The organism is Streptomyces sp. MP131-18, from assembly GCF_001984575.1.
GTDB classification, from domain to species: domain Bacteria; phylum Actinomycetota; class Actinomycetes; order Streptomycetales; family Streptomycetaceae; genus Streptomyces; species Streptomyces johnsoniae.
Genome location: NZ_LZNS01000001.1, coordinates 7667110 through 7724780 on the forward strand (window position 1 = coordinate 7667110; position 57671 = coordinate 7724780).

50 protein-coding genes and 3 pseudogenes (1 of these 53 running past the window's edge) are annotated in these 57671 nt (G+C 71.2%); 29 read left to right on the plus strand and 24 right to left on the minus strand.

The features are described from left to right. From eccB to STBA_RS39165, 4 genes are all read left to right on the plus strand, one after another. Positions 1-518 carry the 3' portion of a type VII secretion protein EccB gene (gene eccB / locus STBA_RS34020; RefSeq protein ID WP_077062840.1) on the plus strand. 880 nt of this gene lie to the left of the window's left edge, so the window shows 518 of its 1398 coding nt (coding positions 881-1398); its start codon lies off the left edge, out of view; the stop codon is at positions 516-518. Between the two features lie 107 nt (positions 519-625). Next, on the plus strand, positions 626-1759 hold the full coding sequence (locus STBA_RS34025; protein WP_253195180.1) for a type VII secretion protein EccE: 1134 nt from the start codon (positions 626-628) through the stop codon (positions 1757-1759). Further along, complete coding sequence (locus tag STBA_RS34030; RefSeq protein WP_253195182.1) at positions 1756-2586, plus strand: hypothetical protein; 831 nt, start codon at positions 1756-1758, stop codon at positions 2584-2586. The genes STBA_RS34025 and STBA_RS34030 overlap by 4 nt, the downstream gene beginning before the upstream one ends. Before the next feature lie 121 nt (positions 2587-2707). Further along, positions 2708-4840 (plus strand): serine/threonine-protein kinase, encoded by a 2133-nt coding sequence (locus STBA_RS39165; protein WP_077062841.1) that lies wholly within the window; start codon positions 2708-2710, stop codon positions 4838-4840. Between the two features lie 13 nt (positions 4841-4853). Here STBA_RS39165 and STBA_RS34040 read toward each other — a convergent pair whose 3' ends face one another. Next, complete coding sequence (locus STBA_RS34040; RefSeq protein ID WP_077062842.1) at positions 4854-5648, minus strand: FHA domain-containing protein; 795 nt, start codon at positions 5646-5648, stop codon at positions 4854-4856. A 158-nt stretch (positions 5649-5806) separates the two neighbouring features. Between STBA_RS34040 and STBA_RS34045 the strand changes: the two genes are divergently transcribed. Next, entirely contained in the window at positions 5807-6550 is a 744-nt protein-coding gene (locus STBA_RS34045; protein ID WP_079252314.1) for a class I SAM-dependent methyltransferase, read from the plus strand. Positions 6551-6569: 19 nt separating this feature from the next. Here STBA_RS34045 and STBA_RS39170 read toward each other — a convergent pair whose 3' ends face one another. The 3 genes from STBA_RS39170 to STBA_RS34060 are packed head-to-tail and all read right to left on the minus strand — an operon-like array spanning position 6570 to position 8312. Then, positions 6570-7094, minus strand: coding sequence for a hypothetical protein (locus STBA_RS39170; protein ID WP_253195184.1), 525 nt, complete (start codon positions 7092-7094; stop codon positions 6570-6572). 57 nt (positions 7095-7151) lie between these two features. Next, positions 7152-7643 carry a DinB family protein gene (locus STBA_RS34055; protein WP_077062843.1) on the minus strand — a complete coding sequence of 164 codons (492 nt, stop codon included), beginning with the start codon at positions 7641-7643 and terminating at the stop codon, positions 7152-7154. A 42-nt stretch (positions 7644-7685) separates the two neighbouring features. Then, entirely contained in the window at positions 7686-8312 is a 627-nt protein-coding gene (locus STBA_RS34060) for a class I SAM-dependent methyltransferase (RefSeq protein ID WP_077062844.1), read from the minus strand. Between the two features lie 95 nt (positions 8313-8407). On the opposite strand from STBA_RS34060, the gene STBA_RS34065 reads away from it, so the two are divergent. The 7 genes and pseudogenes from STBA_RS34065 (at position 8408) to STBA_RS34095 (ending at position 17345) form a co-directional block, all read left to right on the plus strand. After that, positions 8408-9004, plus strand: a complete 597-nt coding sequence (locus STBA_RS34065) for an XRE family transcriptional regulator (protein ID WP_077062845.1) — start codon at positions 8408-8410, stop codon at positions 9002-9004. 149 nt (positions 9005-9153) lie between these two features. Further along, the gene (locus tag STBA_RS34070) at positions 9154-10638 is read left to right on the plus strand and encodes a discoidin domain-containing protein (RefSeq protein ID WP_107485163.1); all 1485 of its coding nucleotides are present in this window, start codon (positions 9154-9156) and stop codon (positions 10636-10638) included. A 54-nt stretch (positions 10639-10692) separates the two neighbouring features. Beyond that, positions 10693-12414, plus strand: coding sequence for a discoidin domain-containing protein (locus STBA_RS34075; RefSeq protein WP_107485298.1), 1722 nt, complete (start codon positions 10693-10695; stop codon positions 12412-12414). A gap of 10 nt (positions 12415-12424) precedes the next feature. Further along, positions 12425-12617: pseudogene (locus STBA_RS36115) on the plus strand (pyridoxamine 5'-phosphate oxidase family protein); the annotation flags it as partial. 803 nt (positions 12618-13420) lie between these two features. Next, a complete protein-coding gene (locus STBA_RS34085; protein ID WP_077062848.1) occupies positions 13421-14500 on the plus strand; it encodes a family 43 glycosylhydrolase in 1080 nt (359 codons plus the stop codon). Positions 14501-14594: 94 nt separating this feature from the next. Then, positions 14595-15935, plus strand: a complete 1341-nt coding sequence (locus STBA_RS34090) for a DUF6055 domain-containing protein (RefSeq protein ID WP_077062849.1) — start codon at positions 14595-14597, stop codon at positions 15933-15935. A 228-nt stretch (positions 15936-16163) separates the two neighbouring features. Further along, on the plus strand, positions 16164-17345 hold the full coding sequence (locus STBA_RS34095; RefSeq protein ID WP_253195186.1) for a DUF1565 domain-containing protein: 1182 nt from the start codon (positions 16164-16166) through the stop codon (positions 17343-17345). 124 nt (positions 17346-17469) lie between these two features. Here STBA_RS34095 and STBA_RS34100 read toward each other — a convergent pair whose 3' ends face one another. Both STBA_RS34100 and STBA_RS34105 read right to left on the minus strand, forming a co-directional pair. Further along, a complete protein-coding gene (locus STBA_RS34100) occupies positions 17470-17865 on the minus strand; it encodes a DUF1801 domain-containing protein (RefSeq protein ID WP_079252526.1) in 396 nt (131 codons plus the stop codon). Positions 17866-18048: 183 nt separating this feature from the next. After that, positions 18049-18492, minus strand: a complete 444-nt coding sequence (locus STBA_RS34105; RefSeq protein WP_216356056.1) for a carboxymuconolactone decarboxylase family protein — start codon at positions 18490-18492, stop codon at positions 18049-18051. Between the two features lie 200 nt (positions 18493-18692). On the opposite strand from STBA_RS34105, the gene STBA_RS34110 reads away from it, so the two are divergent. Next, entirely contained in the window at positions 18693-21188 is a 2496-nt protein-coding gene (locus tag STBA_RS34110; RefSeq protein WP_077062852.1) for an XRE family transcriptional regulator, read from the plus strand. On the opposite strand, the pseudogene STBA_RS34115 reads toward STBA_RS34110, so the two are convergent. Next, a pseudogene (locus STBA_RS34115) lies at positions 21172-21303 on the minus strand (Lrp/AsnC ligand binding domain-containing protein); the annotation flags it as partial. The gene STBA_RS34110 and the pseudogene STBA_RS34115 overlap by 17 nt on opposite strands. A 164-nt stretch (positions 21304-21467) precedes the next feature. Further along, a complete protein-coding gene (locus STBA_RS34120; RefSeq protein ID WP_077062853.1) occupies positions 21468-22229 on the minus strand; it encodes a copper homeostasis protein CutC in 762 nt (253 codons plus the stop codon). 819 nt (positions 22230-23048) lie between these two features. Here STBA_RS34120 and STBA_RS34125 point away from each other — a divergent pair. Together STBA_RS34125 and STBA_RS36120 are read left to right on the plus strand one after the other, a co-directional pair. Further along, positions 23049-24608 (plus strand): pectate lyase, encoded by a 1560-nt coding sequence (locus tag STBA_RS34125; protein ID WP_077062854.1) that lies wholly within the window; start codon positions 23049-23051, stop codon positions 24606-24608. 230 nt (positions 24609-24838) lie between these two features. Further along, on the plus strand, positions 24839-25165 hold the full coding sequence (locus tag STBA_RS36120) for a DeoR family transcriptional regulator (RefSeq protein ID WP_253195189.1): 327 nt from the start codon (positions 24839-24841) through the stop codon (positions 25163-25165). A gap of 56 nt (positions 25166-25221) precedes the next feature. Here the strand turns inward: STBA_RS36120 and STBA_RS34135 are convergent, their stop codons facing one another. Both STBA_RS34135 and STBA_RS34140 read right to left on the minus strand, forming a co-directional pair. Next, positions 25222-26097: a hypothetical protein gene (locus STBA_RS34135; protein ID WP_077062855.1), complete on the minus strand. Its 876-nt coding sequence runs from the start codon at positions 26095-26097 to the stop codon at positions 25222-25224. A 209-nt stretch (positions 26098-26306) separates the two neighbouring features. After that, the gene (locus tag STBA_RS34140) at positions 26307-27152 is read right to left on the minus strand and encodes a siderophore-interacting protein (RefSeq protein WP_077062856.1); all 846 of its coding nucleotides are present in this window, start codon (positions 27150-27152) and stop codon (positions 26307-26309) included. Between the two features lie 481 nt (positions 27153-27633). On the opposite strand from STBA_RS34140, the gene STBA_RS34145 reads away from it, so the two are divergent. Beyond that, entirely contained in the window at positions 27634-27996 is a 363-nt protein-coding gene (locus STBA_RS34145; RefSeq protein ID WP_077062857.1) for a hypothetical protein, read from the plus strand. Positions 27997-28045: 49 nt separating this feature from the next. On the opposite strand, the gene STBA_RS36125 is transcribed toward STBA_RS34145, so the two are convergent. Continuing rightward, a protein-coding gene (locus STBA_RS36125) for an IS5 family transposase (RefSeq protein WP_107485164.1) occupies positions 28046-28815 on the minus strand; the annotation gives its coding sequence in 2 pieces (ribosomal slippage) (positions 28046-28521 and positions 28521-28815; 771 coding nt in all). A 72-nt stretch (positions 28816-28887) separates the two neighbouring features. Then, a pseudogene (locus tag STBA_RS39175) lies at positions 28888-29025 on the minus strand (type I restriction endonuclease subunit M); the annotation flags it as partial. 14 nt (positions 29026-29039) lie between these two features. Here STBA_RS39175 and STBA_RS34165 point away from each other — a divergent pair. Next, positions 29040-29483 carry a hypothetical protein gene (locus STBA_RS34165; RefSeq protein ID WP_077062859.1) on the plus strand — a complete coding sequence of 148 codons (444 nt, stop codon included), beginning with the start codon at positions 29040-29042 and terminating at the stop codon, positions 29481-29483. Between the two features lie 49 nt (positions 29484-29532). Here the strand turns inward: STBA_RS34165 and manA are convergent, their stop codons facing one another. Beyond that, positions 29533-30717: a mannose-6-phosphate isomerase, class I gene (gene manA / locus STBA_RS34170; RefSeq protein WP_077062860.1), complete on the minus strand. Its 1185-nt coding sequence runs from the start codon at positions 30715-30717 to the stop codon at positions 29533-29535. Positions 30718-30957: 240 nt separating this feature from the next. Here manA and STBA_RS34175 point away from each other — a divergent pair, with 240 nt between their 5' ends. The 3 genes from STBA_RS34175 to STBA_RS34190 all read left to right on the plus strand — a co-directional run bounded on the left by STBA_RS34175 (position 30958) and on the right by STBA_RS34190 (position 35074). Further along, a complete protein-coding gene (locus STBA_RS34175) occupies positions 30958-33279 on the plus strand; it encodes a beta-L-arabinofuranosidase domain-containing protein (RefSeq protein WP_077062861.1) in 2322 nt (773 codons plus the stop codon). Positions 33280-33526: 247 nt separating this feature from the next. After that, positions 33527-34321: a VOC family protein gene (locus tag STBA_RS34185; RefSeq protein ID WP_077062863.1), complete on the plus strand. Its 795-nt coding sequence runs from the start codon at positions 33527-33529 to the stop codon at positions 34319-34321. A 141-nt stretch (positions 34322-34462) separates the two neighbouring features. Further along, on the plus strand, positions 34463-35074 hold the full coding sequence (locus STBA_RS34190; protein ID WP_077062864.1) for a dihydrofolate reductase family protein: 612 nt from the start codon (positions 34463-34465) through the stop codon (positions 35072-35074). 210 nt (positions 35075-35284) lie between these two features. Here STBA_RS34190 and STBA_RS34195 read toward each other — a convergent pair whose 3' ends face one another. After that, complete coding sequence (locus STBA_RS34195) at positions 35285-37087, minus strand: hypothetical protein (RefSeq protein ID WP_077062865.1); 1803 nt, start codon at positions 37085-37087, stop codon at positions 35285-35287. A gap of 351 nt (positions 37088-37438) precedes the next feature. On the opposite strand from STBA_RS34195, the gene STBA_RS34200 reads away from it, so the two are divergent. Both STBA_RS34200 and STBA_RS34205 read left to right on the plus strand, forming a co-directional pair. Continuing rightward, complete coding sequence (locus tag STBA_RS34200) at positions 37439-38488, plus strand: LLM class flavin-dependent oxidoreductase (RefSeq protein ID WP_077063810.1); 1050 nt, start codon at positions 37439-37441, stop codon at positions 38486-38488. A gap of 106 nt (positions 38489-38594) precedes the next feature. Beyond that, positions 38595-39077 (plus strand): hypothetical protein, encoded by a 483-nt coding sequence (locus STBA_RS34205; protein WP_077062866.1) that lies wholly within the window; start codon positions 38595-38597, stop codon positions 39075-39077. Positions 39078-39098: 21 nt separating this feature from the next. On the opposite strand, the gene STBA_RS34210 is transcribed toward STBA_RS34205, so the two are convergent. From STBA_RS34210 to STBA_RS34225, 4 genes are all read right to left on the minus strand, one after another. Next, a complete protein-coding gene (locus STBA_RS34210) occupies positions 39099-39620 on the minus strand; it encodes a hypothetical protein (RefSeq protein ID WP_143659606.1) in 522 nt (173 codons plus the stop codon). A 133-nt stretch (positions 39621-39753) separates the two neighbouring features. Beyond that, complete coding sequence (locus tag STBA_RS34215; RefSeq protein WP_143659607.1) at positions 39754-39981, minus strand: hypothetical protein; 228 nt, start codon at positions 39979-39981, stop codon at positions 39754-39756. Next, the gene (locus STBA_RS34220; RefSeq protein ID WP_077062869.1) at positions 39948-40454 is read right to left on the minus strand and encodes a hypothetical protein; all 507 of its coding nucleotides are present in this window, start codon (positions 40452-40454) and stop codon (positions 39948-39950) included. The genes STBA_RS34215 and STBA_RS34220 overlap by 34 nt, the downstream gene beginning before the upstream one ends. Before the next feature lie 98 nt (positions 40455-40552). Continuing rightward, the gene (locus STBA_RS34225) at positions 40553-41254 is read right to left on the minus strand and encodes an FCD domain-containing protein (protein WP_077062870.1); all 702 of its coding nucleotides are present in this window, start codon (positions 41252-41254) and stop codon (positions 40553-40555) included. 163 nt (positions 41255-41417) lie between these two features. Here STBA_RS34225 and STBA_RS34230 point away from each other — a divergent pair, with 163 nt between their 5' ends. The 3 genes from STBA_RS34230 to STBA_RS34240 all read left to right on the plus strand — a co-directional run bounded on the left by STBA_RS34230 (position 41418) and on the right by STBA_RS34240 (position 44495). Next, positions 41418-41963, plus strand: a complete 546-nt coding sequence (locus STBA_RS34230; protein WP_077063811.1) for a gluconokinase — start codon at positions 41418-41420, stop codon at positions 41961-41963. Then, the gene (locus STBA_RS34235; protein ID WP_077062871.1) at positions 41950-43380 is read left to right on the plus strand and encodes a GntP family permease; all 1431 of its coding nucleotides are present in this window, start codon (positions 41950-41952) and stop codon (positions 43378-43380) included. Before STBA_RS34230 ends, STBA_RS34235 begins: the two co-directional genes overlap by 14 nt. A 119-nt stretch (positions 43381-43499) precedes the next feature. Next, positions 43500-44495, plus strand: coding sequence for a LacI family DNA-binding transcriptional regulator (locus STBA_RS34240; RefSeq protein WP_107485299.1), 996 nt, complete (start codon positions 43500-43502; stop codon positions 44493-44495). A 209-nt stretch (positions 44496-44704) separates the two neighbouring features. Here STBA_RS34240 and STBA_RS34245 read toward each other — a convergent pair whose 3' ends face one another. The 4 genes from STBA_RS34245 to STBA_RS34260 form a co-directional block, all read right to left on the minus strand. Then, positions 44705-46018 (minus strand): sugar ABC transporter substrate-binding protein, encoded by a 1314-nt coding sequence (locus STBA_RS34245; protein WP_216356004.1) that lies wholly within the window; start codon positions 46016-46018, stop codon positions 44705-44707. Between the two features lie 55 nt (positions 46019-46073). Next, entirely contained in the window at positions 46074-46994 is a 921-nt protein-coding gene (locus tag STBA_RS34250; protein ID WP_077062874.1) for a carbohydrate ABC transporter permease, read from the minus strand. Further along, complete coding sequence (locus tag STBA_RS34255) at positions 46987-47931, minus strand: sugar ABC transporter permease (protein WP_077062875.1); 945 nt, start codon at positions 47929-47931, stop codon at positions 46987-46989. Before STBA_RS34255 ends, STBA_RS34250 begins: the two co-directional genes overlap by 8 nt. A 500-nt stretch (positions 47932-48431) precedes the next feature. Continuing rightward, positions 48432-49481, minus strand: a complete 1050-nt coding sequence (locus STBA_RS34260; RefSeq protein WP_077062876.1) for a LacI family DNA-binding transcriptional regulator — start codon at positions 49479-49481, stop codon at positions 48432-48434. 360 nt (positions 49482-49841) lie between these two features. On the opposite strand from STBA_RS34260, the gene STBA_RS34265 reads away from it, so the two are divergent. The 4 genes from STBA_RS34265 (at position 49842) to STBA_RS34280 (ending at position 55937) form a co-directional block, all read left to right on the plus strand. Continuing rightward, positions 49842-50972, plus strand: coding sequence for a Gfo/Idh/MocA family oxidoreductase (locus STBA_RS34265; RefSeq protein ID WP_077062877.1), 1131 nt, complete (start codon positions 49842-49844; stop codon positions 50970-50972). After that, on the plus strand, positions 50969-51907 hold the full coding sequence (locus STBA_RS34270) for a PmoA family protein (RefSeq protein ID WP_077062878.1): 939 nt from the start codon (positions 50969-50971) through the stop codon (positions 51905-51907). Before STBA_RS34265 ends, STBA_RS34270 begins: the two co-directional genes overlap by 4 nt. Further along, complete coding sequence (locus STBA_RS34275; RefSeq protein ID WP_077062879.1) at positions 51901-52647, plus strand: cupin; 747 nt, start codon at positions 51901-51903, stop codon at positions 52645-52647. Before STBA_RS34270 ends, STBA_RS34275 begins: the two co-directional genes overlap by 7 nt. A 479-nt stretch (positions 52648-53126) precedes the next feature. Further along, on the plus strand, positions 53127-55937 hold the full coding sequence (locus STBA_RS34280) for a family 43 glycosylhydrolase (protein WP_107485165.1): 2811 nt from the start codon (positions 53127-53129) through the stop codon (positions 55935-55937). Positions 55938-56017: 80 nt separating this feature from the next. Here the strand turns inward: STBA_RS34280 and STBA_RS34285 are convergent, their stop codons facing one another. After that, positions 56018-56785, minus strand: coding sequence for a polysaccharide deacetylase family protein (locus STBA_RS34285; RefSeq protein ID WP_077062881.1), 768 nt, complete (start codon positions 56783-56785; stop codon positions 56018-56020). 77 nt (positions 56786-56862) lie between these two features. Continuing rightward, positions 56863-57555 carry a glycoside hydrolase family 11 protein gene (locus STBA_RS34290; protein ID WP_077062882.1) on the minus strand — a complete coding sequence of 231 codons (693 nt, stop codon included), beginning with the start codon at positions 57553-57555 and terminating at the stop codon, positions 56863-56865. Positions 57556-57671: the final 116 nt, after the last annotated feature.

The window sequence follows — 57671 nt, forward strand, 5'->3', positions numbered from 1 at the left end:
CCGGCACGGACCACGGGATCAGCTTCTCCGACGCCGCCCACGCGCCGCGTTCCGACGGCGACCCCGGCAACCCGGCGTGGCCCGAGGAGGTGCCCGAGGCCGAGGTGCCGGAACGCAACCAGCCCGTCTGCATCAGCACACCGCCCGGCAGCCAGCCGGGCGACACGCCCTGGCAGGCGGCGATTCACCTGCCACGGACCATGCCCGCCCCCGAGGACACCGTGCCGGTGGAGGCCCACGAGGGCGGCAGGCTGGGCCTGTTGGACCGGATCTACGTGCCGGTCGGCTCGGGCACCGTGGTCCGCGCCGTCACCTCCGCGGGCACCGGCGGCACCTACACCCTGGTCACCGACGGCGGCACGGCCTACCCCCTGGCCTCCCAGGACGCCGTCGAACGCCTGGGATACGACCCGGCCGTGGCGCCGACGATGCCCACCGCCTTCGTGGGCCTGCTGCCGGCCGGTCCCGTTCTGTCCCCGGAGGCGGCGGCCCGGGAGCGGACGGGGGCCGGCGAATGAACAGGAGGAGAAGGACCATGCGACCTGGACGTGCCCGGTTGGGCCGTGCCCGGTCCGGACGTGCTCGGTCGGGCCGTGCCCGGTTCGGCCGCGCCCGGTTCGTGGCCGTGGAAGTGGGGCTGGGCGGCGTGGCCGCGGGTCTGGCCCTGCGGGGCGCCTGGGGCTATGTCCTCGCCGGCGCGGGGGCGCTGCTCGCGGTGCTTCCCCTGGTGCGCATCCGCAGGGAGTGGGCGGACCGGCGGCTGCTGGCCCGGCTGCGCCGGGGACGGCTGGCCGTCACCCCGCCGCCGGGCGAGCGTGCCGAGGGCCTGGGCGTCGCCCAGACGCTGCTGCCCGCCCTGACCGTGCGGGAGGTGGCCGACCGCAACGTGCCCGGGCGGCACGGCCTGGGCGTGGTGTCCGACGGGCGCGGCCACGCGGCCGTCGCCGCGTTCCCTGCCGGCACGCTGCCCGCGCTGCCCGCCGAGATCGTGGCCCGGTGGCTGGCGGAGGACCCGGCCCGGCCGGCGGCGGCGCAGGTGATCGTGGAGCAGTTCGGCGTTCCGTCGTGGGACTTCCACCATGGCTTCCGGCCCACGGTCGTCTACCGCCAACTCCCCGCCGGCGGCTGCCCGGTCGCCGTGCGCTCCTGGCTGGTGGTGCGCTACGAGCCGTTCGACGCACCCGAGGCCGCCCTCCGGCGCGGCGGCGGGGAGGACGGCGCGCAGGCCGCCGTGGCGGCGGCTGCCGCCCGGCTGCGCGCCCTGCTGGCCGCCCACGGGGCTCCGACCACGGCGCTCGGCGCGGTCGCGACGCGCCAACTCCTGCGGCAGCTCGGCGACGTGGAGGCGAACGGCGCCGCACGCTCCTCCACCTGGGCGAGTGCGTCGGCCACACACGCCACACTCACCGCGAGCGTCGCCTCGCAGCGCGACTGGCACCGCCTCCTGGCCGGCCTCGGCGGCTGCACCGCCGACCGCGTGGTCGCCGCGGCGACCCTCACCCTGGGGGCACCTCCCCGGCCCGCCGGGCCCGGGGGCGGCCGTCCCGAACTCCGCGTCCGCGCCGCGGTGCGCGTGGTCAGCCCCCTCGCCCAGCACGCCACCGCCCAGCGCGACCGGCTGGCGGCGGCGGGCGTCACCGGCGCGTCCGCGACCGACCAGGCCGCCGGCCTGCTCGCCACCCTGCCGCTGGCCCACCCCGCCCGGCCCCTCGACGAGGCCACCGGCTTCGCGACCACAGGAGGTACGCGAGAGCGATGAGCGAACCCGAACCCACCACGCTCGCCCTCGTCCCCCGGGGACGCGGCCCGTCCGAGCCCCGCACCCTCGCCCTGACCGGACCCCGCCCGAGCCCTCCCGGCCCCGCGGGTCCGGCCCCCACCGGTCCGGCCGTCGCCGCGCCCGACCCACCGATACCCGATCTGTCCACCCTCCCCGACGCCGCCTGGCAGGACGACACCGGGACGCCGTTCACACTCACCCCCGCCCGCGCCGGCATCCACCTGGGCACCGACCGTGACGGCCGGCCCGTGGCGCTGCCCTGCCCCCGGCCGGAGGGCACCGGCATCGCGGTCCTCGGCGAATCGCTCTTCGGCCGCCTGATCGCGCTGCGCCTCCTGGCCACCGGCGTCGTGGTCACCGCCGCGACCCGGGAGCCGGGACAGTGGCGGAGCATCCGCCACGCCGCGGGCGAACGGCTCGCGTTCTCCGAGGACCCGGCCGCCTGGCCGCGCCACGCCCCCGCGCCGCCCGCGGTCGACGCCGGACCGCAGGCGCTCGTCAGCGATCAGCGCCGCGCACCGTCCTCCGCCGTCGCCGCCGGGCCCTGGCGCACCGTTCTGCACGTCACCCGCACCATCCCGCGCGGCGCCGCCTTCTGGCACCGCCCGGACGTTCTGCTCGCACTGGGCGCCGAGTACGCCGAGGCCGTCGGCCGCCTGCTCGGCCCCGAGGCCGCCCACCTCACCGCCCGGCTCGCCCCGGGAGAGATCGTTCTCTTCCGCCCCACCGCGACCGAGATCCTGCGCCCCGACATCGCCCCGGGGGAGAGCGCCGTCCTTACTCCTGGAGCACCGCCCGCCAGGTAATCGCTCCGTTCCCGCGACCGCTCCCCGAAAGACGCGCCATCATGGGTCGCGACGCATCCGCAGTCAGGTGGATCGCGACCGAGGACGTCGAACGGGGCGTCGGGGGAGGGGGAGCACGGCAGTGGAAGCGTTATTTCCTGGGGACCCGTCGGCCATCGGTCCTTACCGGCTGCTCGGGCGGCTGGGCGAGGGCGGCATGGGACGGGTGTTCCTGGGCCGTTCGCCCAGCGGACGGATGGTCGCGGTCAAGGTCGTCCACAGTGAGCTGGCACGGGAGCCCCACTTCCGGCGGCGGTTCCGCGCGGAGGTCGAGGCGGCGCGGCGCGTCCACGGGACGTGGACCGCGCCGGTGCTCGACCACGACATCGAATCGGCCGTTCCCTGGGTGGCCACGGGCTACGTGGCCGGATCGACGCTGCGGGAGGTCGTGGACACCCTGCACGGGCCGCTGCCGGAACAGTCGGTGTGGGCACTGGCGTACGGCCTGGCGAGCGCTCTGCTGGCGATTCAGGGCAACGGGCTGATCCACCGCGACCTGAAGCCGTCGAACGTCATGGTGACGCTGGACGGCCCGAAGGTCATCGACTTCGGCATCGCGCGCTCCGTCGACGCCAGCGTGGTGACGCACACGGGCGGCATGCTCGGCTCCCCCGGGTACATGCCGCCCGAGCAGATCAGGGGCGACGAACTGACGGGCGCGGCCGACGTGTTCGCCCTGGGGGCGGTGCTGGCGTACGCCGCGAACGGGTTCTCCCCCTTCTCGTGGGACGGGGCGCATACCCACACCGTGATCCACCGGGTGCTGAGCGAAGAACCCAACCTCGGCCCGGAGGACGGGCGGCTGACGGGGGACCTGCGGACGCTCGTGCTCCACTGCCTGCTGAAGAACGCGGACGAACGGCCCCCGCTAGCCGGGTTCCCGCCGTTCGCGGGGAGACGTGCGGGGAACGAGTACTGGCTGCCGTCGGGGCTCACGGCACGGCTGGGGCAGGCCGCGACGAATCTGCTCGCGTTCGACGGTCCTGAGGCCGACCGGCCGCCCTCGTCCTGGGGGCCGCGGCCGCCGTCGGGGCCGCTCCCCGCCCTGCCGTCCGCCTCGGCCGGGCTGCCGGCGAACCGGAGCCGGACCACGGTCGTTCCCATGGAGCCGGGCACGCCCCCGGCACCGACGCCGGGGACGTCGCTGGTGCCGCGGCACTCCCCGCCGCCCGCGCTCCCCGAGCTTCCCGCGTCGCCTCCCCCGCGGCGCAGGGACCCGGCGCGTTACGCGGTGGCGGCGGTGGCCGGGGCGGCAGTGCTGGCCCTGGTCGCCTGGCTGGTCGCGGCCACCACAGGGGGCGGCGAGGAGAACCCGCGGGCGGCCGGTACCCCCGAGGGCACCGGCGACGAGGCGAACACCGAAGCGGAATCCCTGGTCGGCGACCCGCGCACCGCGGACGTGTGCGCCCTGACCGACACCGACGCCCTGGCCGGATTCGGCGATGCCCGTGCGGATGTGGACTACGGGAATTTCCACGTCTGCGACATCGTCCTCCACGCCGAGGGCGAGACCCGTATCGATGTGTCGACGTATCTCCGCCGGGGCATCCCGCCCGAGGCGGCCCGACCCGCCGACAGCATCAGGGGGATCGATGTCGTGGAAGATCCCCCGAAACCCGACGAGTGCGGGCTGGTGCTGCTGCCGCCCGGGGGCGATACCGACGGCATCCTCGTCGGAATCCGCGCCAACCTGGAGGGCGACGAGGTGGCAGGCGGCCGGGCGACGCTGTGCTCGATCGCGGACGAGGCCGCCGCGAGCGCGGCCGAGGTGCTGAGCCGGGGCCCGATCCCCCGGCGCTCACCGGCGTTCCCGGACGACTCGCTGGCCTGGTTGAACGCCTGCGAGCTGCTCGACGCCGAGGCGCTGGCCGCCGCCGATGTGCGGGACGACGAGCCGACGGTCGGCGTCGCCGACTGGGAGTGCGAGTGGTCCGGCGACGACGATGAACTCGTGGTGGACATGAGCTTCCACCGCGACCAGCCCAAGGACGGCGGGGGCACCCGGCGCAGCGGCTACGAGACCACCGTCGAGCAAGCCAGAGACGGCGACCAATGCACGGTTTTCCTCGAATACCGCGAGTACGGCGGGCAGAACACCGAGCCGGCCGCCGAGATGGTGCGTCTGCGCGTCGAAGGAGAGCGCCCCGTGGAGGAACTGTGCGTGACCGCTGAGGACCTCACCGCCGTCGCCGCGGCCCGGCTACCGGCACGCTGACGCCCGGCGGCGGTCAGTCGCCCAGCAGGGCCAGATCCGCTTTGAGAAGCGTGGTGCTGATCAGCAGCTCCATGATCAGGTTGTGGTTCAGCGTGTTGCCCACCGGCGGCGGAACCTCCTCCTCCAGGAGGCCGCGCACCGAGTGGCTCAGCCGCTTGCGCACGTTCGTCACCATGTGCGCGGCTCGGCGCTCGCCCCACCGTTCCCCCGGCTGCAACTCGCTCAGCTCGGCGGCCACCTGCCCCCACGTCAGCGGCTGCGGATAGGGCTCGTTGCGCAGATACCGCTGGCTGAGGCAGACGAGCACCAGCTTCTCGACCGGGCTCAGCGGCCACACGCTGGGCCCGCGTGTCTTCGCCTCGTTCTCCACCCCCGGGGCCGCGGACGGCGACGGCGCGGCGATCCGCACCTCAAGGAGGTGCTCCTGCTTCGGGCCGAGGATGAACAACGGCGTGTAGCCGGCCGGCAGTTCGGCCCAGTCACCGCTGAGCACCAAGTGCGAGGGGGAGAGGCGGATGGGCAGCCGGCCGACGTTGTGCAGCACCCAGCGCATGTGCTCGCGCGTGACGCGCCCGTGCTGTCGGCTGACGTGCGGATCGTCCGCACCGACGCAGACGTGGACATCCGGCTCGCTGCGCCCGAAGACCAGCGGGAACCCGGCGTCGGGCGCGACGCTCATGCCGCCGTTCGTGCCCAGGACGAAGAGCGTGCCCGGCGGTACGGTCGGCGGCAGCCCGCGCGCCAGGCTGCCGAAGTCCCTGGGCAGGATATTGACTTTGCTCGATGAGCTGGGTGCTGGCGGCGTCACGGGCCGTCCCCTCTCCGTGCGTCACGCCCAGATTACCCCTGCCCTCCGACACCCGGGAGAGCGCGTGCCCACGCCACCGCCCCCGGACTGACGTGGCTGCTTGTGCGCGGGGCGCCCACGTCTCACTTCGCCCCGGGGCGTGGGCGCCGTGACGAAGAATCGCGCGCGGAACCGATTCCCGGCGGGCCGGCGTCTTCGGATTCCGTCAGGCGCAGCACGGTACTGCGGCGGGCCGGGCGCCCGGCCCGCGCGTACTCGACCTCGGCGCCGGAACCGGCAAGCTCACCGCCACGCTGGTCGCGCTGGGGGCCGAAGTCATCGCGGTCGAGCCCGACTCGGCGATGCCGGCCGAGCTGCGCCGCTCGCTGCCGACTGTTCGTGCCCTGCCGGGTAGTGCCGAGGCGATCCCGCTGCCGGACGCCACCGTCGATGCCGTGCTGGCCGGCAACGCGATGCACTGGTTCGACATGGCCGTCGCGGGACCCGAGATCGCCAGGGTCCTCGCCCCCGGCGGCATTCTGGCCGGTCTGTGGAACGTCATGGACGATCGGGTCGAGTGGGTCGCCGGGCTCGCGCGGGTCGGCGGGAGCGCGGCCATCGGCCCGCGTGACACGCCCGCCAGTTGGCGCGCCGAGACGGCCGGCGCACATCTTCCGGAGATCGGTGTGGCCGCGCGGTTCGGCTCGGCGGAGCAGGCGGAGTTCCCGCACGGGCAGCGCCGCACGGCCGACTCCCTCGTCGCGACCATCGCGACGCGCGCGGGGATGCTGGTCATGCCCGCACCGGAACAAGAGACCACGCTGGGCCGGATGCGCGCATTCCTCGCGAGCAGACCGGAGACCGCCCGCGGGGAGTTCACGCTCCCGATGCTGACCGGCGTGCTGCGCGTCCGGCGGCTGTGAGACGGCGCCGTGCCGTACGTCAGGCCGCGGGTTCGATACGGAGGACGGCGGCGGTGCCGAGGATTTCGACGACCTCCAGGCTCATGACGTCGTTGATCGTCGCGACAGTTCCCACGCCGCAGGTCAGCCCGACGCCGCCGCCGCCCGCCGACGACACGCCGCCACCACCGGAACAGCCCGAGACACCGAATCCCGACCCCGTCAGCGACGCGGCCATCTCGACCTCATCGCCGGCGATCCCCGTCACCTCGATCGGCCCGAGGCCGTACGTTTCCGGCACTGCCACGACATCCCCCACCGCGACCTCGATCTCGCACGTCCCGTCGGCGCACGGCCCGGTCGGCGAGGGCGACGGCGTGCCCGTCCGGGTGGGAGCCGGCGTGGGGTCGGATGCCGGTGACCCGGAGCCCGCCTCGCTGGGCCGGCCATCGGCGGGGGACTCGTCCGAGGAGTCCGAGGAACACGACGTGAGAGCGGCGAACACGACAGCGACAACAACGGTGACCACGGCGGAATATGAGGTTCTGCGCATCATGGCCGCCATGAAACCCCACCACGTCCGGGACCCCTCCCCGCCCCCCCGCCCCGGACTCGGGTGGGCTCAGCGCCCCGTCGCGCCGTCGATGAGTTCGCGGAGGATGTCCGCGTGGCCGGCGTGGCGGCCGGTCTCCTCGATCATGTGGGTGAGTGCCCAGCGGACGCTGGGCGCGGGCCGTCCAGGTCGCGGCCGGGGGACGGGTGCGCCGAGGTCGGTGCATCCGTCGAGAACCCTGTTCGCGCGCTCGACGGTCTCCCGGTAGCGGGCGATGACCTCGGCCGCACTGTCCTCAGCTGCGGCCAGGAACGTCGCCTGCCAGTCGGTGACCTCGTCTCCGAGGAACGTCGAGCGTTCGACGAAGGTGAGGTGGTTGAGCAGGCCGAGCAGGTTGGTGCCCGACGGCACTCCGGCCGTCCGGACCTGCGGTTCGGGGGCACCGTCGACCTTCGCGGCCATCGAGGCCCTGAGGTAGTCGAGGAACCCGCGCAGGGTCTCGGCCTCGCTGCTTCCGGTCCGGGGCGGCGGCGTGTCACGGCGGCGGGCGGTGGTGGGCATGGCGGTCCTGCCTTTCCACGAAGAACGGTTCTCGCGCCGGGGTCAGGCGGCGCGGCGGACGAAAAGGACATGGTCGGTGACCTCGGCGGTGCGCCCGCCCGGCCCGGTCGCGATCCGGCGGGGCGCGTCGGCGCGCTCGACCGTCCATGCCGCCGGGTCGAGGCCGATGCCCGCCGCGACCTCCTGCGGGGTCGGGTACCGGACGTCGGGGTCCTGGTTCCACGACCACGGCGCCGTCGAGCCGTGGTCGACGACGAGCAGCCGCCCGCCCGGGCGCAGCCGGTGCGCGGCCACGCGCAGGACAGCCGCCCGGTCCAGGTCATAGGGGGTGTGGAGGTAGTGCGCGGAAATCAGATCGAACCGGCCCTCCGGGAAGGACTCGTGCAGGTCATGCCGTGCGGCGGTGACCCGGTCGCCGAGACCGAGTGAGCGGGCGCGCTCGGCGAGCCGCTCGGCCGCCACGGCCGAGATGTCGACGGCGGTGACGTGCCACCCCCGACGGGCCAGCCACAGCGAGTCGCCGCCGTCGCCGCATCCGAGGTCCAGCACGTCGCCGGGCGGCAGGTCCGTGACCAACTCGACGAGACGGGCGTTCGGCGGCGGGGCGTCGGCCGCCGGGCGGGCCGCGTGGACGCCGTCCCAGAACGTGGCTGCATCGGTCGTGTTCATCGGAGCTCCTTGAGATCGGGATGCGGGATGCGGGCAGTCTCGCCGGACGCCTCCGAATCCGGCGAGAAATCTTGCGGTTATGGCAAGCTCGCCCCATGAACGGCGAAGCGGCGGACGTGCTCGGCGCGGTGGGGCCGCGGCTGCGCGCGCTGCGTCGCGAGCGGGGCATCACCCTGGCCGAGCTCTCCGTGACGACCGGAGTGTCGGAGAGCACCCTGTCCCGGCTGGAGAGCGGGCAGCGCCGGGCGACCCTGGAGTTGCTGCTGCCGCTCGCCCGCACCTACGACGTTCCGTTGGACGACCTCGTGGGTGCCCCGCGCACCGGCGACCCCCGCATCCACCTGAAGCCACTCCGGCGGTTCGGGATGGTCTTCGTGCCGCTGTCCCGGCGGCCGGGCGGGACGCAGGCGTTCAAGATGATCATTCCGGCCCGGCCGGAACCGCTCGAACCGACCCCGCAGACGCACGAGGGCTTCGAGTGGCTGTACGTGCTCAACGGCCGTCTGCGGTTGGTGCTCGGGGAGCACGACCTGACGTTGCCGCCCGGTGAGGCCGCCGAGTTCGACACGTCGATGCCGCACTGGCTGGGCAGCGCGGACGGCGGCACGGTCGAGCTTCTCATCCTGTTCGGCCTGCAAGGGGTGCGCGCGCACGTGCGCGCCGGCGCACGTCCGCCTCGGCCCGCCGGGTGACGATCCGGCCATCCGGCCCGGACACCATCGGACTGCCCGCCCGGGCGCCGCCTGCCGGACGGCCCCGGGACCCCTCCCGAGTCCCGCCGTCTAGCCTCACGCCCGATGAGGTCGGACCAAGAGCAGAACTCGGAGAGGAAGGCCCCCCTGTGAGGCACATCCGCTCATCCCGACGCGCGCCCCGGAGCCGTGGGCGGCTGCGGGCGGCCGGCGCCGTCCTGGCCGCGGGCGCGGCGGTGCTGGTCGTGCCGGCGGCGGCGCAGGCCGCCGCAGTACAGATCACGCCCGACGGCAGCGCCGTCACCGCCAGCACCAGCGACGAGAACGTGCCGACGAACGCCGTGGACGACGACTACGACACCAGGTGGTCGGGCGAGGGCGACGGTGCCTGGCTGGAACTGGACCTCGGCTCGACCATGACCGTCAGCCACATCAAGCTCGCCGCGCACCAGGGCACGGCCCGTCAGAACGTCTTCGAGCTCCAGTACTGGGACGGTTCGCGCTGGGGCACCGTGTACGAGGGCGAGACCAGCGGGACGACGAACGGCCTGGAGTCGTTCGCCTTCGAGCCCGTGCAGACGTCCAAGGTCCGCTACCTCGGCCACGGCTACACCGGTGACGGCGAGGGCGACTGGAACAGCCTCACCGAGGTCGAGGTCTGGGGCACCCCGGGCGACGACGACGGCGAGACCCCGCCCGACCCGCCCGACCCGCCCGGACGCACTATCGAGGCCGGCACCGCCGAGGAGCTGGCCGACGCGCTCGCCGACGCCGAGCCCGGGGACAGCATCGAGCTGGAGCCCGGCGACTACACCGGCACCTTCGACGCCACCGCCTCCGGCACCGCCGAGCGGCCCATCACCCTGACCGGGCCGCGCGACGCGGTCCTGTCCAACGACGACGGTTACGGCCTCCACCTGGACGGCGCCGACCACTGGAACCTGACGGGCTTCGCGGTGGCCGACTCGGCCAAGGGCATCGTGCTGGACGAGTCCGACCACGTCACCATCGACGGGGTCGAGGTGTACGACATCGGGTCGGAGGCGGTGCGCTTCCGCGCCGCCAGCTCCGACAACGTCATCCGGAACTCTTTCATCCACGACACCGGCCTGGAGGAGCCGCAGTACGGCGAGGGCATCTACATCGGCTCCTTTGTGGACCACTGGGACGACTTCGGTGAGGACGGCGGCGAGGGTCCCGACCGCAGCGACGCGAACCAGGTCCTGAACAACACCATCGGCCCGGACGTCACGGCCGAGGCCGTGGACATCAAGGAGGGCACCACGGGGGGCGTCGTCAGCGGCAACACCTTCGACGGCGACGGCATTTCGGGCGAGAACTACGCCGACTCCTGGATGGACCTCAAGGGCAACGGGTACCTCATCGCGTCCAACACCGGTACCTACGGCGGCGACGGCGAACTTCTCGACGGCTACCAGACCCACGACCGCGTCGAGGGCTGGGGCTGCGGCAACACCTTCCGCGCCAACGACTCCGACCTCGGCGGCGCCGACGGCTACGCCATCAACGTGACCAACCAGAACGACTGCGACGACGCGCCGAACGTCGTCACCTCGGACAACACCGTCACCGATGCCGGCAGCGGCCTGACCAACATCGACGTCACCGATTGACGCCCGGGCGGGCCCTCCGAACCAATGGTTGAAAGAGGTCAACAAGTGATACGCATGCTGACAGCCTCGTTAGGCGTGGCGGCAGTGGTGGGAGCGGCGACCGTCGTGTCGGGCCCGCCGCCGGCCGAGGCCGCAACGCCGCTGCCGATCACCGCGGTGACGGCAAGCTCCGACGACGGCAATGTGCCGGCGAACGCCGTGGACGGGGATTTGTCCACGCGGTGGTCGGCCGAGGGGGACGGAGCCTGGATTCGTTTCGACCTCGGTACCGAGCAGACCGTCGGCTCGGTGTCGGTGGCCTGGCACCAGGGCGACACGCGGCGTTCGACCTTCGACGTGCAGGTCTCGCAGAGCGGGTCGAGCTGGGCGACGGTTCTTCCGCGAGCTGTGAGCAGCGGTACCGGCACCGGTCCGGAGGACTACGACATCACCGATACGTCGGCGCGATACGTGCGGATCGTCGGGTACGGCAACACCGACAACGAGTGGACCAGCATCACCGAAGCCTCGGTCCTCGGCGCGGACGGGGAGGACCCCGGCGGCGACCTTCCCTACGGCACCGACGGCAACGGCAACCCCAGGACGGACGACTGCACGGTCAGTACCGACTCCGACCCGCAGGAAGCCGTCGACGACGCCTCGGACGGGGATGTCGTCTGCGTCAAGCCGGGCGACTACTCCGACACGACGTTGACCGTCGACAAGGCGGTCACGGTTCGCGCCAACGGCGTCGTCCGCGTGAAGAACATCGACGTCAGCGGCAGCGACGCGACCATCGACGGCTTCACCGTGGTGGGCGACGAGCTGGACGACCCGTCAACCGGGATCAAGTTCACCGGCACCGGGCACACCATCATCAGGAACCTGGTCAACGGCAAGAACATTCACTACGCCATCGCGTGCGACTACGACGATTGCGCCAGCGACGTGCTGATCTCCCGCAACACCGTGACCGGGACCAATAATTTCGGCGTCTACCTCTGGGGCGGCTCCGACATCACCGTCGAGTGGAACAACATCTACGACCTGTGGACCGACGAGGGAAACGACGACGTCGACGGTATGCGCATCTGGGGCACCGGCCACCTGATCCGTAACAACTACATTCACGATCTGAACGCCAGCAAGAGCGAGGGCGAACCGCACGCCGACTGCATTCAGAACTACCAGAACAGCAGCAGGACGGTCGAATCCTACGACGTCACGGTGGAGAACAACTACTGCGTACGCGTCTCCGGCCAGTGCCTGATCATGCAGAACGGGAACCGTCCGACCGCCGACATCCGCGACTACACCTATCGCGGCAACGTGTGTGAGTCCTTCGGCAGCCAGAACATCGAACTGGGCAGCATCCCCGGTGCCATCATCGAGAACAACATCATGCGCGGAGGAGTGGACGGCCACGTGCTGACGTTCCACAGCACGGTTGACGATCTGGAGACGACGGACATCAGGGTGCGGAACAACGTCCTCGTCAGTGCGGGAGGTTCCACGTACGCCAGGGGCAGTGAAGACGCGATGACCGACGACACGGACAATGTGGAACTGCTCGATCCGTCGGCGTCCGACGACTGGCGGGACTTCGAGGGCAATCCGGACGCGCCGGTTCCCGCGATCAACCCCGACGACTTCACCCGGTTCCGGGATCTGGCTCAGCAGGCCGACATCGTCGACGAGGGCAGCACGCCCCACAGCGAGGACTTCACCCAGGACGTCGACGGCGCGACGCGTGTCCGGGGAGCGGCCATCGACATCGGCCCCTTCGAGTTCGCCTGACGTTCCGCCGACGCCGCACCTGCGTTCCACCATCAACACCGAGAGGACACTGACCGCAGCAACTCACCCAGGTCCTCACCGGCATGTGCACCCTCGCCCTGTCCACGGTGACCGCCAAGGGCGATCCGCCGTCAGCGCACATGCACGGTGAGGATCTCGGTGCGTTCACGCACGGCACGGTGGAGATTCTCAACCTTGAGGACGAAGCCGACATGTCCGAGCCCTTGGTATTCTGTCCGGGAGCACAACGCCACACAGCGCGGATAGTGCCGGACAGGTCGGAGGCGGGGGCCGTGACCGAAAAAGTGACCTTTCGAGGGTGTTACCAGAGCATCGTTCTGTCCCCGGCCGGGCTCGTCGTCGTGCGTTTCGGCAGGGAGTACGACAAGGACGGGCAGCTGATCCGCCGTCCCCACCTCGGCACCGACGAGTGGTCCTGGGACGAAATCGAGCGGCTCTTCTGGCACTCGGAGTTCTTCGGCAAAGAACTGTGGATCGTTCCGTTTCCCGAGCTGCGGGATGACAGCCCGACCCAGTCGCGCGGCCGCTTCGTCAGGGTGTGTTCGGCCGGCAACCTTTCCCGTCGGCAGTGGCGGAAGTTCGCCCGGACGGTCCCGGCGTTCACCGCAGGGCGTCTCACCTTCTCCCCGTCAGTACCGGCAGGCCACCGCCCCTTCTGGAAACTCCGCACCTAGGCTCCGTCGTGCGGATCGTCGGCCGTACGGCCTTCGCCGTCGGCGTCGTGGCCGAAGTGAGCGTCCGCCGGGCAACCTTCGGGCCCTCGGTGGCAACAGGGGTAGGAGAACCCGGCCCTCCACCGTCTCGACGGTAGTTCTCCCCGTCGGAGCCCGGCGCGAGGATGAGTCGTTCGACGGACGGGAACCGCTGGTGAGTCGACGCATGGTGGCAGCAGTGAGGCTCGGGCCGCCGAGGCGACCGCACCGCCGCCCCCGCTCCCGTCCGGACGCTCAGCTCCCCCACGCAAGCTGAGAATGGAGACAGTGCGATGACACGTCGCAGACCGTTCGTCCGCCCGGGCTCGGCGATAGTGGCCCTGGTCCTCGCCGCCGTCGGGCTCGTCGCCGCGGCCGGCCCGGCCGCCACCGAGCAGTCCGGGTACGCCGCGCGCACCGCCGGTCCGGAAGCGTCGGAGACCGCGCCGGAGGTCCCGGCCGACACCGGGCCGATGGCGAACCCCATCGCCACCGACATCTACACCGCCGACCCAGCCACGCTCGTCGTCGACGGCACCGCGTACATCTTCACCGGGCGCGACGAAGCGGCGCCCGGCCAGCAGCAGTTCGTCATGCACGAATGGCACGCGTTCTCCTCGCAATCCCCCTCGAACGACCCGGCCGCCTGGCAGCCGCACGGGGCCGTCCTCTCGCTCGACACCTTCGCCTGGGCCGGCGCGAACGCCTGGGCTTCCGAGGTGGTGCAGGGGCCCGACGGCCGGTTCTACTGGTTCGTCTCGGTCGACGGCCACACCGACGACGGGTGGATGAACATCGGAGTCGCGGTCGCCGACCACCCGCTCGGCCCGTACCGGGACGCCATCGGTGGCCCGCTGATCTCGGACGCCACCCCCAACTCCTCCGCGCTGAACATCGACCCGACGGTGTTCATCGACGGCGACGGCGAGATCTACTTGCACTGGGGCTCGTACTGGGAGCCCAGAGCGGTGCGCCTCCAGGACACCATGACCGCGCTGGACGGCGAGGTCTTCGAGCCGGCGGGCCTGACCGGCTTCTGGGAGGCGCCGTGGCTGTTCGAGCGCGACGGCGTCTACTACCTGGCCTATGCCTCCAACTCGGGCGCCGACTGCGTCACCGACTCGGCCTACGCCTGCATCCGGTATGCGACCGCCGACAGCCCGGCAGGCCCCTGGACGCACCGGGGCGTCGTCCTGGACCAGGTGAGCTCGACGACGAACCACCCGGCGATCATGGAGTTCGGCGACCAGTGGTACATGGTCTACCACACCGCCGACGCGCCCGGCGGCGGGAACTTCCGCCGTTCCGTCGCACTTGACGAGCTGCATTTCAACCCGGACGGCACCATGCAGAAGGTCGTCCAGACCCCCTGAGCCGATGGCAGCCCTGATCCTTTCGGCGCTGCCCCCCACCTCGCAACGGGAAAGGGATCGTTCCCCGATGTTACGGAAATCGAAAAGACCAGGCATGCGGCCTTCATGGCGGCGCGGCCTCGCGTTCGCCGCCGCGTTCGCCACGGCTCTCGTGCTCGCGGGCCCGGCGGGCTCGGCCGGCGCGGTACCGGACGCCCGAGTCCAGGCGGAGAAGCAGACGCGTGTCCCGCAGTTCATGATCGACGCCGGCGCCGAGACCGGGAACGTCGCCGAGTCGGAGCACTTCGCCGTCCGCTGGGGTGACGCGGTCGACGCCGTCGCGTGGGGACAGCAGAACCGCGGCCTCGACAACTACCCGCAGTGGGTCGCGGACCACATGGACGACATCTACGACTACTACGTGGACGAGGTCGGGTTCGTCGATCCTGCCGACCACGAGGCCGGGTCGCAGTACAGGATCAACATTCACCTGTGCGGGACTTGGTCGGGCGACTTCCTGCCCCCGGCCAACTGGGCCGGCCGGGACGACATCGGGCTGGGGCACATATGCCTGCCCTACGACAAGATCTGGGACGAATGGGTCGAGTCGCACGAGTTCGTCCACGTCCTCCAGAACTATGCGGTCGACATCAACATCGCAGACGGCCACGGAGGCGGATGGGGCGCAGGCAACCCGGTGGCCGGGCCCGTCTGGGAGGCCCATGCCAACTACATGGCCCGCCTGAAGCGTCCGGAAGTGGTCGTCGGGTCGGGCTACTTCGCCGACCGCCAGCATTACCGGTGGCTGTCCCAGGAGACCTACTACGGCGACTGGATGCTGTTCAACACCATCCGGGACATATACGGGCCGGAGGTGATCGACCGGTTCTGGTACGAGGCCGAGCAGGGCGAGCACCCGATCGACACCATTAAGCGAATTCTCGGTCTCGACCATCAGGAATTCGCCGAGCTGATGGCCGAATACACGTCCCGGCAGGTCGTCTACGACTTCGCCGACGGTGCCGAGATCCGTAGTGACCTGTGGCGCGGCGGGGAGAGCTATCGTCCCTTGCACACCGATTCCCTGCAAAACCTCGGCGGCGACCGGTACCGGATCGCCGACAGCGACGCCCCGCACCAGTACGGGCACAACATCATCCAGTTGAACCCGAGCGGCGGCCAGGTGTCCGTCCGGTTGCAAGGGCAGTCCGACCTCTCCGGCGCCGACTGGCGGTTCCGGCTGGCGGCGGTGTCGCCCGACTTCTCCGTCCGGTACAGCGACGCCTTCGCGCCCGGCCAGACGGCGGACTTCAGCCTGCAAAACGGCGAGACGCACCTCATGCTCGTCGTCGCGGCCACCCCCTCGCAGCACCGCAACTACCCGATGTGGGAGGTCGGGGTCGGGGACCCGTTCCCCTACGAGCTCTCGATCCAGGGCGCCTCTCCCGCACAGTGAACGGAACGGCACCGCGGAACGGAGGCGTGCGCCCCTGAGTCCGGGCGCGCGCCTCGGCCCGCCGCCCACCGGGCGGCGGGCCGGCACACCAGAGGAAGACAATTCAGCGCACCATGAGGACAATTCCGAGCCGAGCGCTACGCACATGCCCTTTCGGCGCATGCTCGTCATCACCCCAGGAGTCGCGAACTCATGAAGTCCCTCCGCATCCGTCGACCCCTCAGTGCTTTGACCGCATCCCTTGCCGTGGTGTTCGGCGCGCTGGTGGCGTCCCCCACCGGTACCGCGTCGGCCCAGGCGGCGGAGCTGTACGTGGCGCCGGGCGGCGACGACAGCAACCCGGGCAGCCTCGACGAGCCGCTCCAGACGATCCAGGCCGCGGTGGACCTTGCCGGGGCGGGTACCACGATCCACCTCCGCGAGGGCACGTACGCACCGGACACCAACATCCAACTCCTCCATAGCGGCACGGAGTCGCAGCCCATCACCCTGCGCAGCTACGCAGGTGAGCACGCCGTCCTCGACGGCGAGAACATGCCGTACACCCCGGGCGAGGTGGGCAGCACCATCCCGCGTCCGGACCGTGGCGCGATCCACCTCGAAGGCGACTACTGGCACATCATCGGCCTGGAGATCATCAACGGCCCGTACGGCATCTTCGGCATGGACACCAGTCACAACGTCTTCAAGGACCTCGTGACGCGGGACAACTACGAGACCGGCCTGCACCTCGTGGGCGACGTCGGTGTCGTCAGCGACAACCAGGTCATCAACCTGGACAGCTACGGCAACCGGGACCCGCGCAAGAACGGTGAGAGCGCCGACGGCCTGGCCATCAAGCAGGGCGAGGGGGAGGGCAACATCGTGCGGGGCGTGCGGCTGTGGAACAACGCCGACGACGGCTACGACGCGTTCGACTTCCGCGCCCCGATCCTCGTCGAGGACAGCATGGCCTGGGGCAACGGCTTCAACCGCTGGGACCTGCCCGGCTACCAGGGTGACGGCAACGGCTTCAAGCTCGGCGGCGGTGACCCCGACCCGGCGGTCGACCACATCACCCGCAACAGCATCGCCTTCGGCAACGCCGTCGACGGCTTCGACGACAACGGCAACCCAGGCGCGATGGAGATCGAAAACTGCACGGCCTGGGACAACCCCGGCAACGGCTTCGACTTCTCCGACGGCGAGAGCACCCTGACCGACAACCTTGCGGTCGACAACGGCAACGCCGTGGACCTCGGCAGCAACGGGGCCGGCGGCAGCGGCAACTCCTGGGACACCGGCGAGGAATGGGAGGTCGAGAGCACCGACCCCACCACGATCACCGGCCCCCGGAACCCCGACGGCTCGATCCCGTCATCCGACTTCCTCGTCCCCTCCAACGGTGCGGACGTCGGCGCACGCTTCTGACTCCGATCGTTCGCGCGTGCCCGGCGCCCGCCGTCGAAACGGGGCGCCGGGCGCCCGCCGGGCGCATTCGCACGCCGGTGGGCCATCGAACGCGCGCCGCACCTGGCGCACCGTCCCCCGGGCCTCAGCTCACCGCCTTCTTCACGAGCTCGCCGATCTTGGCCTCGTCGGCGGCGGTCAGCTCCTTCAAGGCGAAGGCGGTCGGCCACATGGTGCCTTCGTCGAGGTACGCCGCGTCGTTGAAGCCGAGCGTCGCGTACCTCGCCTTGAACTTCTGCGCGCTCTGGAAGAAGCAGACGACCTTGCCGTCCTTGGCGTACGCGGGCATCCCGTACCAGAGCTTCGGCGCGAGGTCGGGCGCGCTCGCCTTGATGACGGCGTGGAGCCGTTCGGCCATGTCCCGGTCCGACCCCTGCATCTCGGCGATCTTCGCGACCACGTCGGCCTCGTTCTGGGCCGCCTTGTCGGCACGCGAACCGCGGCGCGCCGACGCCTTCAGTTCCTGGGCGCGTTCCTTCATCGCGGCTCGCTCCACGTCCGAGAACCCTTCGGTCGTCTCGTCGGCCGCGGCGCTGCCCTTGGCGGGCTTCTCTGCGTCCTTCACAGCGGGCTTCCTTCCGGTATGCGGGATGATGAGTATATTTTCGTCATGCCTGAGGAGGAGCCGCAGCCGCGACCCCCTGCCGGCCGGGGCCGCCGGGCGTCATCCCCACGCGCCGGCGATCTGCCGGGTCGTGGCGTTGAGCCGGTTGAACAGGTTGGTGACGCCGATCATCAGAACGAGCGCGGCCAGCTGCTTCTCCTCGAAGTAGGTGGCGGCCGTGTCCCAGACCTCGTCGCTCACCGGGTCGGAACGGTCGGCCAGCCGCGTCGCGGCCTCGGCGAGCGCGAGGGCCGCCCGTTCCGCCGGGGTGAAGTACGGGGCCTCCCGCCAGGCGGCGACCGCGGCCAGCCGCTCGTCGCTCACTCCGGCCTTGCGGGCCGCCTTGGCGCCGCCGTCGACGCAGGCGCTGCAACCGTTGATCTGGCTGATCCGCAGATGCACCAGCTCCAGCGTCTGCCCGTCCACACCAGCGGAGCGCACGGCCTTGAGGATGTCCTGAATGGGCTGCATCGCGCCGGACAGCACGACGGCGGGGTTCTGCATGCGGGACTGCACTTCGGTCCGCACCTCTTCCGGATCGGTGCCCCGTTCCGCCGGGGCGTTGACCCCATAACAGCCGGGCGCGCCCGGCGCGGCCATGGCGATGGGACACCGTGGGACAGCAGGAACGCCCTTGACCAGCGGCGATGCGGCTCTGGACACTTCAGCCGGAGCGGGACGGCCCAGACGGAGGAACGGTGGACATGCACGAACGGACGGCGTTCGCCCAACCGCAGGACGAGCTGGCCGCCCGGCTCCGTGCGCTCCAGGACCTGTCCGGGCTCGGCGTGCGGGCCCTCGCGCGGGACACCGGCCTCAGCTCCTCGTCCCTGTCGCGCTACCTCAACGGGCAGACCGTGCCGCCCTGGCCCGCGGTGGTCGCGCTCTGCCGCCTGGTCAAGCGCGACCCCCGCCCGCTGCGCCCGCTGTGGGAACGCACCTCGAACCCCCTGCCGGCGCCGCCGAGGAGCAGCCGCCAGGTCCGGCCGCCGACCCGCAACGATCTGCCGCGCGACGTCCCGGACTTCACCGGGCGCGCGGAGCGGCTCGCCGCCGTGCTCGCCGCCGTGGACAGCCATCGGGTGGTCTCCGTCGACGGCATGGCGGGTGTCGGCAAGACCTGCCTTGCGGTCCACGCCGCCCACCGGCTCACCGCCGATTTCCCGGACGCCCAGCTCTACGTGGACCTGCACGGGTTCACCGAGGGCCGGCCCCCGCTCGACCCCGACTCCGCGCTGCGGACGCTGCTCGGCGCGCTCGACGTGCCCTCCGAGAAGGTTCCGCAGGAGGGCGTCGAGCAGCTGGCCGCCTGCTGGCGCTCGGAACTGGCCCGCCGGCGGGTCGTCGTGGTCCTCGACAACGCCGCCGACGCCGACCAGGTCCGCCCGCTGCTGCCCGGTGCCGGCCCCTCGGTCGCCCTGATCACCAGCCGCAACCGGCTCCTCGGCCTGGACGAGGTACCGCCCGTCTCGCTCGACGTGCTGACCCCCGAGGAGAGCGCACGGCTGCTGGCCCGTGCCAGCGGCGACCCCGGCGGCCCGGACGGCAGGCTGGCCCGCGAACCGGAGTCCGCGGCCGAGGTGCTGCGGCTGTGCGGCCACCTGCCGCTGGCCCTGCGCCTGGCCGCGGCGCGGCTGCGGCACCGGCCCGGCTGGACCGTGGGCATCCTCGTCGAACGGATGGCGCAGGGCGCGAGCGAGTTCGACACCGCGTTCGCCATGTCGGTTCGGCAGCTGAACCGCGCCCAGGCCCGCCTGTTCCGCATGCTGGGCGTGCTGCCCGGAGCTTCCTTCGACGAGTACCTGGCCGCGGCGCTGGCGGACGTGCCGCTGCACAGCGCCCGGACGATGCTGGAGGACCTGCTCGACGCGCACCTCGTTCAGCAGCCGACGGCGGGCCGCTACCGGCTGCACGACCTGGTGCACCAGCACGCCCGCCGGGCCGCGGCGGAACAGGACCCGGCGGCCGAGCGGGAACGGGCGCTGGGCCGCGTGCTCGACTACTACGTGCACGCGGCGGCTGCCGCCGACGCCGCGATGCCGCTCCTGTCGCCCGGCCGGCCGCCCTCAGCGGGCCGGCCCCCGGCCGAGCTGCCGCGGTTCCCGGACAAGAACGCGGCCTTCACCTGGCTCACCACCGAGTACGGAAACCTGCTGGCCGCCTTCGAGACGGCGGCCGCAGCGGGGGCCGACCGGCACGTGTGCGAGCTGCCGCGCTTCCTGCGGGCCTACTTCGCGCGGCGCTGCGGCACGACACACCTCAACGTCCTCTTCGAGCGGTCGCTTGCCGCCGCCGAACGCCTGGGCGATCCGCTGCGGCTGGCCGAGGCGCACAGCGATCTCGGCTTCGCGCGCTACAACGCGGGCAGGATGGCGGAGGCCGCCGCCGCGTACGAGGCGGCCGCAGCCCGGTTGTCCCAGGCGGGGGACGCACCGGCGGAAGCCGAGCTGGCGATGCGCCGCGGCTATCTGAGCTGGGACGCGGGGCACGTCGAGGAGCCGCTGGCACTCTTCCGGCTGGCGGGGAGGCTGTACGAGAAGGCCGCCTGCCCCACGGGCGCGGCCCACGCGGCCGCGTCGGAGGGCTGGGCGCTGCTCCAGCTGGGGCACCGCGAGGAGGCGGCACAGCGGGCCAGGGAAGTGCTGGGCATCCCGCACACCGACCCCGCAGGGCCCCCCGCGCTGACGGCCAGAATCACCCTCGGCGTGGCCATCGCCCACGAGGAGCCCGACCGGGCGGCGGAGCACCTGCATCAGGCGCTGTCGCTGGCCCGCGACGACAGGCACCTTCACAACCAGGCGTGGTGCCTCAACTGCCAGGGCGTCGCACTGCGGCAGATGGGCCGCTACCAGGAGGCACTGGCCAGCCACCGGGAGGCGTTCGCGCTGCTCGACGAACTGTTCGAGGAGCACTGGAAGATCCATTTCCTCAACGGCTACGGCGAGACCTGCCGACTCGCGGGCCTCCCCGATGAGGCGCTGCGGCTGCACCGGCAGGCGCTGGAGCTGGCCCCGGGGCTGGGCAACCGGTACGAGGAAGCGCTGGCCCACGAAGGCATCGCGATCGTGCTCGACGAGACGGCCCCGGCCGAGGCCGCCGAGCACCGCGCGGCAGGACGAGCCGTCCTGGAGCAGGAGACGCTGACCTGGGAAGCAAAACGCTCCGCCGCTGCTCGATGTGGTCCTAGTCGGTGGTCTTGATTTCCTTCATGGTCAGGTGGGATTCGATACGCCGGACGGCAGGCAGGCCGCTGAGTCTGCCGGTGAGGAAGGCTTCGCAGGCGGTGTGGTCGGCGACGGCCACGCGGATGAAGTAGTCGGGGCACCCGTATCGGACTTGTCACCTCCGCTGCCCCGCATGGCGCCGCAACGCGCTGCTGAGCATCCTCGGCGGCACAGCCGCCCACGTAGCCCTGGTCAGCACCGCCTTCGCCCGCTGAGCAGCGACCGGTCCGGGACATAGGGGCCCGAGGGGCGGGCTCAGGTGGGGTCCTCGGGGGCGTGTGCCGCGGCCATGATGCCCCTCACTTCGGCGGGGCTGGTGAGCCGGCGTGTGTACTCGCTCCTGGTCAGCGTCCCGCCCATGAGGGCACGGGAGTTGCGGTGGGTCGCAGGGCTGTCGACCGTCATGCCGGCGCTGAAGTGGACCTCCCTCGCGCCGGTCAGGCGCAGGACGCGTGCCACGTTGCGTTCGGTCACGCCGCCGCCGGGCATCACGATGACGCGGTCCCGGGCCGCCTGGACCAGGCGGGCGAGCAGCGGCGCCCCTTCGAGTGCTGAGATGTCCTGGCCGGAGGTGAGGACACGCTCCGCGCCGAGCTCGACCAGTCTCTCCAGGGCCTCGAAGGGGGCCTTCACCATGTCGAAGGCCCGGTGGAAGGTGATCGGGCGGTCGGCGGCCGCAGCGATCAAACGCCGGCACACCGCCATGTCGACATCCGCCGCTGGTGTGAGGGCACCGAGGACGATCCCGTGGGCGCCGAGGCCGACCGCCGTCTCGATGTCGCGGACCATGGCGCTCACCTCGTAGCGGTCGTAGATGAAGTCCCCGCCGCGCGGGCGGATCAGGACGTTCACCTCGATGTCCGGCGCCGCTTCCAGGACTGTCTCCAGCAGTCCCGCACTGGGCGTGACGCCCCCCTCGAACAGCGCGCTGCACAGCTCCACCCGGTGCGCGCCGGCGTTCTGAGCGGTCAGTGCGCCGACGGCGGAGTCGACGCAGACCTCGAAGCGCAGGCTCATCGGCGCTCCGCCCGGCCGCGCCGCGGGCCGCGGGTGAGAGTGAGGGGGAGGGTGATCGTGGATTCGCGGCTCATCGTGCGATCCCAACTTCCTGCTCGGCGAAGCCTGCTGCGAGGCCGGTGATCAGGATAGGGCGCGGGCGGACCGGGGGCCGTCGTCCACGCACCTGCGTCAACGGTACGGTTTGCGCCGGTCGCCGTTGCGCCCCGTGAACGTGCCGGCCGGGCCCGGAGCTTGCCGTCCTTCTCCGCACCGGACGAGCCCGCAGGACGCGTGGAGAGGAGATTCCGACACCGCGGTATTGTCCTCGCGGTGCGCGGAATCGTGCTGAATTTCGCCCCTACGCTTGTCACGCCGTTCAAGTGGCCCGATGGGACCGGGCAAGCGCTTACGCGGCCGGGGTTTCACACACGGGAGCCGCCCCGCCCACGCCGTTCACCATCCTCACGCCTTCCTGTTCATGACTCCGCGTCGCCTCCGCCGGGCAGCGCATGCCCGCGTGTCCGGCCAGGTGCGCGGGGGCCGAGGGAGCAGGGGCGGAGGCGTCCGGCCCGGCCGGCCTTCGCACCGGAGAGGTGAGTCCATGTCACGCATCCGCTGGTACCGGGGAACGCGGCCCCGGTCCGCCGTGCCGGCCGGCCGGGTGCTGGAGCCGCGCCACACCGAGTGCGTCGCCGCTCCGGGCCGCAGCCGGACCGACCCGGCCCGTTTCGGGACACATGCCGCGTCCCGGTGGGCCGGCGGTTTCGACGGCCGGCCGGGACAACCACGGCATGCAGCAGCAACCCCCCGTACCTGAAGATGAAAGGCGAGCCAAGGATGAGACGATCATTCGCGCTGCGATTCCACGCGGTGCTGGCCTTGTTGGCCATGATGGTCGCGACCGGTGTGGTTCTGTCGATGCCCGAGGCATCGGCAGCGACGGGCAGTGCCACCGGCTATGCGACGCAGAACGGCGGGACCACCGGCGGTGCGGGCGGGCAGACCGTCCGGGCCACCACGGGGACCGCGATCCATGAGGCCCTGTGCGGCCGGGCCAGCGAGAGCACCCCGATCATCATCGAGGTCGAGGGGACCATCAACCACGGCAACACCAGCAAGGTGTCGGGCGACAGTTGCAACACCGCGGATGACGTGATCGAGCTCAAGCAGATCAGCAACGTCACGATCGTCGGGGTCGGCAGCGGCGCCGTCTTCGACCAGATCGGCATTCACATCCGCGAGGCCAGCAACATCATCATCCAGAACGTGACGGTCCGGAACGTCAAGAAGTCGGGCTCACCCACGTCCAACGGCGGCGACGCCATCGGCATGGAGAGCGACGTCCGCAACGTCTGGGCCGACCACCTCACCCTGGAGGCGTCGGGCGGGGAGGACGAGGGCTTCGACGGCCTCTTCGACATGAAGAACAACACCCAGTACGTGACCCTGTCGTACAGCATTCTGCGCAACTCCGGCCGCGGCGGGCTCGTCGGGTCCAGTGAGAGCGACCGCTCGAACGGGTTCGTCACGTACCACCACAACCTGTACGAGAACATCGACTCCCGCACGCCCCTGCTGCGTGGCGGTATAGGCCACGTCTACAACAACCACTTCACGAGCATCCACGAGTCCGGGATCAACTCCCGCGCCGGGGCCCGGGCCAGGGTGGACAACAACTACTTCGAGGACTCCAAGGACGTCCTGGGCACCTTCTACACCGACGAGGCCGGCTACTGGCAGGTCAACGGCAACATCTTCGACAACGTCACCTGGTCGAGCCCGGGTGACGAAACCAACCCCGCCGGCCCCGACCCGGAGTCCAACACCACCGTCGACATTCCCTACTCGTACAGCCTCGACGACGCCAGCTGCGTGCCGAGCGTCGTGAGCGAGACGGCAGGCGCCAACAACGGCATGCGGGAGTCGGACGGCAACTGCTCGCCCCAGAACCCGGACCCGAACGACCCGGACCCGAACGACCCGGACCCGAACGACCCGGACCCGAACGACCCGGACCCGAACGACCCCGTCGGGACGAACCTCAGCCTCGGGGCCGGTTCCGATGGCAGCAGCAAGGCCGGCGGGACGAGCTACGGCAACGTGCGGGACGGTGACATGAGCACCTACTGGTCGCCCAGCGGCTCGACCGGTTCGATCTCGATCAAGTGGGACTCCGCCACCACGGTGTCCAGGGTCAACATCCGGGAGGCATCGGGCTCCGAGGGGAACATCGGCTCCTGGCGGCTGGTCGACGCCGACACCCGCGCCGTCCTGACCTCCGGCAGCGGAGCGGGCGTCATCACCTTCCCCTCGACCTCGCTGCGCAAGATCACCCTTGAGATCACCAGCTCGACCGGCACGCCGAGAATCGCCGAGTACGAGACCTACGCCGGATAGGAACGCGGCCCCGCTGCCCGTACGGGACCGCGGGCAGGGGGTCGCGCCCGACACCGGTGCCCGCGGCTGATCGCCGGGTCCGGGGGCCCTCGCACGGCCCCCGGACGCACCTTCCGTTCCGATTCTTGCCGTGAGTGAACAAAGAGATAAGCCCAGTCCGGTGGGGTGGGCTCATGGCGTACGGTCCGTCACATACGGCAAGGAGTAATCGGACTACGAGAGAGTGCACGGTGGTCGATACTGAGGGCGTACCTGCCGAAGAGCGCCGTCAGCGCATCGCGGCCGCGGTCGAGGACCGCGGCTTCGTTCATGTCGGGAACCTGGCCGAGGCGTTCGGCATCTCCCGCGTCACCGTGCGCGCCGATCTGGACAGCCTGGAGAAACGGGGGCGTCTGCGGCGGGTGCGGGGCGGGGCGCTGGCGGCGCACCGGGCCGGTGGCATGCCCGACGGCGGCCGGATCGTCGCGGGGCCCGTCACCGTGGAGATCGACGCGCCACTGTCGCGGCTGCCCTGGTTCCGGCGCCTCGGTGCCGCGGCGCCCGCGAGCGACGGCTGAGCCGGGGCGGCCGCGCCTTTGACGCCCGGGCCGGCCGTTCCCCGGAACGCGCGGTGTCAGCTCCGCGTGAAGCGGTACGTCATGCTGTCCGTCAGGACGCAGAAGCCCGGTGACATGACGATCACGCGCAGCGTGCCGGTGCGGCGGTCGTAGTCGACGCCCTGCGCCTCGAACGTGCCGGAGCAGCCGCTGCGAAGCGGGAGTTGACCCAGCGCCGTGACGTGCCCGGACACGTCCGCCGTGCCGTTCGGCTCGCCGGAGAGGTCGATCTGGAGCAGCGGCTTGGTGATGCCGAAGAGGCTGCCCTCCGGGTCGTCGGAGGAGCACAGCAGCGTGGTCGGACCGGAGAAGTCGCAGCCCTGGACGTCGCGTACGGCGTGGTCGAGGTGGACGGTGGAGACCTGCGGGAGGTCGGCCGAAGGTGACGTGCTCGAGTTGACGCCCGGGGTCGGGAAGACCAGCAGCCGGTTCATCGTGCCGTACTCGCCCGCCAGCATCCACTGGCCGTCGGGGGAGATGGCGACCCAGGAGTTGTTCAGCGCCTCGCCGGGGCCGAGTGGGTGGACGTACTCCGACCAGTCGCCGTCCGGCGCCTGCACCCGGAACATCTTGGTGGTGCCCGAGTCGCTCTGGTACGGCTCGATGTAGTAGCCGTCGTAGGAGGCATCGGGGTCGCCGACGTGGGTCCAGCCGCGCACGCGGACGTCGGCGGGGATGGTGCCGATGCCGGTGTAGCGGTTGGGGCTGTTCGCCGGGACCTCGATCGAGGCCAGGCCCTGGCTCTCGGTCAGCGGATCGGCGCGGTCGGAGCCGGCCTCGGTCCAGGTGTCCGCCGCCGCGGCGGGCGAGGCCGTGGACAGGAAGGCGGCGGCGACGAGGGCGAGGAGGCCGGTCATGGCCACGGGACGGCGTTGCCGGGTGCGCAAGGACATGGGGGATCTGCTCCTCGGTGGGGGAGGGAACGCACTCGGCGGACAGTGTGGCGGAGGCAGGAGGTCATGTACAGACCAATGTTGGAACGGCGGTGGTCGCCCGGGTGACCGTTCGGCGGACTCAGCCAGGTCCGGAGCGGGCGGGAGCGCGGTGCCGGCCGGGGCCGACACCGCGCCGGGCGGCCAGGGGCGGTGGTTCCCCGGGCCGGTCAGACGGCCGGGGCCTCCTGCTCGGCCTCCACTGCGGCGTTCCATTCGGGCTTGGACGCCTGCCAGCCGTCCTCGTTGTGCCCCAGGCGCCAGTAGCCGGAGATCGACAGCCGCTCCCTCGGCACCGCCCGGTCCAGCCGGAGGTGGCGGCGCAGCTCCTTGACCATCCCGGCCTCGCCGTGCGCGAAGACCTGCACGTCGGGGGCGGGGAAGTCGAGGTCGCGCACCACGTCCAGGACGGCCTTGCCCACCGGGCGGTCGCCGCGGTGCAGCCAGGTGATGCCGACGCCGTCGGGGGAGTTGATCTTCTGCTCCTCCTGCGGCCCGGCGATCTCGACGAAAGCCCGCACCTCGGCGCCGGCGGGCATCCGCTCCACCGCCGCCGCGATCGCGGGCAGCGCGCTCTCGTCCCCGGCCAGAAGGTGCCAGTCGGCGGCCGGGTCCGGCGCGTAGGCCCCGCCGGGCCCGGCGAACCGGATCACATCGCCGCGCTCGGCGGCGGCGGCCCAGGGGCCGGCCAGCCCACGGTCGCCGTGCACCACGAAGTCGATGATCAGCTCCCGCGCCCGCGGGTCCCACTCCCGCACCGAGTAGGTGCGCGTGGCGGGCCACTGCTCGCGGGGGAGCTCGGCGCGGATACGCGCGAGATCGAACGGCTCCGGGTAGTCCACGCCCGGCGCGGGGAACAGCAGCTTCACGTAGTGATCCGTGTACTCCCCGGCGGAGAACGCGGCCAGCCCCTCGCCGCCGAGCGCCACCCGGTGCATCCCCGGCGTCAGCCGCTCGGTCCAGGTGACCTCTCCGGTGTGAACCTGGGGTGTCTTGCGGGCCGGTCGCTCAGCCATGGTGCTGCTCCCTGCTTCGGGGTTAGGTATACCTAAGTTAACAGCCGCGGGGTGCCGCCGTCGGGTGCGGCCCGGGCGCCGTGTGGCCGGCAACGTGCGGGACGGCTGGTGATGCCGTGGTTGATTTCCTCAAGTGCGCCCAACACAATGAGCGGGTCCGCCTGTGCGTGATGAGGCAACAGGCGGCGCGGTCGATCACGCGCCTCGACCGGATCGGACCGGACCGGATCGGACCAGCCACGGCGTTCGGCCCGGTCGGCATCACCTCCGGCAACCGCTGCCGCGCGCCGGACTCGCTGCCGTCCCGCACCCACCGGCGGCGCGTCGTGCCGGCGACCCGACCCCGAGGAAAGTGCGCCCACTTGGTGCCCCGCCCGCTCCCGGCGGTGGCGACAGCTCGACCAGGCCCACAGCGCGTCGGGCACGATCCACAGCGGACACGATCAGCAGCCCCGGCTCACCCCGGGCGTGAGGAGCTCCCATGCGACAGGACACTGATTCACTGACGGACGCTCTTCTGTACGCCGGCGGCATGTCCGACCGTCTCCCGGAGCTGCGGGGCGACCAGGCGGACAGGCTGCTGGAAGCGCTGACCGTGCACAAGGTGCTGGGACGCTTTCTCGAACGCCTGTCGTCCGGACGCAATGCGCTCCCTTTCTGGCTCAGGGAGAAGGCCGAGGCGCTCTACGACGCGCAGATGGCGGTCGTGGCGCAGCGCGACGCCGACGTGGCCTGGCTGACGGAAAGGTCACCTCCCATCCGTCCTGGGACGGGCAGCCGCTCATACGCCTCAAGGGAAACTCGGCCGCCGCCTTCCTGGAAGGTAAATGGCAACGCCGGCTGACCAAGGACATTGACCTCCTGACCGGTCGGCCCGAGACTCAGAGGGCGTCTCACGTGGCGAATTTCGCGAGCTCCTTGTAGCAGGTGAGGGCAGCGGCGAGGCCGAGGAAGGCGAGGAAGTGCGAGCCCTTTCGTTCATACCGGATGGTCAGGCGGCGGTAGCCGAAGAGCCAAGCGATCGACCGCTCGATCTTCCAGCGGTGCCGACCAAGGCGTTCGCCGGACTCGATGCCTGGCCGCGCGATGCGCGCGACGAGCCCACGCTCGCGTAGCCAGCTGAGGTGTTCGGTGGAGAAGTACGCCTTGTCCGCACGGAGTTTGATGGGCCGGCGCTGCCGTGGTCCCCGGCGGGACCGGACGGCGGGGATGCCGAGGATGAGCGGCTTGAGGGCGAGACTGTCGTGCATGTTCGCACCTGACACGGTGACGGCGAGCGGGATGCCCTGGGCATCGGACAGCACGTGCTGCTTGCTGCCCTTCTTGCCGCGATCGACCGGGTTCGGCCCCGTCAGCGATCCCCCCTTTTGGCGCGAACGGAGGCCGCGTCGCCGATCGCCGAGGTCCAGTCCACCTCGCCCCGGACCCCGAGTTCGTCCAGCACCGCCCGATGCAGCCGACGCCACAGGCCGACCTCGGTCCATGCCGTGAAGCGGCGATGTGCGGTGGCGGAGGACGTGCCGAACGTCGGCGGCAGATGCCGCCAGGCACAGCCGCTGGTCAGCACGTACACCACTGCGGTGAACACGGCCCGCTCGTCACGCGGAGCGGTCCCGCCACCTTGCGGCCGAGCCGCGAACGGTGGCAGTAAGGGGGCGACCAGCTCCCAGAGTTCAGATCAGCACTCACGTCCGGCATCATGCCGCTCGAACATCAAGACACGTGGGACGGCCTTCTATGCCTTGACTGATGCGGCCGATCTGGCGGCCTGCTCGATCTTCGCGCAGTAGGCGGTGCGGGCGTCCTCATCGATCTGCATCTCGTGTTCGGGGCGCATCCCGGTTCGGCCGTCGACGCCTTCGCGCAGGATGTCACGACCCCGACGGCATGCTCCGCATCCGGCTCCACCGCTTCGACCAGGGCACGCACTTCCCGCACAGCCACCGCTGGCCCTTCCACACCCGGATACTGAAGGGCCGCTACGTGCACCGCCTGTACGGCCCCGAGACGTACGTACGCGCCCAGCTCGAAAGCGAACACCGCAAGCCGCTGGTGCCCAGCACCATCAGGACCGAGGACGAGGGCTCCTCCTACGCCATCGACCAGCACATGGTGCACTCGGTGACCTCGGCCACGGACACCTTCTCGCTGGTCATCCAGGGGCCCCGGCTGAAGGACCAGTCGCTGCGCACCGCGCAGGACGGGTCGATCATCTGGAAGGGCGGACGCGCCACGGAGGGCAAGGCGGCCGTCGAGCAGGTCGAGATGTCCAGGGACCGCCTGCTCCAGGTGCGCGAACTCGCCCTCCGTTCCGGCCTCATCGACCGCTGAGGGGCGGCCGGAGGCGCATGCCGTCGCCGGCTCGCGCCCCCGGCCCGGCTCAGCCCACCGCCGCGATGAAGACGCTCGCCCTGCCGTCGGCCACCACGGCGCCGTCCGCGGCGGACAGAAAGCACGACTCGCCGCGCGAGAGCTTCAGCTCGGAGCCACCGGCGTCCCGCAGCGTCGCGCTGCCCTCGACGCACAGCGCGATCCGCGGCCCCGCGGCCGGCACCTCGACCGGTTCGCCGTTCAGGGTGCACCGGTACAGCCGGAACTCCGGCGCGGTGGAGTCGTAGGTGCTCACGGCGGGGGCCGCCGGCAGTGCGCGCGGCGCCAGCACGGGCACCTCGACGGCCGGATCGACGATGCGGAGCAGCTCTGGGATATCGATGTGCTTCGGCGTCAGTCCGGCCCGCAGCACATTGTCCGAGTTGGCGAGCAACTCGACGCCGACGCCCGTGATGTAGGCGTGCAAACCGCCGGCCGGCATGAACAGCGCCGTCCCCGGCTCCAGCACCATGTGCTGGAACAGCAACGAGGCCAGCAGCCCGATGTCCCCCGGGTGATCGGCCGCCATCCGCACCACCGCGTCGTACGCCGCCGCATGGGTGCCGCCCCGCGCGGCGGCGCGCCCGCTCGCCGCCACCACGGCGTCCAGCAGCCGGGACCGCTCCGGCCCGGGCCAGGTCAGCACCAGCCGCAGCGCTTCGGTGAGCCGCTCGGGCCCGCCGTCGGCGCGCAGCGCCGCGCTCACCGGCCCCAGTTCGGCCAGGCCGAGCGCGTCCAGGACGTCGGCCGCCTCGGCCGCCCCGCGGAACCCGGCCAGCACCTCGAACGGCGTCAGCGCGCACAGCAGCTCCGGCTTGGGCCAGTCGTCCACATAGGTCGGCGGGCCCGGCCGGCCCTGCTCGGCGGCGAACCCGGCCCGGGCCTGCGCCCGGTCGGGATGGACCTGGATGGACAGCGCCTTCTCCGCGGCCAGGATTTTCAGGAGGAACGGCAGCCGTCCCCCGAAACGCTCCCGGCACTCGCCCCCCAGCTCGCGGGCGGGGTCGGCGGCCACCACGGCGTCGAGCGTCTTTTCGTCGCCGTCCCGGACGACACCGGAGGGGGCTTTCGGGTGCGCCCCCATCCACATCTCCGCCTCCGGCCCCGCGGACGGCACCGGGCGCCCCTGGAAGTCGGCGAGGACTTGCCTGGAGCCCCACGCATAGGGCTGGATGACTGGCCTGAGGAAATCCATCGCATCAACGTACCGTTCCCGGCGCGCGGCAGGTGCCGGGTGCTGGGCTGTCACGCAGTCATATTCCGTTCAGGCGTTGCCATTTGTATTGACACCCTCCTCGCCTCCTCCTATTCTCTGTTCGATTTCGTGAACGACGTTCGATATGTCGTACAGCTGGGCACGGAAAGACCCCCACCGCCGGCCCGCGCGGAAATGTTCTGCCCACGAGCACTTTTCCGATCACGGAAAGGGTAAAAAATGTCCCCCTCCGTCAGTCGACGGCGGCTCCTGCAGGCAGCCGCGGCCACGGCCGCCGCCTCCGCCGGATCTGCCATCGGCCACTCGCCCGCCCGAGCGGCAACCGCCCCGGCCGTGGCCGATATCGGGGTGTCCGCGCACCCCTTCGAACTCGGTCAGGTCCGCCTGACCGCGAGTCGATGGCTGGACAACCAGAACCGCACGCGGAACTACCTGAAGTTCGTCGATGTCGACCGGTTGCTGTACAACTTCCGGGCCAACCACCGCTTGTCCACCAACGGTGCCGCCTCGAACGGCGGCTGGGACGAGCCCACTTTCCCGTTCCGCACCCACATGCAGGGGCACTTCCTCACGGCATGGGCGCAGGTCCACGCCGTGACGGGGGACACCACCTGCCGGGACAAGGCCGACTACATGGTGGCGGAGTTGGCCAGGTGCCAGGCCAACAATGCCGCCGCGGGGTTCAACAGCGGGTACCTGTGCGGCTTCCCCGAATCCGACTTCGACGCCCTCGAGGACCGGACCCTGTCCAACGGCAACGTGCCGTACTACGTCATTCACAAGACCCTGGCCGGCCTGCTGGACGTCTGGCGCCTCATCGGCAGTACACAAGCCCGTGACGTGCTGCTGAATCTGGCGGGCTGGGTCGACTGGCGCACCGGCCGGCTGAGCGGCCAGCAGATGCAGGCCATGATGGGGACCGAGTTCGGCGGCATGAACGCCGTACTGTCCGATATCTACCAGCAGACGGGCGACTCACGCTGGCTCGTCGCCGCGGGCCGGTTCGACCACGCCGCGGTATTCGACCCGCTGGCGGCCAACGAGGACCGGCTCAACGGGCTGCACGCCAACACCCAGGTGCCCAAGTGGATCGGTGCCGCACGCGAGTTCAAGGCCACCGGAACCACCCGCTACCGGGACATCGCCACCAACGCCTGGAACATCACCGTGAACGCGCACACCTACGTCATCGGCGGCAACAGCCAGGCGGAGCACTTCCGCCCCCCGAACGCGATCGCCGCTCATCTCGACGAGGACACGTGCGAAAGCTGCAACACCTACAACATGCTGACGCTCACCCGGGAGCTGTTCACGCTGGACCCGAGCCGAGCCGCGCTGTTCGACTACTACGAGCGGGCCTGGCTCAACCAGATGATCGGTCAGCAGGACCCGGCCGACGACCACGGCCACGTCACCTACTTCACCCCGCTCGACCCGGGGGGCCGCCGTGGCGTGGGCCCGGCGTGGGGCGGTGGCACCTGGAGCACCGACTACGACAGCTTCTGGTGCTGCCAGGGCACGGGCCTGGAGATGCACACCCGGCTGATGGACTCCATCTACTTCCACAGCGACACCACGCTCATCGTGAACCTGTTCATGCCCTCGGTGCTCAACTGGGCACAGCGCGGAATCACGGTCACCCAGACCACGTCGTACCCCGTCGGCGACACGACGATCCTCCAGGTCACCGGCAACGTCCAGGGGACCTGGCCGATGCGTATCCGCATCCCGGGCTGGACCGCCGGCGCCACCATCAGCGTCAACGGCGCGGAGCAGGACATCACCACCACGCCCGGCAGCTACGCCACCCTGACCCGCTCCTGGGCCCCGGGCGACACGGTCACCGTCCGCCTGCCCATGCAGGTCGTCATACGGGCGGCCAACGACAATGCGGACGTCGCCGCGGTCACCTACGGCCCGGTCGTGCTGTCCGGCAACTACGGCGACACCTCGCTGAGTTCCCTCCCGTCGCTGGACACGTCCTCGATCACGAGGACCGGCGGCGACTCCCTCGCGTTCACCGCCACCGCCAACGGCTCCACCGTCGCCCTGGGCCCGTTCTACGACGCGCACGGCCACAACTACACCGTCTACTGGAATACCGGCGGCGAAGGGGGCGGCGCCACCGTCCGGCTCGTCAACGCGGGCAGCGGCTACGTGCTGGGCATCCAGGACATGTCCACGGCCGACGGCGGTCGCGCTCTTCAGTGGCACGACTCGGGCACCGCGGATCACAACTGGGAAATGATCACCGACGGGAACGCGGTCCGGTTCCGCAACGCCCACAGCGGCAAAGTGCTCGGCGTTCAGGACATGTCCACCGCGGACAATGCGCCGGTCCTGCAATGGGCGGACAACGGCACCGCCGACCACAGGTGGACGCTGCTCGATCAGGGAGACGGGACGTACCAGATCCGCAACGGGCACAGCGGCAAGCTGCTCGGCATCCAGGGCCACTCCACCGCGGTCGGCGCGTTCGCGGTCCAGGACTCCGACAACGGCACCGCCGACAACCGGTGGCGCGTCGTGCCCAACGACTAGCACCGCGAGGGCCGCGAGCGGTCCTCGCGGTGCTCGCCGTCCTGGCGGCCGAACAGGTGACCGGATCGATCAGGATTCGAGAAGCATCCGGTCCGGCACCTGCCTAGGGTGACCGCGGAAGACATCGCCATGCACGCGAGCTGCCTCTTCTGCCGCGACACCCGAGGTGCCGAGGTGCCGAGGTGCCGGACGAGAGCGATCTCGGACCGCACCTTCATGAGGAGCCTTTCCCGCCAAGGAGCCAAACGTGACCCTCTCGCTCGACGCCATCACCCTCGGAGTGCCGGAGGTCCACGCCGCGCAGGAGTTCTACTCGGCCGCGTTCTCGCCCGCCACCGCCGCTCACGGTCAGTACGTGGACCTCGACATGCACGGGGCCGGACGGATCGCTCTGCACGGGGCCGAGGCGCTCGCCGCGGACGCGGACGCGGAGCCCGCGACGTCGGGTTTCCGCGGTTACGTCATGAGCTGCGTCGTCAGTCAGCCCAGCGAGGTCGAAGCCCTGCTCGACGCCGCGGTCCTGGGCGGAGCGGACGTTCTGAAACCCGCGAAGAAGGGGCTGTTCGGCGGGTTCTCCGCGGTGTGCCGGGCACCGGACGGCGCCATCTGGAAGCTGTCCGCGCCGACCAAGAAGGACACCGGCCCGGCGGCGGAGCCCCCGGTGCCGACCGAGACCGCGGCCCTCCTCGGCGTCGCAGCGCCGACGGCGTCCAAAGCCTTCTACGCGGCCCTGGGCATGACGGTCGACAGGGACTACGGCGACAAGTACATCGACTTCCGCCCGGCCCCCGGAACGTGCAGGTTGGGCCTGATGACGCGCAAGGCCCTCGCGAGGGACGCGGGAGTCGGCGGGGACGGCGCCGGCTTCCGCGCGGTGGCCCTCAACCGCAGGGCCGAGTCCCGTGAGGAGGCCGACGCCCTCCTGGCGGCGGCGGACTCCGCCGGCGGCCACGTCGTCGTCGCTGCCGCGGAGACCGAAGGCGGCTACTCCGGGTATTTCACCGACCCGGACGGCTTCCTGTGGCAGGTGGCTTCCGCGTAGCTTCCCCGCGATCCCGCTCGGCGGTACCGCGCGGTCCGACGGGGTCAGCAGCGTTCGTACCGATGAATTTCCGCAGCCCGCGGAGTCTGAGGGGTGGGGGACGGTCCGCGTCTCCTCGCCGAAAAGAGGAAGTGGTGCGCCATGAAGCTGGTCGTGCAGGAGTTCCTGACGCTCGACGGGGTGTCCCAGGGGCCGGGTTCCCCGGACGAGGACACCAGCGACGGGTTTCGGGCGGGGGGCTGGTTCGTGCCGCACCTCGACGAGGAGTTCGACCGGCTGGTCGCCTCGTGGCTCGGGGAGGCGGACGCCTTCCTGTTCGGCCGCCGCACCTACCAGAACTTCGCGCGGGACTGGCCGAAGATGACCGACCACCCCTCCGCCCCGATCTTGAACGGCCTGCCGAAGTACGTGGCCTCCCGCAGCCTGACCGAGGCCGCCTGGAACCCGACCACGATCCTCTCCGGCGATGTCCCCGCCCGGGTCGCCGAGCTGAAGCGGCAGCCGGGCCGGGAACTCCAGATCCACGGCAGCGCCCGCCTGGCCCAGTCCCTGTCGGCCGCCGGGCTGGTCGACACGTGGCGGCTCGTGATCGCTCCGGTCGTGGTGGGCCAGGGCCGGCGCCTGTTCCCGGACGGCGGCGCGCCGGCCGGCCTGCGGCTCGTCGGTCACCGGACGACACCGGGCGGTCTGTCGGTGCACACCTTCGAGGCGACGGGGCTTCCGGATTACGGGACCTACGGGCCCGACGCGTAGCCCCCCGGCACCGGGTCCGGCCCCCGCGGGCCGCGGCGGGATCACGTCCGCGGCGGCCCCCGAGGGCACCAGCGACCTGGCCGCCCGGGCGGCACCTCCAGTGTGGCCGGATGTGGTCACCCAGTGGTTCCCCGTCAACCCGTACCGCGCCCGCCCCGGCGCGGCTGGGCTGCCCGGGCGTTCCCCGTCCCGGGCGCGGTGCTCCGGCGGTCAGCGCAGCCTCAGGCGGTAGCGGAACGGTGCGCGGCCCGTGATCAGCACGCGCGGGCCCGGCGGGGTGAGGCTGCCGTTCAGCCAGGTGTAGCGCTCGCCCGGATCGACCACGGCCGGCTGCCCGGGTCCCGCGCCGTTCCCGGGACCGAACGTGATCCGGTCGTCGCCGCGTCGGTAGCTGCCTTCGCCGGACGTCAGCTGGTAGGTGTCGGGTTGCCCTTCGACTGCCGCCAGCCCCGCGCCCCCGAGCTCCCCGCCGGGGCGGAACACCAGCTCGATCGCCAGCGGCACCTCCGACTCGTCCACCTCGAACGACACGTTCAGTCCCTCGCCGGCCTCCTCGACCAGCACCTCCGTGCGCAGCGTCACATACGTCCTGGGCCGGTGGGGAAAGTCCATGGCCGACCAGAAGCGGCCGTCGTCGGTGAGCGGGTAGTCGCCGTCCCGGCGCCGGTGCTGGGGCGGCAGCGGCAGGTGGTAGGCGGCCCGGACACGGGCGTGCAGCCGCCAGCCGCCCCCGGCCGGCTGAAGGTCCTCGCTGCGGAAGTGACCCAGGGAGAAGAACTGCGGGGCCAGCCGCACCGAGTCGAGGATCGCCGCGCCGCGGCGGAAGGAGAGAAAAGTGGGGTTGGTGGACAGCCCGGAGGAGATCGCCCGCACATCGGGAAAGTCCGTGCCGCCGAACAGGGTGATCGTTCGGCTGCCGCGCCGGAGGCGGACGAGGCGGACGTCCGTGTCGTGGTGGGTGTAGCGGGTGGGCGGCGGCTCGGACGGGGGCAGCTGTCGCGCCAGCTCCGGGTCGTCCAGGACGCGCGCGAGGGCGTCGCCGGGCGGGTCCTCCGCCGCCGGCAGCTCGGCGATCCGCCGCTCGACGTCCCGGGCGACGGCGGCGAACCGGCCGTTGCCGTCGCGCAGCGCCAACGCCCGGTAGAGCAGCCAGTAGTCGGCGAGCGAGCGCTGCCGGGTCTGGTCCTGGCGACGGGAATGGACCGTCACGACCTCGCCGTTGGGCTCGATCTGGTAGAGGGTGGCCGCCAGGTTCCGCCGCACGTGCTCGTACAGCTCCGGCCTGTCGCACAGCCGGGCAACGGTCAGCAGCGAGGGCCCGGTCACGACGGCGGCGTAGGTGGCGCTGCGCTCGCTGTACTGTCCGCCCGGGTACTGGTCGATGCCCTCGGCCAGCCACTGGTCGATCCGGCGCGGGTAACGGCCGTCCGGGAAGAGGGCGTTGATCTGGGCGAGGACAGCGCACACCTTCCACCGGTGATTGGGCGTGTGCACGCCGCCCTCGGCGATCGGCGGTCCGGCCGCGCGGACGATGCGGCTCAGCGTGATGCGGACGTCCTCGGCACGGGTCTCGTCGCCGCCGCCCAGCAGGCCGAGCACCAGACACAGGTCGGCGATGCTGAACGCGGTGTCGGGGGGCGAGTGCAGATTGCCCTGGTCGAACAGCCCGTCGTCGTGCTGATGCGCGGCGAGCGCCTCGGCCATCTCGGCCATCGGGCCGAGCAGCGCCTCGTCCCGGTGGTGGGCGGAGTCCTGCCAGGCCCAGGCGGCGGCCAGCCGCCGGAGCGAACGGGCCGTGCGCCGGGCGGAGATGTCGGCCAGCTCGTCGCGGTAGGAGGACAGGACCTCGGGGACCAGTCCGTCGGCCTCCGCGGTGACGAGGCCGAGGAACGTGCGGTCCCGCGCCGCTCCCTGCGCGGCCGCGGCCGCGCCGCCCGAGCCGGTGGCGGCGCCCGTGAGGGACAGGCCCGTCCCCGAGGCGGTCGTGGCGACGAAACGGCGGCGGCCGATCACGGGCGCCCCATCACGTTCGCGGTGGGGGCCTGCGGCGGCGGAACGACGAAGGGAGCGGGCATGGATACCACCTTTTCCGGCCAGACCCGGGGGAAAGCGCTTGCGGAGACCCTAGGTTCACCTGCCTGCGAGGACAAGAGGCGTACGCGGGGAACGGTCGCGGAGCGCGCCGGCCCGCGGGGCCCGCCCGGCGGCCGGAGAACGGACACAATCCGGCCGGGCACCGGACCGGCGCCGCGATGGCCGCCGTCGACGACGTGGCCGGGACCGGACTGTTTCACGGCTGCGGTCCTGGACAGGCTGGCAGCGGTAGTGCCCGAGCACGTCCCTGCCGGATTCCGGGTGGTGCAGATGAAGTTCAGCTACGCCCTCCTTCCCGACTACCCCCTGAACGAGTCGCTGGCGTCGATTCGCCTCGCCGACGAGCTGGGCTTCCACGCCTGCTACGCCGCCGACGAAACGTGGCACAAGGATCTGTGGCAGTTGTTCGCGGTGGCGGCGGGCCGTACCAGCCGCATCCGCTTCGGTCCCAGCGTCTCCCCGGTCACGCTGCGCGAGCCCAGCCTGATCGCGCAGTCGCTGGCCACGCTCGACGAACTGTCCGGGGGACGGGCCGAAGGCGTGCTCTCCAGCGGTAACTTCGGGCTGCTGGCGCAGTACGGCATGGACTGGACGAAGACCCGGCCGCTGTCCCGCGTGAAGGAGGGGCTGCACGTGGTCCGCACGCTGCTGGACAGCGGGACGATCACCTACAACGGCGACTTCTTCGGCTACGACGGACTGTTCACCTTCGCCAGGCCCGTTCAGCCACGCCTCCCGCTGATGCTGGGCGCCATGCGCGGGCCCAAGTCCTTCGAGGCGGCCGGTGAGTTGTCCGACGGCTGCCACCATGCCCTGAGCTACACCAGGGAGGCCTACGAGTACGCGGTGCGGCACATCCGGGCCGGAGCCGAACGGGCAGGAAAGAACTGGCGGGACCTGGACATCGGGGCGTGGGTGGTCTTCGCCACCGGGCCCGACTCCGCGCGGGCGAAGGAGGCGGCCCGCAGCATGGTGGGCATCTACGCCTCCTCGATGCCGAAGGAGCAGCTACGCCGCAACGGGGTCGACCCGGACGAACTCGCTCCCGTCATCGACGCGATCGCCGGTGGCGACCTGGCCCGCGGGATCGAGCTGACGAGCCAGGACATCGCGGACCGGCTGTCCATCTCGGGCACCCCCGAGGAGTGTCTGGAGAAGATCCGGCGGGAGATCGTGCCAACCGGCGTCAACCACATGATCTGCGCCATCACCGACCGCGGTCTGGTCCGCGCCTTCACCGGCCGTGATCTCGACCACGTCGCCGATGTCGACACCCAACTGCGCCTCATCCACGACCACATCATGCCGGCGCTGCGCTGACGCGCCGGCCCGCCGTCGCCAGGCACCCGCCGGCGGGGAGTGGTGGGCGGTGGGTGGCAGGATAAGGGCGGTCGGACCCGGATTCCTGGCAGGAAGGACGCAGTTCATGAGGGCAGGGCGGACAGTCGCGGTGGCCGCGGGCGGCTTGTTGCTCATGGGAGGGCTCGCCGCGTGCGGTGGCGACGACGACGGTGGGCAGGACACGGAGCAGGAGTCGCAGGAGTCCGCCGACCAGCAGGGTGACCAGGACCCACCGGCCGGCGGCGAGGAGGACGACACCGCGGAGGAGCCCGCTGACACGGCGCCGCGCGGAGAGGGCATGGACGGCACGTGGGCGCCGATCAACGACAGCCCCATCGAGACCTTGACGGTGACCGGCGAGGACGCCGAGACGACCGGGACCCTGGCCTGCCCCGGCACGCTGACCAGCGAGGGCGGTGAGACCCGAATCGAGCTGGCCTGCGAAACGCCCGATGAGCAGCGGTCGGCGGGCACCGTCGAGCTCGACCCCGATGGCACCCACCTGGTCGTCAGCTGGGACGGCCCCGAGTGGGGCGGCATGATCGACAGCTTCACCCCGGCGACGTGAACGGCCCGCGGGGCCTGCCGGTCACGGCGGACCGGGCCATGGGGCGTCGTGCAGGTCGACCCAGGTCTCCCGCACCCGGTGGCCGAGCAGTTCGGTGAGGGAGGATGCGAGCCCGGGGTCGTGGGGCCCGATGATGCCCATTCCGGCGGCACCGCCCCGCGTCGACCACCGCAGCTCCAGCCGGGTCTGCGTGTAGCCCTCCCCGACGACGCCGTGATGCTCCACGGCCACCGACCTCAGGTCGGTCACGGCCACGGTTCGCGCGTTCGACTCGCCCCTGAGCACGACGCGGTCCGCGGCGAACTCGGCGGTGTCCGCCGCGAACCGCGACGCGACGGCGGCCGTGACGGCGGCGAACAGCAGCAGCGCATGCGGGAGGAACAGGGGCAGGCCCCACCACAGCGGTCGTGACGTCATGGAGAGCCAGACCGTCACCACGTACCCGGGCCAGGTGATCGGGTTGACGACCAGATGTGCGACGAGGCAGCCGGCCGGGGGAACCACGGGCCGGTAGCCGGACCAGGTGAGTGTCTCCTTCGGCATGGGGCACCTCGGCCTCTCGACGGTCAGCAGCATGATGCCGCCGGAGCGCCGGGACCCCTCCCCAGGGGCGGTGCCACGCACCCGCACCCGCACCCGCGCCCGACCGACCCGGGCCCGGCGGCGCCGGGACGGCTCACCCCGCGTATGCCACGTGGAATTCGGTCATGAGGGCGAGCAGGATGCCGGGAGCGACCGATGCCGGTACGAACCCCGTCCAGGTGCCTCCGCCGAACCGGGGGAGCCACTGCCCGCGCAGCAGCGCGTAGGAGAAGACACCGGCCAGCATCATGAGCGGAGGCAGGGCGGACACGCTGAGGATCAGCGGAATCACGATGGTGCCCAGGTGGAAGTCCTTCGGCACATAGGGCCCCAGGTGGGAGACACCGTCACCGGTATCCAGAAGACGGACGCCACAACCCCGGCCCACACCACCGCCACGGTGCAGGTCACCGCACAACTCCTGCGGATCTGCGCGGTGGTGATCCTCCGCGTTGCGACCCGGCTGCCCAGGCGCGCCAGGCGCAGGACGAGCAAGCCGGCGACCACGGCCAGCGCCGTGCTCTGGACCTCCAGCGGACGGAACACCTGGGTCACCAGAGCGAAACCGGGAAGGACGCCGGCCAGGTTCCTGCACCCGGCGACGGACTGCCGAGCGGCGAGCGGTGCGCGGAAGCGGCTGGTCATGACCGGCGTCGGCGTGAGGGATTCGACGGTGGCCGCCGCCTCGGGTGACCGCAGCGCGGCGAACAGCGGGAACAGGCTGCCGGGCCGCCGTTCACGGAAGTCAAGCCACTGATGGCGGCGCAACTCCGCGGCGCCGGGCGGCAGGCGCACCGGTTGCCTGCCATGACATACCCCACGTTCCGACGCGCACGCGAGGTAGTCATGATGGCTGAAGGGCCGGGTGTCTGCCCAGAGTTGCCGCCGGTGGGTCAGGGGGCGAGCACGTCGAGCTCGGCCATGGCGCCGGTGGTGATCTCGCGGGTCAGCCGCTCGGCACGGTCCTCGTCGCGGGTCCGTACCGCCTCGGCGACCTGGACGTGCAGGGTCACCGCCGCCGGGTCGGGGTCGGTGAACATCACGTGATGCTCGGTGCGCCCGGCGAGGACCTCCGCGACCACGTCCCCCAGCTTGGCGAACATCTCGTTGCCCGAGGCGCGCAGCACGACGCGGTGGAACGCCACATCGTGCACCAGGTAGGCGTCCAGCTGCTGGCCGCGCGAGGTCGCGACCATGCCCAGCGCGTGCTCGGTCAGCTCCGCGCACTGCCGCGGCGTCGCCAGTCGGGCCGCGAGCCCGGCCGCGACCGGCTCGACCGCCGAGCGCAGCATGGTCAGGGACCGCAGCTGGCGCGGCCGGTCGGAGCCGGCCAGCCGCCAGCGGATGACCTGCGGATCGAAGACGTTCCACTCCTCGGTGGGCCGCACGGTCACGCCGACGCGGCGCCGGGAAGACACCAGGCGCATGGATTCCAGGACCCGGACCGCCTCGCGGACGACCGTGCGGGACACGTCGAAGCGCCGTTCCAGCGCGTCGGTGCGCAGGACCGTCCCCGGTGGGTACTCACCGGATGTGATCTCGGGTCCCAGGCACGCCAGCAGCCTCGCGTGCAACCCCCGCCCCTCACTGGTCATGGATCTCCCATGGCAGGCCCGTGGTGGTGTCGTTCGTCCTCTGTCACCCTACGCGTCGGTCGGCACCGTCCAATAAGTATTACATTTTAGTGAAGCGGTCTTGAATATGTCGTACTCAGGAGTAAGTCTGGCGGCACCAGTCGAAGAGGACAGTGAGGTGCAGATGCCCATCAGGCACGTGGTGGTCGTCATGGGCGTGTCCGGCACGGGCAAGTCCACGGTCGGCGCGCTGCTGGCGGACGCGTTCGAGGTCCCGTACGCGGAGGCCGACGCGTTCCACCCGGAAGCCAACATCGCCAAGATGAGCTCCGGTGTCCCGCTCGACGACGCCGACCGGAAACCGTGGCTCGACGCCATCGGCGCCTGGGCCGCCGACCGCACGGGACGCGGCGGCGTCGTCAGCTGCTCCGCCCTCAAACGCGCCTACCGCGACCGGCTCCGCGCCGCCGCGACCGGTCTCTTCTTCGTCCACCTGGCGGCCGACCGGGCCCTGATCGCCGAACGGCTCGCGCGGCGCCACGACCACTTCATGCCCGGCGCCCTGCTCGACTCGCAGTTCGCCGCGCTCGAACCGCTCCAGGCGGACGAGCTCGGCATCGAGGTCGCCGTCACGGCAGCCCCCGAGGCGGTTGCCGCCCGGGCCGCCGCCGCCCTGTCCGCGTACGAGAACCCCGAGAATTCAACGGAGACTTCTCATGGAAGCCATTGAGCCGGCCTACGGCACGGCGACCCTGCTGCTGATCGCGGCGGGCGCCGTCGCCCTCCTGCTGTTCCTGATCATGAAGCTGAAGCTGCATGCCTTCGTGTCGCTGGTCCTGGTCAGCGTCATCACGGCGCTGGCCGTCGGCTTCCCGGTCGCCCAGATCCCCGATGTGCTCATGTTCGGCTTCGCGGACACCTTGGGGTCCGTCGCCCTGCTGGTCGCCTTCGGTGTGATGCTGGGCCGCCTGCTGGAAGTGACCGGCGGCGCCCAGGTACTGGCGGACACGCTGATCAACAGATTCGGCGAACGCCGCGCGCCGTTCGCCCTGGGCGTGGCGGCCCTGCTCTTCGGCTTCCCGATCTTCTTCGACGCGGGACTGGTCGTCTTCCTGCCGATCATCCTCACGGTGGCGCGCCGGTTCGGTGGCTCGCTGCTGGTCTACGCGTTGCCGGCGGCCGGTGCGTTCGCCGCCATGCACGCCATGACCCCGCCGCACCCCGGGCCGGTGGCCGCGGCCGACGTGCTCGGCGGCAGCATCGGCGTCACCATGCTGGTCGGCGTCCCGATCGCGGTCGTCGCCTGGTACCTCGGCGTGATGCTGGTCTCCCGGTGGCTCGGCGCGCGGATTCACATCCCCATCCCCGAGGTGCTCTTCGGCGAGGCCAGGGACAGCAGCGGCAGGACCCCGGAACAGCAGGGCGGTGCGAACGGGAACGAGGCCACGCCCGGCCGGCGGCCCCCGTCGTTCGGGCTGGTGCTCCTGCTCCTCCTCTTCCCGCTGGTCCTGATCTCCTTCGACACGGTGATCGACACGCTCGTCACCGCAGGCACCCTCGACGAGGGCCAGGGCTGGGCGGAGTTCCTCAGCCTGCTGGGCAGCACCCCGGTGGCGCTGATGATCACCGTCCTGCTGGCGATCGCCCTCCTCGCACGCCCCCGTGCTTCGTCGATGTCCGAGGTCACCGCCAATCTGGACGACTCGCTCGGCCCGATCTGCTCCATCATCCTGATCACCGGCGCCGGCGGGATGTTCGGCGGTGTCCTGGAACTCAGCGGCATCGGCAGCGCGCTGAGCGACTCGCTGTCGGACCTCGGTATTTCGCTGATCGTCCAGGCCTTCATCATCGCCACCCTGCTGCGGGTCGCCCAGGGCTCGGCGACGGTGGCGCTGACCACCACCTCCGGGCTGATCGCGGGCGCGGTCGCCGACGCCAACCTGGGTGACTTCCAGATCTCCCTCCTCGTCGTCGCCATCGCGGCGGGTGCCACGGTGCTCTCGCACGTCAACGACTCGGGATTCTGGCTGGTCAGCCGCTTCTTCGGGATGGACGAGAAGACGACGCTCAAGACCTGGACGGTGATGGAGACGACCCTCGGCGTCTCGGCCTTCCTGGTCGCTGGCGGCCTGTGGCTCGTGGTGTGACGCCCTGAGGCCGCGGCGTCCGCCACCCGGGCGGGCCCCGCGGCCGGGCTCCGCGGGCGCGGTGTGTGCGGGGCGGCCGGCGGTGCGATGCGGACATGGATAATCGACGCATGGTGACGATGAGCGAAGTCGCAAAGGCGGCCGGGGTATCGGCGATGACGGTGTCCAACGTCATCAACGGCCACCCCTACGTCAGCGACGAGACACGGCTCAAAGTGACCGAGGCGATCGGACGCCTGGGCTACCGGGTCAACGTCGCGGCGCGCAATCTGCGCGCGGGCAGCACCGGAGTGATCGGCCTGGCGGTGCCCGACATCGACCAGCCGTACTGCGCGGAGCTGGCCGCGCTGGTGATCGCGGAGGCGGGGCGCCGCGGCTACCAGGTGGCCGTGGAACAGACCGGCGCCTCCCGCGAGGGCGAGATCAACGCCCTGGCCCAGTCCCGGCTGCGGATGTACGACGGCCTCATCATCAGCACCGTACGGCTCGGGGATGCGGACGCGCCCACGTTCCCCACCGATTTCCCCGTGGTCGCGCTCGGCGAGCGCATCCACGGCGGGGATGTCGACCGCGTCTCCATGGCCAACTTCGAGGGTGCCCGGGACGTCACGTGCCACCTCGTCGAGCGCGGCTGCCGCCGCATCGCGGTCTTCGGCGGCCGGACGCACGGCGAGGAGGGCGCGGCCACGCTGCGCACCGCCGGCCATCTCGCGGCGCTGCGCGAGGCGGGCGTCGAGCCGCGCGACGAACTGCTGGTGCCCTGCGCGTTCGCCACGGAGGCCGGGGCCGCGGCCGTGCGCGAACTGGCCGGGGCGGGCGTCGCGTTCGACGCGGCGATGTGCCTGACCGACTCGCTCGCCATCGGCGTGCTGCGCGGCCTGGCCGACCGGGGGCTGACCGTGCCCGGTGACGTGCTGGTCACCGGCTTCGACGACATCGGGCACGCCGCGTACACCGTGCCCTCGCTCACCACCGTCGCCCCCGGGCACACGGAGATGGTCGCGGCCGCCTTCGACATGCTGCTCGCCCGCCTCCTGGCGCCGCGGCGGGAGGGCCGTGCCCGCGAGTTCACCGGGCCCCACCGCCTGGTCGTCCGGGAGTCCACGATCCGCTGACGGGCGGCGTTCCTGCGGTGGCGAAGTCCCGGGTCGCCCATCCGCCCGCTCCGCTCGTCGCGTCGCCTCCTCGCCTGTGGCTGCCTGTCGGAAATTGTGTGGATGGGTCCCCGGGGCAGGTGATCTTTCGCGGGTTTTCGGGGGATCGGCCGGTGGCGCCCGCGTGCCGCTCATGGCCCGGCCGTGAGCGGCGCGCGGGGGAGCGCGGGTCAGCCCGCGGCGGTGATGGAGTCCCCCAGTTCGTTGAGGAAGCCTTCCGCCGCCTCCTCCGGGGAGGATTCCCCGAACAGGACCTGCTGGTAATAGCGGCCGAGCAGGCCGCTGCCGATGTTGCTGGCCCCGTTGGGGGTGATCGGGGGAGTGTCGCCGACCTCTTCGCTCATGGCCTCGGTGAAGGCCAGCGATTCCCTGCCGCTCTCGTCCAGCAGCGGCTCGACGGCTTCGCGGAAGGCCGGGTTCCCCGGCTCGCCGCGGTCGAGGCCGAAGGATTCGGCGACGCGGGTGTCGTTGGCCAGGAAGTGGATCAGGAGCGCGGCCTCCGCGGGGTGTTCCGTGGTGGAGGCGGCCGACCAGTACATGGTGGGTTTCAGGTACTGGAATCCCTCGGCGGTGTCGCTGTCGGTGGGCCAGTTCGCCAGGGCGTAGTCGAAGTCGGGCCCCGCCGACTGGTAGGCGAGAAACTGGCCGGCGGGAATGAAGCCCATGGCCGCCTGGCCGGTCACCAGGCTGGACTGGTCGAGCGGCAGGTTCATGGTCTCGCTGATCTCGCCCACCGAGGGCGCGGCCCCGCTGTCGATCCAGTCGAGTGCCCGTTGCCAGTAGGCGGCCAGGACCTCGGGATCGAGGACGAGGTCCCCCTCGGCGTCGAAGAGCTCCCCGCCGTGCTGGCGGGCCCAGACGTTGAGGCTGAAGGAGTCCTGGCCGAACGGGCTGATGCCGTGCACCTCGCCGTCGGACGCCTCCGACAACTCGGTGGCGGCTTCCTCGAAGTCATCCCACGTCCACGAGGTGGTGTCGGGGACCTCCACGCCGTACTGCTCGAAGAGCGTGGTGTTGATGAGGATGCCGTTGGTCGTGGCGCCGGTGGGGACCGCGTACAGCGTGCCGTCGACGCGTCCGGAGTCCAGGACGTTCGCATCGACCGCGGAGGGGTCCAGGATGTTGCTGACCGAGGACAGGTCGAGCAGGGCGCCGCGCTCGGCGTAGGACGCGAGGTAAAGCTCGTCGAACTGGGTGACGTCGGGCATGTCACCGGCAGCCGTGGTGGTGGCCAGCCGGTCCCAGTAGCCCGTCCAGTCGGAGTACTGCGCCTCGACGTTGATGTTCGGGTACTCCTCCTCGAAGAGTTCGATCACGTCGAGTGTCGACTGGGTGCGGGCGTCGGCGCCCCACCAGTTCAACGTGATGGTCACCTCGTCCTCGGAAAGTTCCGGATTCTGCACGGGGTCGGCCCCCACACCACAGGAGGCGAGGGCAACGCAGACCGTGACGGCGGCGATGCCCGCGCGCGTGCTCCGTCGCACACGAAGGGTCATGTTCTTCCCTTTCTGGCCCTTGTCCGGGGCGTCGGTTCGGTTGCTATTTGCCGCCGGTGGTGGCGATGCCGCGGAGCAGGAAACGCTGACCGAAGAGGAACACCAGGAATACGGGGATGAGTGAGACGACGCTCATCGCGAACATGGCGCCGAAGTCGGATGTCGTCTGGGCGTCGATGAAGGACCGCAGCGCCACGGGCACGGTGTAGAGATCGGGCTTGGTCACGAAGATGAGTTGCGTGAAGAAGTCGTTCCAGGTCCAGATGAACGTGAAGATGGCGGCGGTGGCCAGCGCGGGGACCATCAGCGGAAGCATGATCTGCCCGTAGATGCGGGCGTGTCCGGCGCCGTCGATGCGGGCGGCCTCGTCGAGTTCTCGGGGAATGCCGCGGATGAACTGGACCATGAGGAAGATGAAGAACGCATCCGTGGCCAGGAACTTGGGCAGGATGAGCGGCAGATAGGTGTTGATCCAGCCGAGCTGCGCGTAGAAGACGTACTGCGGAATGATCAGCACGTGGATGGGCAGCATGATCGCTATCAGCATGGCCACGAAAGCGAGCCCTCTGAAGCGGAAACGCAGGCGCGCGAACGCGTACGCGGCCATCGAGCAGGAGATCAGGTTGCCGATCACCGAGCCGAGCACGACCAGGAACGAGTTCAGCAGGTAGGTGCTGAACGGGTAGGCCAGGGCGTCCCAGCCGGTGGGGTAGTGGTCGAAGTCGAAGGTGTCGATGAACAGACCCGAGCTGGTGAAGATGTCGGAGTTCGGGCGCAGGGAGCTGGCGATCATCCACAGCAGCGGATACAGCATCAGCAGGCAGATGATGATGAGCCCGGTGTGCTTGAGAACGCTGATGATGCGTCGCCTCGCGGGCCGTCCGCGGGCAGCGAGGGAACGATTCGGCGCCGGTATGCCGGGCGTGGGCTCGGGCCGCCTTGTGGTCGTGAGGGCGTCAGTCATTATAGAAAACCCAATACTTGGAGGCCCAGAAGTTCAGCGCCGTGAAAGCTCCGATGATGATGAGCAGCAGCCAGGCGAGGGCTGACGCGTAGCCCATGCGGAAGCTGGTGAAGCCTTCCTGGTACAGGTACAGCGAGAAGAACAGCGTGGAATCGCTCGGCCCGCCCGTTCCGTTGGAGACGATGTAGGCCTGGGTGAACGACTGGAAACTTCCGATCAGCCCGAGCACCAGGTTGAAGAAGATGATCGGGCTCAGCAGCGGCAGGGTGATGGAAAACAACTGCTTGGGCCGCGAGGCGCCATCGGTCGCGGCGGCCTCGTACAACTCACGCGGTATCTGCCGCAGACCGGCCAGGAAGATCACCATGGGCGCGCCGAACGTCCACACATGCAGGATGATGATCGTCCCCAGCGCGGTATCGGGGTCGGACACCCAACCGGGGCCCTCGATCCCGAAGATGGCGAGAAAGGCGTTCACCAGCCCCTCGGTACCGAACACCAGTCGCCACAGCACGGCGATGGCCACGCTCGCCCCCAGCAGCGAGGGCAAATAGAGAATCGACCGGTACAGCGGAAGGCCGCGGATTCCCCGGTCGAGCAGCAGCGCCAGGCCGAGCGCGACGGCCAGTTGCAGCGGGACGGACACGATCACGTACGTGAAGGTGACCTTCAGGGACTGCGCCAGCCGCTCATCCGAGAACATGCGCCGGATATTGTCCAGACCCGTGAACTGCGGATCCTGGAGCAGGTTGTAATCCGTGAACGCGAGATACAGCGACGCGATCATCGGCCCGAGCGTGATGCCGACCAGCCCGATGACCCACGGCGCCAGGAAGACCGCTGCCGCCTTGTTGTCGCGGTTCTTCTCGCGGTGATCGGCGGAGCCGGCCTTGGACCGCGAGCGGCTCAGCGACCGGAATTCACCCAGCGCGCTCATCCAGCACACCTCCGCACTCCGCGTCGCGGACCGCAGCCTTGCCGGAGCGGCGCGTGGCGGGTGCGGCTCGTCGCGGGCCCGGCCGGCCCGGTGCCGCCACCGGGGCCCGACGGGAATGTCCACGCGAGCCCGCCCGGGCGGGGGCGGCCGGGGGCGGAGGCGGCAGGCCGTCGACCGCCGGGGCAGCCGGGCCGCCGGGGTACCGCATCAGCGGAATGGGGAGCGCGGGCGGGGTGCCGTGCGGCTCTCCCGCGCTGATGAGGCGTGTTCACACACATAAAAGTGTTCCTCTCCGGTGCGAAGGGATTGCGCGGCATGGCGCCCAGGGAGGAGGAGAGCGCGCCAGCGTGGCGCGACTCTAAAGGCCACGTGATCGATCACACAAGGACTCTGCGGCACTATTTCGCACAGGTTCCGCCACCTCGCGCAGCGGCGGGGAGCGGCACGCGAACGGTGACCGGTCGGCCGACTCCGCGGGCCCGGTCGGGCAAAAGTCCTGGTCAGACGGTACGCGTGGGGGCGGGCCCGGTGGACTCGCGCAGGATGATGCGGTTGAAGTCCGCCGCTTCCAGCTGTCCGGTGGGCGGCTCACCGCGCAGCAGCCCGAGCAGCCGGCGCACGGCCTCGCGCCCCTGACGCTCCTGGTCCACGCTGACCGTCGACAGGGTCGGCCGGAAGTAGCGGCCCAGCTCCTCGTCGTTCCAGCCGAAGACGCTCACCTTGCGCGGTACGTCGATGCCCAGGCTCTGCAAGCCGGTGATGACTCCGAACGCCACCGCGTCCGAGGCGGCGAACACGGCCGTGGCCCCCGATCCCGCGATGACCTCGGTCGCGGCGGTCCAGCCGGCCCCGGGGCTCCAGTCGCCCTCGACCACGGCCAGCGATTCGAGCCCCAACTCCTCGATCGTCGCCTCGTACACCGCCCGCCGGGCCCGCGCCGACGCCCACTCAAGGGGCCCGGTGACATGGATGAAGCGGCGGTGACCCCACTCCGCCAGGTGACGCATGATCTCCGCAGCCACCGACGCGTCCGCGAACGCGCCCTGCGCGCGCATGCTGTCGTCGTACGCGCCCTCGACGACCATGGGCACCCGGATGTCCGACAGCGCGAACCCCCCGGTGCTCTTCCCGAGGGGGGCGAAGGAGAGGATTCCGTCGGCGCTCTCCGGCTGCAGCAATGCCTCAAGGCGCGTGGCGCGCGCGGCGGCGTCCCCTTCCAGGCTCACCACGTCCAGCAGGTATCCCGCTTCGTGCGCCGCCGCGGCGGCGCCGCTGAGCACCCTGCTCGGCATGCGTTCCATGGACCCGGGAAGGATGACCGCGATCCGGTTCGACCGGCGGGTGCGCATGGTCCGTGCCGCCAGATTCGGCCGGTAGCCCAGCTCGGCGACGGCCTGCGCGACCCGCCGGGTGGTGTCCGGCCGCATGGCCGGGTCCTTGCGCAGGAAGCGGGAGACGGTCTGATGCGATACGCCGGCCAGCCGGGCCACTTCGTAGATGGTCGGGGGTTTCTTCCCGGCGCGCGGGTGCGTCGAGGGCCGCTCGGTCATCCGCGCCACCTCCCCGTCCCTCGCCCCGGCCGCCTGAGGCCCGAATTGCCGCGGATCAGTGTATGGGAGCGAAGCGGAACTGGCCCGCGGATTACCGGGGGGACCGGCCGGGGGACGGGCGCGGCGCGGCGGAACGTGCCCGCGGCCACGCGGCCGGCCCCACCGCCGCCGTTCCGCGGGTGCCCCGGGGCGGGGGCCGGGTGTCCGAGCCGCGGAACGCCGCCTCCTGCGGGGCGGTACGCCCCTCGTCGCACCGGGCCGAGCCCGCGATGAAACGACGCAAAGACCTTGTGTGATCGATCACCCGTGTCTAAAGTCCAGATGGAGCAAGCGCTTACTGAGCCATGAGGAGTCTTCCGCATGCCCACCTCACCCTCCCGTCTGCGGGCCGCCGTCGTTGGCACGGGCGGCATCGTCACCGGGAGCCACCTGCCCGCCCTGCGGGCCCACGACGAGCGGGTCGAGCTGACCGCCGCCGTGGACATCGACCCCGACCGGCTCGGAACCTTCCGTGCGGCGGCCGATGCCGCGGGCATGACCGGCGTGCGCGGCTACACCGATCTGGACGCCATGCTCGCGGAGGCCCGCCCGGACCTGGTCCTGATCGGAACCCCCCCTTCGCTGCACCGCGAGCAGACGGTGGCGGCGCTCGAAGCGGGCGCGTGGGTGCTGTGCGAGAAGCCGCTGTGCCTGTCGCTCGAGGAGTACGAGGCGATAGCCGCGGCGGAGCAGTCCTCGGGCGCGTTCGCCTCGGTGGTCTTCCAGCACCGTTACGGCTCGGGCGCCGTGCACGCCCGCGAGCTGATCGCCGGCGGCGAGCTGGGCGCCCCGCTGGTGGCGCACTGCCAGACGACCTGGCACCGGGACGCCGCCTACTACGCCGTGCCCTGGCGTGGCCGGTGGGCCAGCGAGGGCGGCGGGCCGACCATGGGCCACGGCATCCACCAGTACGACCTGCTGCTGCACCTGCTGGGCGAGTGGAGCGAGATCCGCGCAATGACCGCGCGGCTGGTCCACGACGTGGAGAGCGAGGACGTCTCCACCGCGCTGGTGCGCTTCGAGAGCGGCGCGGTTGCCACGGTCGTCAACAGCGTGCTGTCGCCGGACCAGGTCAGCCGCATCCGCATCGACTGCACGGAGGCGACGGTGGAGGTGACCCACCTGTACGGGCACCGCAACGAGGACTGGGCCTACACCCCGCGCCCCGGCCTCGATGACGAGGCACGCGTCACGCGCTGGCGCACGCCCGCGGCCGACCTGCCCAGCTCCCACACCGCCCAGCTGGGAGCCCTGCTGGACGCCCACGGCCGGGGGGAACGTCCGCCCGGCAGCGGTCCGGACGCCCGGCGTACCGTGGAGTTCGCCGCGGCGCTCTACAAGTCGGCCTTCACCGGCCGTCCCGTCCTGGCCGGGGAGATCCGGCCGGGCGACCCGTTCCACGACGCCATGCACGGCAACCACCCGGAGTGGGCCCCCAAGGAGGCGCAGTGACCGCCCGACTCACCGCCGTGCACACGCACGGCGACCGCATCACCGTGGCCGCGGACGGCACGGAGATCCTGGCCTACGTCTACCGGCCCGACCCGGAGGCGTTCGAATCGCGCAAGCCGTACGCCCACCCGCTGCGCACGCTGGCCGGCCATCTGGTGTCCGGCTACCGGCCGAACGACCACCGCTGGCACAAGGGCTTGCAGATGACGGCCAGTCACCTGTCGGGTCAGAACTTCTGGGGCGGCAACTCCTACCTCGGCCCGGACACCGGCTACCGGCGCGTCCCCGAGCGGGTCGGCTCGATGCGCCACGACGCCTTCCCCCGCCTGGAGGCAACCGATGAGCGCGTCGACCTGACCGAGGAGCTGACCTGGATCAGCAACGGCGGCGAGGAGTGGGCCCGTGAACGGCGCACGCTGGCCGTGCACTCCGCCGACCGGACCGAGGGCGCGTGGGTGCTGGACTGGGCGATTCACCTGACCAACGTGCGGGGTGAGCCGCTCCACTTCGGCTCGCCGACCACCGCCGGCCGGGAGATGGCCGGCTACACCGGCCTCCAGTGGCGCGGGCCCCGGGACTTCACCGGCGGCCAGGTCCTCACCCCCGAGGGGCCCGCCACCGACGAGGCGACCATGGGGACGCCCGCCACCGAGGCGTCCTGGATCGGCTTCACCACCGAACACGACGACGTCGACGCCCACTCCACCCTCGTCTTCGCCCACGCCCCGGAGAACACCGGTGCGGCGGCCGTCCATCCGTCCCACTGGTTCGTGCGGTCCGTGCCGATCCCGACCGTGGCGTTCTCCTGGGCGTTCTTCGAGGAGTTCGAGCTCGCGCCGCAGCAGTCCTTCTCCTACCGCTACCGCGTGGTCGTCGCGGACGGGGCCTGGGAGGCCGGGCGCGTCGGTAAGTACCTGGAGGCACTGCCGTGGTGAGCCTGCCGCACCCGCTGCCCGGCGCCGTCGGCCTCTCCCACCTGTCCGCCTACGAGTGGGAGGCGGCCGACGGGGTGTGCGGCGGCAGCCCGCACCTGCATCTGGTGTGCACCGAGGCGTACGTCGTCACCGGCGGACGCGGCGCGGTGCAGACCCTCAGCCCCGACGGCTACCGCGACATCCCGCTGGAGGCCGGATCGGTCGCCTGGTTCACCCCCGGCACCGTGCACCGCATGGTCCAGGGCGGCGACCTGCGCATCACGGTGCTGATGCAGAACAGCGGCCTGCCGGAGGCCGGGGACGCGGTCTTCACCTTCCCGCCGGACGTGCTGGCCGATCCGGAACGGTACGCCGCCGCGGCGGCCCTGCCCGCGCGGACCGGTCCGGAGGCGCAGGCCGCGGCCCGCAAGCGCCGAGACCTGGCCGTCGAGGGCTTCCTGCCGCTGCGCGAGGCACTCAGGGCCGGTGACAACGGGCCGTACCTGGAATTCCAGCAGGCCGCCGCCCGCCTGGTCCGGGACAGGACGCCCGCCTGGCGCGAACTGTGGGAGGCCGGCCCGCTGGCCACCGCGCAGCGTACCGGCGAGCAGCTCGCCGCCCTGGAGGCGGGGGACCCGCAGTACCTCGCGGCGGCCACGGCGTTCGACACCGCCCCGACGCGCCTGGGCGGCTACGGCATGTGCGGGCGCCGCGACGAGTACGAACTGCCGGGCACCACGCTCCCTTACCGGAGCGAGTGACGCCCTGACGCCGCCGACCGCTCGCTCCCGCCCGGGGCGGAAGGAGCGGTCGGCGGCACGCGGCCCCGCGGGTCGGCCCCTTCTCGACGACTTCCCACGCGCTCGCCCGCTCGCGGCGCACGGTGACGGCCGGATCGAGGCGTTCCCGCATTCTCTGCGGTCGCAGCCCTTGACCCCGGACGCGCCACCTTCATACTGAGCAACGTTGGTCACGGTTGCGCGAGCCGAGCCGGCCGCCCGGGCTCTCGCTCTCCGTGCAGCCGTTCCGCCCCGCACCGTTCCGCTGTCGCACCGCGCGGCTTCGCACGCCTAATAGCTCGAACGTCGTTCGCCATGTCGAACGGTCGCGCGGTCGCATGGTCGCGAGGGGGGTGGCTGCGTGCCCCATGACCCTTAAGGAGAAGGCGCGGCGGCCCGATGGTTGCGCAACCATTCAGATGGGAGAAGGAATGCCGCACGCGAGAGCACGAACTCGGCCGATGGCGGTACTCGCCGCTCTGGCCGTCCTGTTCGCGACCGTCGTCGCGCTCGGTGCGCCGTCGCAGGCGGCCGGGCCGCGGCAGGAGCCGTACGCGGGCTACCTGTTCACGTACTTCACGGGTGAGGGCAGTGCCGAAGGCGAGCAGGTCCACCTCGCGCTGAGCGAGGGCAACGACCCGCTGAACTGGCGGGAGTTGAACGGCGGACGGCCCGTACTGACCTCCACCCTGGGGGAGCGGGGCGTGCGCGATCCGTTCGTCATCCGCGCCCCCGAGGGGGACCGCTTCTACCTGATCGCCACGGATCTGCGGATTCACGGGAACGGCGACTGGGACGGCGCCCAGCGGCACGGCAGCCGCTCGATCATGGTGTGGGAGTCGACCGACCTGGTGAACTGGTCGGAGCAGCGGTCGGTTGAGGTATCGCCGCCGACGGCGGGCAACACCTGGGCGCCGGAGGCGTACTGGGACGCCGAGCGTGGCGTGTACGTGGTGTTCTGGGCCTCCAAGCTGTACGCGGAGGACGATCCGGACCACACGGGGTCAAGCTACAACCGGATGATGTACGCCACGACCCAGGACTTCGACACGTTCAGCGAAGCACGGGTGTGGCACGACCCCGGCCATTCGGTGATCGACTCGACGGTCATCGCGCACGAGGGCACGTATTACCGCTTCACCAAGGACGAACGGGACACCTCCGCCACCAACCCCTGCGGCAAGTTCATCACGGCGGAGCGGGCCACCGATCTGCTGGACCCGTCCTGGGACCTCGTGGCCGAGTGCATCGGCCGGGAGACCGCGGGCAGCCCGGGAATCGACCGCGGCGAGGGGCCCACGATCTTCAAGTCCAACACCGAGGACAAGTGGTACCTGTTCATCGACGAGTTCGGCGGGCGCGGCTACGTTCCGTTCGAGACGACAGACCTGGCGTCCGGCGAGTGGACGATGGTGCGGGACTACGATCTGCCGGCGTCGCCCCGCCACGGAACGGTGCTGCCGCTCACGCAGTCCGAATACGACCGCGTCGCCGAGCGCTGGGGCACCGAGCGCGAGGCCGACGAGAACGGCCTCGTCGCGCACTGGCCGCTGGACGGCACGGCGGCCGACGCCGCCGGGCACGGCTACGACGGCACCCCGGCCGGGGACGTCCGATGGGCGGCCGACGGGCTGGAGTTCGGCGGCACCGACGGCCACGTACGGCTGCCGGACCACATGCTGTCCGGGGCGGATGCCGTGACGGTCTCGGCCGACGTGTGGATCGCTCCCGGCCAGCGCACGCCGTACTTCCTGTTCGGCTTCGGCAATACGGCGGCGAACGGGCGGGGCGACGGCTACCTGTTCGCCACGGGCGGTACCGAGGACGGCGGCTTCCGGGCGGCGGTGGCCACGGGCGACTGGACCACCGAGCAGCAGTCGGCGTCCGCGGGTGGCGTACCGCGCGGGGAGTGGCACAACATCGCCTACACCGTCGGTGACGGCAGCGGCGTGCTGTACCTCGACGGCACGGAAGTCGCGCGGAACGACGCGGTGACGGTGCGGCCGTCCGACATCGGGGACGGCTTCACCAGCGCCAACTACCTGGGGCGCTCCCAGTACAGCGCCGACCAGTCATTCGAAGGCCGGATGCGCGATGTCCGGCTGTACAACCGGTCCTTGCCCGCCGCGGAACTGCCCGTCAACGCCACCGCGCTGCTCGGGGCCGAGCTGCGGCAGCTGAAGGCGCCCGCCGTGATCGAGCCGTCCTCCGCCACGGTCACCCTGCCGGTGGAACCCGGCACCGGGCTCGACCGGCTGCGGCCCCGGTTCGACCTGGCGCCCGGCGCGCGGATCAGTCCGCGCAACGGCGCGCGGGTCGACCTGCGGGAGCCGGTGACCTACACCGTCACCGGCGCGGACGGGGCCACGCGCAACTGGACGGTCACCGCCCGCGAACTGCGCGCCCCCGCGCTGCCCGGACTCAACGCCGACCCGCACATCGTGGCGTTCGGCGACACCTACTACCTCTACCCGACCACGGACGGCTTCGACGGCTGGAGCGGGACGACGTTCAGCGCCTGGTCCTCCGAGGACCTGGTCAACTGGCGCAACGAGGGCGTCATTCTCGATCTGGGGCCCGACGTCTCCTGGGCGGACTCCCGCGCCTGGGCCCCGGCGATGGCCGAGCGGAACGGGAAGTACTACTTCTACTACTGCGCCGAGGCCAAGATCGGTGTGGCGGTGGGCGATTCACCGACCGGCCCGTTCACCGACTCCGGCGCGCCGCTCGTCGCGGCCAACCCGGACGGCGGCGGCCAGCCCATCGATCCCGCGGTGTTCACCGACTCCGACGGGACGCCCTACCTCTACTGGGGCAACGGCTCGGCCTGGGTGGTGCCGCTCAACGAGGACATGGTGTCCTACGACCCCGAACGCGTCACGCGCATCGACGGCCTGACGGACTTCCGCGAGGGCCTGTTCATGGTCGAGCGGGAGGGCACCTACCACCTGACCTATTCCATCGACGACACGCGCAGCGAGAACTACCGGGTCGGCTATGCCACCGGGCCGAGCCCCACCGGCCCGTTCACCTACCGGGGCGTGATCCTCGCGAAGGACCCGGCCCAGGGCATCCTGGGCACCGGCCACAACTCGGTGCTGCGCGTGCCGGGTACCGACGCCTGGTACATCGTCTATCACCGGTTCGCCATCCCGGACGGCGACGGCACGCACCGCGAGACGGTCATCGACGAGATGACCTTCTCACCCGATGGCCTGATCGAGCCGGTCACCCCCACGCTGGAGGGCATCGAGCCGCATCCGGTGCCCTGACGAACGGAGCGGGCACGAACGGAGCGTGCACGGACGGCCGGTGCGGCGCCGCACCGGCCGTCCGTTTGCGCCCGCCCGCGTCAGCGGGGTGGGGCCGGGAGGGTGAAGGCCCAGCCCTGGGACGCGAACTCGGGGATGATCATGTCCACGGCGGCCACGGTCGCGCTGCGGTCCCCGCCGCCGTCGTGCAGCAGCACCACGGCTCCCGGCGTGATGCCGGACCTGAGGCGCTGGGCGAGCTGGTCGGCCGTGGACGGTTCCCAGTCGTTGATGGCCAGCCGCCAGCCCAGCGGCTGCATGCCCAGGCTCGCCGCCACCGCCGGGGTCTGCCCCCAACTGCCGTTCGGTGCACGGAAGTACGGGATCGGTGCGCCCGGTACGGCCGCGCGGATCGCGGCGCTGGTCTGCTCCAGGTCGGCGCGGATCTGCTCGGGAGTCCAGGAGGCCATGTCGCTGTGGTGCATGGAGTGGTTGCACAGCGTATGGCCGTCCGCGGCGATCTGCCGCACCAGGTCCGGATACTGCCGCACGTGGTCACCCCACAGGCAGAACACGGCCTTGGTGCCGTTCTCCCGCAGGAGTTGCAGAAGGCCCGGCGTGTTGGCGGGGTCGGGGCCGTCGTCGAAAGTGAAGGCGACCGTCCGGCCATCGATCCCGGTCGAGTCGATGATCGTGCTGTCCGCCGTGGTGCCAGGACCGCCGTCGTGCGTGGCCTGCACCGGGCCCGCGGCGCCCGACGTGGCGGCCACACACAGGCCGAGGCCGGCCAGCAGCGCCAGCAGGCGGGCCCGCGCCCGGCTGATGCGGCGACGTGCGCCCGCTCGGTGGGGTGGGTCGATGGGATTCATTGGTCCTCACTCGTTCCCTTCCGGCTCGTTTCGCGGCCCGGCGGCATCCCTGCACGGCCGCGAGCGAGCGGGCCGCGTCAGTTCACCGTGAGACTGGAGCTTCCGCTGCTCTGGTAACCCTCGGTCGCGAGGATCATGTAGTAGTTGAAGCTGCCCAGGGCCATCCCGGCGTTGCCCCACGCGTCGAAGTGTGTGCCGGTGTTGATGGTGCCGCCCGCCTTCGGCGACTGCCGGACACTCCAGAACTGGGGGAAGGTCTTGATGCCTTCGACGGAGGGCGCGTCGTAGCGCATCGTCTGGTAGAGGTCGTACGTGCCGCCGTCACTTGAGACGGTTCCCTTGAAGTCTCCCGTGGGCCGGTAGGTGCCGTAGCCGTCGACGACGTAGTACTCCACGAGCGGATTGGACGTCCATCCGTAGAGGCACAGGTAGCCGTTGCCGGACGGGTTGAAGCTGCCCGAGTAGCTGACCGTCCGCCGGCTGCCGTTGCTCCAGCCCTTGCCGCAGACGAAGTTTCCGGTGTTGGTCCACGAGGTGCTGTAGCTCCCACCGGACCCCAGGGTCATGGAGACCGTTCCCTGGGCGTCGGTCCAGAACGAGTAGTAGTAACCCTCGTGGGTGCCGGTCTGGTTCTCAGTGATGGTCTGCGCCGCGCGGGCGGTGCCGGGCGTCACCAGCGCGGACGCGCCGAGCGCCAGAGCGCCGGCCCCGGCGCCGCCGATGAAGGTCCGGCGGTTGATCCGGGGGGCGGGGCGGTTCTCCTCGTGCATGCTTCCTCCTCGTGAAGGCTGGCGGGAGGCCAGGCAGGGGTGACGACTCGGCCGGCCTGTGGGGGGCCGGGGACGCCGGGCGCGCGTCGCGGTCCAGCCGCGCGGCGTGGTCTGTC

What these genes read in the sequence shown, in the direction of transcription:
- STBA_RS39170 (WP_253195184.1), bottom strand. Translation starts at nt 7,094, where the DNA reads ATGGCGGCCATGATGCGCAGAACCTCATATTCCGCCGTGGTCACCGTT.
- STBA_RS34145 (WP_077062857.1), top strand. Translation starts at nt 27,634, where the DNA reads ATGCGACAGGACACTGATTCACTGACGGACGCTCTTCTGTACGCCGGC.
- STBA_RS34135 (WP_077062855.1), bottom strand. Translation starts at nt 26,097, where the DNA reads ATGTCCTTGCGCACCCGGCAACGCCGTCCCGTGGCCATGACCGGCCTC.
- STBA_RS34165 (WP_077062859.1), top strand. Translation starts at nt 29,040, where the DNA reads ATGCTCCGCATCCGGCTCCACCGCTTCGACCAGGGCACGCACTTCCCG.
- STBA_RS34100 (WP_079252526.1), bottom strand. Translation starts at nt 17,865, where the DNA reads ATGAAGGAACGCGCCCAGGAACTGAAGGCGTCGGCGCGCCGCGGTTCG.
- STBA_RS34055 (WP_077062843.1), bottom strand. Translation starts at nt 7,643, where the DNA reads ATGCCCACCACCGCCCGCCGCCGTGACACGCCGCCGCCCCGGACCGGA.
- STBA_RS34235 (WP_077062871.1), top strand. Translation starts at nt 41,950, where the DNA reads ATGGAAGCCATTGAGCCGGCCTACGGCACGGCGACCCTGCTGCTGATC.
- STBA_RS34190 (WP_077062864.1), top strand. Translation starts at nt 34,463, where the DNA reads ATGAAGCTGGTCGTGCAGGAGTTCCTGACGCTCGACGGGGTGTCCCAG.
- STBA_RS34240 (WP_107485299.1), top strand. Translation starts at nt 43,500, where the DNA reads ATGAGCGAAGTCGCAAAGGCGGCCGGGGTATCGGCGATGACGGTGTCC.
- STBA_RS34205 (WP_077062866.1), top strand. Translation starts at nt 38,595, where the DNA reads ATGAGGGCAGGGCGGACAGTCGCGGTGGCCGCGGGCGGCTTGTTGCTC.
- STBA_RS34255 (WP_077062875.1), bottom strand. Translation starts at nt 47,931, where the DNA reads ATGAGCGCGCTGGGTGAATTCCGGTCGCTGAGCCGCTCGCGGTCCAAG.
- STBA_RS34065 (WP_077062845.1), top strand. Translation starts at nt 8,408, where the DNA reads ATGAACGGCGAAGCGGCGGACGTGCTCGGCGCGGTGGGGCCGCGGCTG.
- STBA_RS34175 (WP_077062861.1), top strand. Translation starts at nt 30,958, where the DNA reads ATGTCCCCCTCCGTCAGTCGACGGCGGCTCCTGCAGGCAGCCGCGGCC.
- STBA_RS34265 (WP_077062877.1), top strand. Translation starts at nt 49,842, where the DNA reads ATGCCCACCTCACCCTCCCGTCTGCGGGCCGCCGTCGTTGGCACGGGC.
- STBA_RS34075 (WP_107485298.1), top strand. Translation starts at nt 10,693, where the DNA reads ATGCTGACAGCCTCGTTAGGCGTGGCGGCAGTGGTGGGAGCGGCGACC.
- manA (WP_077062860.1), bottom strand. Translation starts at nt 30,717, where the DNA reads ATGGATTTCCTCAGGCCAGTCATCCAGCCCTATGCGTGGGGCTCCAGG.
- STBA_RS34200 (WP_077063810.1), top strand. Translation starts at nt 37,439, where the DNA reads ATGAAGTTCAGCTACGCCCTCCTTCCCGACTACCCCCTGAACGAGTCG.
- STBA_RS34280 (WP_107485165.1), top strand. Translation starts at nt 53,127, where the DNA reads ATGGCGGTACTCGCCGCTCTGGCCGTCCTGTTCGCGACCGTCGTCGCG.
- STBA_RS34290 (WP_077062882.1), bottom strand. Translation starts at nt 57,555, where the DNA reads ATGCACGAGGAGAACCGCCCCGCCCCCCGGATCAACCGCCGGACCTTC.
- STBA_RS34060 (WP_077062844.1), bottom strand. Translation starts at nt 8,312, where the DNA reads ATGAACACGACCGATGCAGCCACGTTCTGGGACGGCGTCCACGCGGCC.
- STBA_RS34230 (WP_077063811.1), top strand. Translation starts at nt 41,418, where the DNA reads ATGCCCATCAGGCACGTGGTGGTCGTCATGGGCGTGTCCGGCACGGGC.
- STBA_RS34260 (WP_077062876.1), bottom strand. Translation starts at nt 49,481, where the DNA reads ATGACCGAGCGGCCCTCGACGCACCCGCGCGCCGGGAAGAAACCCCCG.
- STBA_RS34225 (WP_077062870.1), bottom strand. Translation starts at nt 41,254, where the DNA reads ATGACCAGTGAGGGGCGGGGGTTGCACGCGAGGCTGCTGGCGTGCCTG.
- STBA_RS34125 (WP_077062854.1), top strand. Translation starts at nt 23,049, where the DNA reads ATGAGACGATCATTCGCGCTGCGATTCCACGCGGTGCTGGCCTTGTTG.
- STBA_RS34250 (WP_077062874.1), bottom strand. Translation starts at nt 46,994, where the DNA reads ATGACTGACGCCCTCACGACCACAAGGCGGCCCGAGCCCACGCCCGGC.
- STBA_RS34105 (WP_216356056.1), bottom strand. Translation starts at nt 18,492, where the DNA reads ATGCAGAACCCCGCCGTCGTGCTGTCCGGCGCGATGCAGCCCATTCAG.
- STBA_RS34030 (WP_253195182.1), top strand. Translation starts at nt 1,756, where the DNA reads ATGAGCGAACCCGAACCCACCACGCTCGCCCTCGTCCCCCGGGGACGC.
- STBA_RS34120 (WP_077062853.1), bottom strand. Translation starts at nt 22,229, where the DNA reads ATGAGCCTGCGCTTCGAGGTCTGCGTCGACTCCGCCGTCGGCGCACTG.
- STBA_RS34210 (WP_143659606.1), bottom strand. Translation starts at nt 39,620, where the DNA reads ATGCCGAAGGAGACACTCACCTGGTCCGGCTACCGGCCCGTGGTTCCC.
- STBA_RS34140 (WP_077062856.1), bottom strand. Translation starts at nt 27,152, where the DNA reads ATGGCTGAGCGACCGGCCCGCAAGACACCCCAGGTTCACACCGGAGAG.
- STBA_RS34090 (WP_077062849.1), top strand. Translation starts at nt 14,595, where the DNA reads ATGCGGCCTTCATGGCGGCGCGGCCTCGCGTTCGCCGCCGCGTTCGCC.
- STBA_RS34110 (WP_077062852.1), top strand. Translation starts at nt 18,693, where the DNA reads ATGCACGAACGGACGGCGTTCGCCCAACCGCAGGACGAGCTGGCCGCC.
- STBA_RS34285 (WP_077062881.1), bottom strand. Translation starts at nt 56,785, where the DNA reads ATGAATCCCATCGACCCACCCCACCGAGCGGGCGCACGTCGCCGCATC.
- STBA_RS34085 (WP_077062848.1), top strand. Translation starts at nt 13,421, where the DNA reads ATGACACGTCGCAGACCGTTCGTCCGCCCGGGCTCGGCGATAGTGGCC.